This is a genomic window from Amycolatopsis sp. NPDC104819, assembly GCF_055583145.1.
The window spans coordinates 202569-260239 of the sequence record NZ_JBVJON010000001.1; the positions used below are offsets into that span (position 1 = coordinate 202569).

Genomic DNA, 57671 nt, shown 5'->3' on the forward strand with positions numbered 1-57671 from the left:
GGGCCTTTTCGCGTCGCCACACCGGCGCTGGTCGTCACAGGCCAAGAGTAGGTGGTCGACGCACTGAGGTCGCCTCTCGGCGGCTATGCGCAGTGTGGCTCCAGCCGGACGGTATTCCACAAAGGCGGTTCTTCAGTGAGCCCGGGGGACACGGAGTGCGCCGACCAGTGTTTCAAACGAGGCGGGTGGGGCGATTGTTCCCGAGCCGAAGTAATTCGCCGGGCCAGGAGTGAGATCATGGGTCGCGTGCCAGCGGACGCCGAGGTTGAACCGGGAACGCTCCTGGTCGCCGCCCCCACGATGGTCGACCCCAACTTCCGGCGGACCGTCGTGTTCGTCATCGACCACCGCGACGAGGGCACGCTCGGCGTGGTCCTCAACCGGCCGAGTGACGTCGCCGTGCACGACGTGCTGCCGAACTGGGGCGGGCACGTCGCCGAGCCGCAGGCGGTGTTCGTCGGCGGGCCGGTGGAGAAGAAGACGGCGCTGTGCCTGGCCGCGCTGCGCACCGGCGAGACGGCGGCGAGCGTGCCGGGTGTCATCGCGGTCCGCGGGCCGGTCGCGCTGGTCGACCTGGACACCGATCCGGAAGTGCTCGTGCCGAAGGTGCGTGGCGTACGCGTCTTCGCCGGCTACGCGGGCTGGGACTCGGGGCAGCTGGCGAGCGAGATCGAGCGGGACGACTGGGTCATCGTGCCCGCGCTGCCGAGCGACATCCTGGCCTCGCCGAACGGCGACCTGTGGAGCCAGGTGCTGCGCCGCCAGGGTGTCCCGATCGCGTTGCTGGCCACCCACCCGGGTGACCTGCAGCGGAACTAGGCGTCTTCCTTCTTGAAGACCCCGCAGCCGCCGGCGCCGCACGCGCAGCCGCTGCAGCCGGCGGGCGCCGCCGGAGCCGGCGCGGGCACGGTCAGCGCGGCCCGGTTGCCGAGCACCCCACCGCCCATGACCAGCACGAGCATGGCCAGCACCCCGGCGACCGCGGCGGAAACCAGCCCGGCGGTCGTCGGCATCGCGAGCCCGGCCAGCCCGGTGAGCACGGAGATCGCGCCGCCGGCCATGGTCGGCAGCCCCGCGACGCGGTTGGCCAGCTTGAACGCTTCTTCACTGCGCAACGCGGCCTGCGTGCGCACGCCGGTGCCGCCTTCGCGCGTCAAGCGCTCGCGGAAACCGAGGAACCCACCAAAACCGACGAGCAGACCCAGCACGACCGGAACCAGCGCGATAGCGAACACCGATCAAGGATAAGCGTGACGTCCCGGCAACCTGCCGGATACCCTGGTCGACTGTGCTACAGGCCATGTCACGACGTGTACTGCCCACAGTGTTGGCCCTTGGTCTGATCGGGGGAATTCTCGCCGCGGCGCCGGCGGAAGCCACCGAGCGTCACCAGCGGCCCGTCCGGCTGCTCGGCGAGCAGATCGTCCCGAACGCCCTGCAGTTCCAGGGCACGACGGTCGGCGGCCTCTCCAGCATCGACTACGACCCGCGGACCGGCGGGTACGCGCTGATCTGCGACGACCGCTCGGCGATCAACCCCGCCCGCTTCTACACCGCGACGTTCCCGGTGTCCGCGAAGGGCGTCGGCCCGGTCACCTTCACCGGCACGAAGCCGTTCCTGCGCCCGGACGGCACGCCGTACCCGCCGCTCACCCAGAACGACCCCACGAAGCCGCAGAACGAGCAGACGATCGACCCCGAAGAGCTGCGCGTCGACCCGTGGACCGGCGACTACTACTGGTCGCAGGAGGGCGAGCGCACCGCGACGACGTTGATCGACCCGTCGATCCGCGAGGCGCGCCGCGACGGGAAATACGTCCGCGACCTGCCGATCCCCGCGAACGAGAAGATGACGCCGACGGCCGGCCCGCGCCAGAACCTCGTCCTCGAGGGCATCACCTTCACCGGGTTCGGCGCGCTGCTGGCCAGCGAGGTCGAGGGCCCGCTGCTGCAGGACGGCCCGGAGTCGACCCGCACCACCGGCGGCATTTCGCGCATCACGCTGCAGGGCCGCTACGGCCCGGTGCTGGCGCAGTACGCCTACCAGCAGGAGCCGATTTTCGCGTCACCGGTGCCTGCCGGCGCGTTCGCCACGACCGGCGTCTCCTCGATGCTGGCCGTCGACCAGGCCGACCCGACGAAGTACCTGATGATGGAACGCTCGTTCGTCACCGGCGTCGGCAACAAGGTGCGCGTCTACGAGATCGACACCAAGGGCGCGACGAACATCCTGAACGTCAGGTCCCTGGCCGACGCCCAGCACGTCAAGCCGGTCAAGAAGCGCCTGCTGTTCGACGCCGCCGACCTCGGCCTGTCCACTGTGGACAACCTCGAGGGCATGACCTGGGGCCCGAAGCTGCCGAACGGCGAGCGCAGCCTGGTCATCGTCAGCGACAACAACTTCTCGCCGACCCAGGTCACGCAGTTCGCGGCAGTGGCGGTCCCCTCCGAACGGCTTTGACCAGCAAGTTACGATGAAGGTATGAACACGGCTCGGCTGCTCCTTAGCCTGCCGCGCTGACCGGGTCCGGCCCGGCCGGCGCGGCGACCCCTCATGCCCTGGTGGCTGAGGGGTCGAGTTGTTTCTGGAGTAGCTCGCTACGCGAAGGAAGACGGCGATGACCGAGTCAACTGGGACCGACGTCCCGGCGCACCGCTACACGGCCGCGCTGGCCGGCCAGATCGAGCAGCGCTGGCAGGACCACTGGGCTGACCAGGGCACCTTCCACGCGCCGAACCCGGTCGGGCCGCTCGCGGTCGAGGGGCAGCCGGTGCCCAGCGACAAGCTGTTCGTCCAGGACATGTTCCCGTACCCGTCGGGCTCCGGCCTGCACGTCGGGCACCCGCTGGGCTTCATCAGCACCGACGTCTTCGCCCGGTACCACCGGATGATCGGGCGCAACGTGCTGCACACGATGGGCTTCGACGCGTTCGGCCTGCCCGCCGAGCAGTACGCGGTCCAGACCGGGCAGCACCCGCGCAAGACGACCGAGGAGAACATCCAGACGTACCTGCGCCAGATCCGGCGCCTGGGCCTGGGGCACGACGAACGCCGTCGCATCTCCACGATCGACCCGAACTACTACCGCTGGACGCAGTGGATCTTCCTGCAGATCTTCAACTCCTGGTACGACACCGACGCGGGCAAGGCGCGCCCGATCGCCGAGCTGGAGGCCGCGTTCGCCGACGGCTCGCGTGCGGTGCCCGGAAACAAGGACTGGGCGTCGCTGAGCGCCGCCGAGCGCAAGACGGTCATCGACGACCACCGCCTGGTCTACATCTCCGAGGCGCCGGTCAACTGGTGCCCGGGCCTGGGCACGGTGCTGTCGAACGAAGAGGTGACCTCCGAGGGCCGCAGCGAGCGCGGCAACTTCCCCGTCTTCCGCCGCAACCTGCGCCAGTGGATGATGCGGATCACCGCGTACGCCGATCGCCTGGTCGACGACCTGGACCTGCTGGACTGGCCCGAGAAGGTCAAGTCCATGCAGCGGAACTGGATCGGCCGCTCGCACGGCGCCCGCGTCACGTTCAAGTCGGGTGACCACGGCATCGAGGTCTTCACGACCCGGCCGGACACGCTGTTCGGCGCGACGTACATGGTGCTGGCGCCGGAACATCCGCTGGTGGACGAGCTGACCACGCCCGCGTGGTCGGCCGACGTCGATTCCCGGTGGACCGGTGGTGCGGCGACGCCCGCCGAGGCCATCAAGGACTACCGCGTCGCGGCGTCGCGGAAGTCCGAGCTGGACCGGCAGGAGAACAAGGAGAAGACCGGCGTCTTCACCGGCGCGTACGCGACGAACCCGGTGAACGGCAAGGAGATCCCGATCTTCGTCGCCGACTACGTGCTGATGGGGTACGGCACCGGCGCGATCATGGCCGTGCCCGGCCAGGACGTCCGCGACTGGGAGTTCGCCGAGAAGTTCGGGCTGGAGATCATCCGGACCGTGCAGCCGTCGGAAGGCTTCGACGGCAAGGCGTTCACCGGCGACGGGCCGGCGATCAACTCGGGCTTCCTGGACGGCATGGACGTCGCCGAGGCCAAGAAGACGATCATCGAGAAGCTGGCCGAAGACGGCACCGGCGTCGGCACCGTGCAGTTCAAGCTGCGCGACTGGCTGTTTTCGCGCCAGCGCTACTGGGGCGAGCCGTTCCCGGTGGTCTACGACGAAGACGGCGAAGTCCACGCCGTGCCCGAGTCGATGCTGCCGATCGAGCTGCCCGAGGTCGCCGACTACTCGCCGGTGACGTTCGACCCGGAGGACCGCGACTCGATGCCGTCGTCCCCGCTGGCCCGCGCGACCGACTGGGTCGAGGTCGAGCTGGACCTGGGTGACGGCCCGAAGACCTACCGCCGTGACATCAACACGATGCCGAACTGGGCGGGCTCCTGCTGGTACCAGCTGCGGTACCTGGACCCGACGAACAGCGAAACGTTCTGCGCGCCGGAAAACGAGCAGTACTGGATGGGCCCGCGGCCCGGCGAACACGGCGCGGACGACACCGGCGGTGTCGACCTGTACGTCGGCGGTGTCGAGCACGCCGTGCTGCACCTGCTGTATTCGCGGTTCTGGCACAAGGTCCTGTTCGACCTGGGCCACGTGACGTCCAAGGAGCCGTACCGGAAGCTGTTCAACCAGGGCTACATCGAGGCGTACGCGTACACCGACTCGCGCGGTGTCTACGTCCCGGCCGAGCAGGTCGAGGAGCGCGGCGGGAAGTACTTCTTCAACGACGAGGAAGTCACCCAGGAGTACGGCAAGATGGGCAAGAGCCTGAAGAACGTCGTCACGCCGGACGAGATGGCCGAGAACTACGGCGCCGACACGTTCCGGTTCTACGAGATGGCGATGGGCCCGCTGGCGATGTCGCGTCCCTGGGCGACGAAGGACGTCGTGGGCGCGCACCGGTTCCTGCAGCGGCTGTGGCGCCTGGTCGTCGACGAGGCGTCGGGCGAGCTGCGAGTGTCCACTGAGGACGCTTCGGAGGCGGACCGGAAGGTGCTGCACCGCACGGTCGCCGGCGTCCGCGAGGACTACGCGGAGATGCGGTTCAACACGGCCGGCGCGAAGCTGATCGAGCTGAACAACCACGTCACCAAGGTGTACGGCGCGGCCGCGTCGACCCCGCGTGAGCTGGCCGAGCCGCTGGTGCTGATGCTGGCGCCGCTGGCCCCGCACCTGGCGGAGGAGCTGTGGCACCGGCTGGGCCACGCGGATTCCCTGGTGCAGGGCCCGTTCCCGGTGGTGGACGAGAAGTACCTGGTGGAGGACACGGTCGAGTACCCGATCCAGGTCAACGGCAAGGTCCGCTCCCGCGTGACGGTGGCGGCTTCCGCGTCGTCGGACGACGTCCAGGCGGCGGCGCTGGCGGACGAGAAGGTCTCGGCGCTGATCGGCGACGGGAGCCCGCGCAAGGTGATCGTGGTGCCGGGCAAGCTGGTCAACATCGTCCTGTAGCGCCGACGGCGGCCGCCCATTGGCTGGGCGGCCGCCGAGTCCCGCGGCGAAACCCCGAAAATCGGGCGATGCCGGAGTTGTGCACACCCTCAGCCAGTTGTGGACAAGTGCCGGCCCAGAGCCCCATTTCAGGCCGGCCGCCGCGGCCCGCCGATAGACTGGAACCGGGGACGCCCCCCTGGGAGCGGCGGGGGATGCTCGGCGGATTCGCCGGTCAGCTCGTAGCGCGGATGGCCAGGTACACCACGCCGGAGGTCGCGGTAGCGGCCCGGGAAGGTCGTGAATGACTCATTCATGACCTCTGACGAGGTGAATGAGTCATTCACGACATCGCAGCGGCTCGCCGGTCACGTTCGCCCCGACTTTGCCGGGACCCTGCTCGAGAGCGGCAGGGGATGTTCGGCGGATGGGCGGTTTCGAGGAGGTCGTTGCAACACCTGAGTGTTCAAGAGTTGCTCCTTGTCCAGCCGTGATCGGCGTGGCAAACCGTTGCTCGAGAAGCGGGCGGCCTGCTATCGAACCGCTTCGCGATTCGGACCCGAAAGCCGGCGTAGCGCGCTGTCGGAAAGCCGCCGGTGTTTCTTCCCCGTTCTCGATTTGATTGAGCAGTCAACAAAAAGGCTCGATCGAAGGAGAACCGGGGATGACCCTCGACGGCAAGGTGGCACTGGTGACGGGCGGCAGCCGCGGCATCGGCGCGGCCACGGCACTGCGGCTCGCCGAGGACGGCGCCGACGTCGCGCTGACCTACCAGCACAACGGCGTCCTGGCGGCCGAGGTGGTCGAGCAGATCAAGCACCTCGGCCGGCGCGCGCTGGCGATCCAGGCGGACTCGGCGGACGCCGCCGCGGTGTCGGCGGCGGTCTCGGCGACCGTCGCCGAGTTCGGCCGGCTGGACGTGCTGGTGAACAACGCGGGCGTCGGCTTTGTGGGCGCCTTCGCCGAGACTGCGCTCGAAGACGTCGACCGCGTGCTCGCGGTGAACGTCCGCGGCGTCTTCGCGGCGACCCAGGCCGCGGCCGCCCACCTGGGCGAGGGCGGCCGCGTGATCACGATCGGCAGCTGCGTGACCGACCGGGTGCCCGGCCCGGGCATGGCGCTGTACGCGACGAGCAAGGCGGCGATGGTCGGCCTGACCAAGGCGCTGGCGCGGGAGCTGGGGCCGCGCGGCATCACGGTCAACCTCGTCCACCCCGGCCCGACCGACACGGACATGAACCCGGCGGACGGCCCGTACGCGGCCGACCAGCGGGCGTTCATCCCGTTCGACCGCTACGGAAAGCCGTCGGAAGTCGCCTCGGCGGTGTCCTACCTGGCCGCGCCGAGCAGCGCCTACGTCACGGCCGCGACTCTTTCGGTCGACGGCGGCCACGCGGCCTAACCGGAGTAGAGCCCGATCTCGCGCGCCAGGTCGATGAGCATGGACTCGAAGAGGACGTCCGGCTTGGACATCGGGATGGGGTAGTTGCCGAAGACCTCGAGCGTGACGTGCCCGTAGAGCCGGGCCCAGAACTGGATCATCAGGTACGTCACGCCGAGGTCGATCTTCTCCACCGGCACGTCCTGGTCGGACTCGACGAGCACGGCGACCAGCGACTCCTGGAACGTCTTGAGGTCGTCGCGCAGCTCGTCGGGCACCCCGCTGGCCGAGGGCAGGACGACGTCGGTGCGCGCGAGCACCCGCCCGGCGGCGGCCAGGAAGATCCGCCCGAACGGCTCGTCGACCCGGCTCAGCGCGGAGCCGGCAGCGGACCCGACACCGCCGGTCGGCGACGCGAAGACGAGCGTGAACTCCTTCGTGTGGGTGAGCGCCCAGCGCCGGAAACCCTTGCAGATGGCGAAGAGCTGCAAGATCCCGTCGTCCGGCAGCTCGGCGATGTCCTCGGCGAGCTCGTCCGCCAGATCCGCGCAGACGTCCAGCCGCAGGTTCCCGACAAGATCGTCCCGCGATTCGTAGTACCGGTAGAGCGCGGGCGCGGTGATCCCCAGCTCCCGCGCGATGGCACGCAGGGTGACCGCCTCCGGCCCCTGCTCGACGAGCAGCTTCCGGGCGGTCCGCCGGATGTCCTGTTCGGTAGCCGCTCGCGCGCGACCCCTCCGAGTGGGGTGGCTCATCCGAACAGTCTAGGCGCTTACTACGACAAGTCTTGCATTAACGCGGCCCCGGGTGGTCACGGAAAGGCGCAGCTCAGGCCCTCGCCTTGAGGTTGGTCAACACGGTGTCGGCGACCTCGGGAGCGGCGTCGAAGCAGTCCTTGCCTTGGGCCGCGGACTTGTCGCCGAGCGTCAACGCCATCGAGAACGCCAGCTTGTCGGACACACCGACGACGACGACACAAGAGCGCTTGTTGTCGGTGTTCGTGTAGGCGACGGCCGGAAATCCCTGGACCGCTTCGAGCGGCTGCCAGCGTGCGGCTTTGGGCTGCACGTTCTGGTAGGCCAGGCCGATTCCCTGATCTGATTTCGTCTGGTAGGCGACGGAGATGCCCGCTCCCGATCCGGAAGCGCTGCTCCACTGACAGAGCGGGCCGAGCTCGGTGTCCGTTGGCTTGGCCGGGGTCGGCTGCCCGAGGAAGTGGGTCAGCTGGCTGCCGGTGAGCGCGCTGTCGCAAGGACTGCCGTCGAGTGCCGTCGCCGGAAGGGGACTCGCCACCGCGGGCACGTCGCTGCCGGCGGATGCCGTGCTCGAAGGTGCGGTTGTGGTGGTCGCCGGTGCCTGGGGGGTGCCGCCGCACGCGGAGATCAGCAAGCCGCCGGCCATGATCGCGGCCATGCCCATCGTGGATCGCTTTGTCATTCGAGGGTCCCGTTCGTGTCGTCTGCCGCTTGCCGGTCGGCCGCCACGACCATGCCGAGCGCCTTCTGCAGACGTGTGATCAACTCGGACAGATAGTTGTACTGGTAGTCGAGATGGCCCTGGTAGAAGCGACCGGTCTCGTTGACGCCGTTCGGACCGAGGACGGCACTGGTGCTGGCCGGCTCCTGCGCCGGCGGCGTCGCCTGCGACAGCACCTGCGCGGCGTCGCGCTGCTGCTGAATCGAAATCCGCAGATCCGTCGCCTTCTTGAGCATCGCGCGCATCTCTTCACTGCTCATCGCGAATCCCTGCCCGCCAGCCGGCCGCGACGCGCCACTGGGCAGGTCCGTCGCCCAGAATCCCAGGCCGCCGAACATCGAGCTCGTCATCGTCCTCCCCCTAACCCGTTCAGCGTCGCGTACAGCACTTCGGTCAGCGCACTCCGGGTCCCCGGCTGGAAACTGACCATCCGCTCCCGCCCGGGATACACGTACGTCAGCACCCGCCCGGCGCCGGCGACGTCCACCACTGTGATCGGCGCGCTCCGGACTCCCCGGTTCACCGCGTAACACTGGTGCAGGCCCGTGCGCTTCGCCGCCATCAGCCGTCGCGCCCAGACCAGCGGGTCGGGGGCGCGGTCGTCGGTCGGGTCGCTGAGGTCGTACGAGTCCTCCCGGGCCGAAAACCGCGACTCCGGGATCGCCACCGGCGAAATCCGGGCGGGCGGGACCGGCGGCAGGACGTCGACCATCGACTCCGCCAGGTACGACGGCTCCACGACGTCGATCCGGATCGAGTCGTCCTTGCGGATCAGGCGGAGCGCGTTCCGGCCGGTCGTGGCGACGAGCACCGCGCCCGACTCGTCCGCGTTGATGTCGCCGAGCCAGGCCGTGAACTGGTGGGTGCCCTTCGCCAGCACCCGCAGGACGTCGCGGAACTCACGCGTCAACGTGCCGCCCGCCGCGAGCCGGAGTGACGTGAGGACGTCGAGAACCTTTTCCTCGAGCCGCTTGCGGGTTTCGTCGCCGAGCCAGAGGTTGTCGCTGCCGAGGACCGCGGGGGGTGGGCCGTGCCGCTCCCACTCCCACGCGGTGAGCAAAGCGGCCTTGGGCAGGAAGATCACAGCCCGATCACCGGCGGCACGGTCCGCTCGTCCGACCCGCCGAAGACGCTCTCCGGGTCGGCTTCCACCAGGTACGACGCGCGCTGGTGCTCTTCGTCCTCGGACTTGCCGCCCTTGGCGCCGTGGCCCATGCCGCCCATGCCCGGGGAGCCCGGCTTGCCCGCCGCGCCGCCGCGCATGCCGCCGGGCGCGCCCGGACGTCCTTCGCCCGGAACCGACGCGCCGGTGGACGCGCCGGGACCGCGGACACCGGATCCACCGCCAGACGACGAGCCTGGCCCGAAACCACCACCGCCTGGGCCGAAGCCACCTCCGGGACCGAACCCGGGCCCGAAGCCGCCCACGCCGGAGCCCGGGCCGAAACCGCCGCCCGGTCCGGTCCCCGGCGGCTGATAACCCGGCGGGAACTGCGTCGACGGCGGCACGTAACCCTGCGCCCGGACGCTGTCGTCCACGCCCGGCGGCGACACGTGCGGCGTGACCTGGCCCGGCGGAGGCGGGGGTGGAGGCGGCGGCTGCTGGACGTTCGGCGGGTGGACCGCCGGCGGCGGCTGCACCTGCGCGCCGATCGGCCGGTCGTCGTCACCGCCACCGTCGACCCGCGGCCGCCTGCCGGGCGGCACGACCGGCTTCTTCGGGTCGTTCACCGTGAAGTCGCCGCCGGTGTACTCGCGGAGCTGGCCGTAGTCGATCGTCCGGCCCGCGGTGTTCGAGCTGGACTGGTGCGAGTACGCCGTGTACCGCTCGACGTTCTCCTGGGCCTTCCGGTTGAACTGGTTGATCTTGTCTTCGGTGTCGGTGTCCCACGGCGTCGCGACGTCCCAGGCGCTGCGCGTCGGCGGCTGGTCGGTGACGTCCGGGTGCAGCGAGTTCTTCAGCTGGTGGAACTGGTCGATCTGCGTCTGCGACAGCGTGGAGTTGCGGTCCAGAGTCGTGGACGCGGAGGTCGCGGACCCGTCGGCGGCTGGAGGCGTTCCCGGGCCGCGTCGGCCGAGCTGCCGGTCCACGCGGACTCGAGGCCGGACGTGAGCTCGCGCGTGCCCTGCTCGAGCTCACGCTGGTACGTCGACTGGTCCACGCCCGCCTGGTGCACCTTCTGGAGCGACTCCGTGCCGGGCCCGGACATCACGGCCTTGACCAGCTGCCCCGGTGACATGCCCGCGGCCTGCGGGTTGTCCGCTCCGGTGCCGGTCTGCGACCCGACGTACGCCCCCACGACCGCGCCGGGCAGCCCGCCCGCGAGCAGGCCGACACCGGCGCCGGTCAGTACCTTGCCGAGCCCGTCGGACCCCGACTGGACGGCGTGCGCGATCTCCGACCCGACGTGCTTGGCAGCGTCGAGCATGTCGCCGAACAACCCCACCGAACTGCGCTCCCCTCGCGGTTCGACCTCCCCCTGACGTTCACGGACGATACCGCACCGGTCACTGAACGTGGAGCGGATCGACCTGGTCAGGGGTCCGCACCTGCCGCCGTGTCAGCGGCCGCAGCAGCCACATGCACACCACGACCATGCCGAGCGCGCAGAAGAAGTGCACGATCCACGCCCCGGCGAGCGAGGGCCCGCCCCAGGAGTTCGCCGCGGTCGGGTCCGACGCCCAGAAGATCCCGTAGGTGGCGACGCGCCCGACTAGGTACCAGACCAGCAACGCCACCACGAAGGACACCGCGCTCGCGGGCAGCGCGCCACCTCGCGGCTCGGCGTTCAGGCAGCGCCGCGAGAGCCGCCGTCGCACCGCGGGGCCACCCAGGTATGCCGGGAATGCGAGGAGCGCGTAGATCGCTCGTTTCCAGTCGGAGATGCTCATGAAGATCACGCTAGGAGCCGCTGAGCTGCCGAAACACCCGGCTGGCCACCCGGCCGGGTGGGGAAAACCGCGGGGCCTTCGTCACACCGAGCGGAAAGGCCCGTAACTGTCGGTGCGGTGTGCCACACTCGGTCGCCGTACGGCTACTGACGTGAACGGGGAGGTTCGCGTGACGAACCCTGAACAGCTCTTCGCCGGCTTCGAAGCCAGGATGGCCGAGGCGCAGCAGAAGGCTGATCGGATGCGCACCGAGATGGCGACCGTCTCGGTGGCGGAACGCAGCAAGGACGGCCAGATCGCGGTCAAGGTCAACCACCTGGGCAACCTGGTCGGCCTCGAAATCGGCCACGCCGTGCGCGACAAGCCGAACCTGGCCGACCAGATCCTGCGAACGGTCCAGGCCGCGCAGAGCAGGCTGGCGACGGCGGTCCAGTCGGCCGTCCCCTCGCTGGCGGGCACCGAGACGATGACCGAACTCGTCGACCAGCTGCACCGCGAGTACCCGGAGCCGGCGCCCGAGGGAGGTCGTGAGACCGCTGACGACGGCGCCCGGTTCATCGCGGAAGAGGAGCCACCCGCGCCGCCCGTTCCCGAGCCGCCGCGCCCGGCCCGCCCGTCGGCGGACGACGGCACGGACGACGACTACTTCGGCGAAGGCGACTACCTGCGCTGAGCCGCGGAACGGGGAGGGAAAGATGGCCGGGCAGAGCGGTCCGGGGTTCGACGAGAACCCCGAGGCGATCGACGAGCACGCCAAGCAGATGGAAGCGACGTTCGACGTCCTCAAGCAGGCGTTGGCGCTCGCCCACGACCAGCCGGCCGGGCCGGACGCGTTCGGCCTGATCGGGCAGCTGTGCCAGCTGAGCACCTGGTGCGGCCACGTGTCCGGGCAGGCGACGGACACGCTCCAGGCCGCGGTCGACGGCGCCGACTACCACGTGGAAGCCGTCCGCAAATGGGCGAAGCAGCGCCGGGTGGACGAAGAATCGGCCTCGGCACTCGTGAACCGGGCTTCGGGAGGCGGAAATGGCTGACAGCCCCATGATGACCGAGGCCAAAGGTCAAACGGATTCCGAGAAGTACGTGGTCGACAGCGCCCTCGAAGGCGCCGGCGCGCTTCAGGACTACTACGGCGGCCTCGAAAAGGCCCTGCACGGGGACTGGACCGAGGGGCTGTTCAGCCTCGCGAACGCCGGCCTGGGCGTGAAGGACATGCTCAAGGACGGGAACCCGTTCGAGACGCTGATCAGCTGGGGCCTGGGCTGGGTGATCGAGCACGTCGACTTCCTGAAGGAGCCGCTGGACTGGGTCACCGGTGACCAGGACGCCCTCGACCTGGAGGGCAAGAAGTGGGAGGTGATCGGCGAGCACGTCCAGAAGACCGCCGAGCAGCTGACCGCCGAGGTGCGGAAGAACTGCCTCGACTGGAAGGGCAAGGTGGCCGACCAGTACCGCGTGTACGTCCAGAAGCAGCTGGACGCGTACGCGGCCCTGTCGGATTCCGCGACGAGAGTCGCGCAGGTCATCGCGATGTGCAAGACGATCCTGGACGTCGTCCGGACCCTGATCCGCGACCTGATCACGGACACGCTCGCGAAGATCATCATGATCCTGTGCCGCACCCCGCCGCCGGGCTATCCGGCGGCGCTGGCCGCCGAGGGCGTGCCGTACGCGGTCAAGCAGGGCGGCAAGATGGTCGAGCAGTGCGGCAGGCTGGCTCGCGCCTTCGCCCACGCCAAGGAGTTCCTCCGTTCTCTCGGAGACTTCTTCAGCCGGGTGGTCAGTGCGGTCGGGACCGCGGGCAAGGAGATGTTCGAGGGGTTCGCGAAGGCCGCCGGGCAGGAGGCCGGCATGAAGGCCTTCGAGCAGCTGGCGACCTTGCCCGGGCAGACCGCCGGGGAAGATCAGCACGACCGTGACGAAACGTCGATCGTCCCGGAGGACCACTCGTCGAACTACCCGGTCGACCAGGTCCCGCGGTCCGGGCCGGTGACCGCGGACGACGACGGGCAGCCCTTTTCCGGCCGGCCCGGTGCCCAGCGGATCTCCGGCTCGATCGAGTGACCGGCGTCGTCGCGAGACCGCCTTCGCGGGTCTGGCGGGTGACGAAGATCGTGGTCCGGGGCGTGCTGGCATACGTGTTGCTGATCATCTTCGGCATCGGCGGCCTGACCCTGGTCCGGCTCGTCGACGCCCCGGTCAGCAGCACCGAGCGCCCCGGCAGCGGCAGCGATGTGGTCGCCCGCGCCGGCGACTTCGCCGGGGCGTGCAAACGGCACGGGCCGCTGTCGTTGAAGGGCGCCGGTTACTACTGGGAGTGTTATGCCCGCATCTTCAACCCCGACGGCACGCAGACGACCGACAAGTTCGGCCCGGACGAGCTGACTCCGGCCGACGACGCCGGTCACCTGGTCAAGGCCGTGAAGGACCACAAGATCTGGCGGCGCGCCGTCGACCACCCGTACGGCTTCCTGGGCGCGCTCGGCGCGGTCGTCCTCGGGGCGGCGGGGGCGGTCGTGACGAAGCTCGGCTGGCTCCGGGTCCTCGGCTGGATCGCGTTCCAGCCCGGTCCGGGGCCCCGCCCACCGGACGAGCCCGGCTCGCCGGTCCGGGTCCGCGTCCCGGTGGCCGCCGACACCGAGCGCAGGCGCGCCGCGCGGCCGGGCGCGGTGGTGGTGCTGGTCGGCGGGCTCGCGCTGGTCGCCGCTTCGGTGACGATGGTCGTCGCGATGCGCGGGCTCGGCGACGTCGGGGCCATCGGCTGGTTCTTCGCCGGGGTGTTCGCGCCGATCGGGCTGGTCGTGCTCGCCTTGGTGCCCTACGCCCATCGACGGCTGGTGTCGCCGGAGGTCGTCGAGATCTCCGTGGCGGAAGACGGCGTCCGGCAGCCGCGCGAAGACCGCCCGCCGGCCGTTGTCCCGTGGTCGTCGATCGACCGGCTCGTCCTCGAAGAGCGCGTGATCGGCAGCGACGTCGCCTGCCACCTCTCCCTGACCGGCGGCGGCCGCGAATTCCGGCTCCTGCCCGGGTTCCGCACCCGCTCACCGCGCGGCTTCCTGCTGTCCCCGGCGCTACCCGCGGACGAGGCCCGGCGACTGGCCGGGGCGTTCGAGCGGTACCACCCCGGCCGGGTCGAGTGGCCCGCTCGGGAGATCCGCCGTGGTGGGCTGGGGATCGTGCGCGCCGTCAAGCGCACCATCATCCGCTGGAAGGCCGGCCGGATTTCGGGTTCGATCGAATGACCGCGCCGCGCAGCGACCGTCTCGTCTTGTCGCGAACTGACGGACCCCACTGGGTCCTCGCCGGGGTGCTGCTCCTCGTTGCCGGCGGGTTCGTTTGGCTGACGCTCGCTTCGACGCGGAGTCCGGGCGCCGTGGGCTGGGTTTTCGGCGGCGGTTTCGGGCTGCTCGGCCTCATCTTGGTCGTCCGCTCGCTGCGCAAACCCGTTGTCAACGAGCTGGTCCTGGACGCCTCGGGGATCACGCGCATCGTCGGCGGTGTCGTCTGGGCGGTGCGCTGGGACGAACTGGCCGCCGTCGCCGTGCCGGCCGAGCCGGGCCGGGAACACTCCTTCCGGGTTGTTCTCGAGCCGGCCGATGCCCGGTTCCGGGAGCAGCGAGGGCTGGCCCCGGTGAGCGGGGGCCAGTACCTGGTAGCCGGGATGACGCTGTCGGTCTCCGAAGCCGAACGCGTCCGAGAGATCGCCGCGAAGCACGTCGGAGTGGCCGAACGGACGGTCACGCCGGTGTTGCGCGAACCGCCACCCCAGCCGGCGCCGGTCGCCGGGTTCGGGCCGGCGACCGTGCCCGAGCTCGACCACGTGAGCATCCACGTCAACGGGTGGGACCGCCGGAAGGTGTGGTTCTTCGACTCCGCCATGGTCCTGCTCGGCATCGGGGCGTACGTGGCAGCCGAGTTCGGCCCGGCCGGTTTCCTGCACACCGTCTTCCGGATCCTGCTCGGCGCGGTCATCGTGCTCGCCGCCGTGACTCACGCCTTCCACATGAACACCACCACGCGCAAGCTCCGGACCGACCTGCGGCTTTCGAACGTGGGCTTCCGGTGGAAGACGTACTACCGGAAGCTCGAACTGAACTGGCGCGAAGTCGCCGAACTCCGGCTGCTCACGAACGGTCAGCTGGAGCTCCGGCCGGTCGATCTCGATTTCCCGTTGCGCCACGGCGACTTCGAAGCGCTCGCCGTGGACGACGGCTGGTACCGGCTGCCGCGGGCGCTGAGCCCGGCGGCCGCGCGCAAGTTCGGCGAGTGCGCGCCCGCCCTGCTTCCCCGCGACGTCGTGCTGACCGTCGGGCGGGGCGGGGCGCCGCCGACGCCGATCACTCGGGGGGCTACGTGATCGGCGCCGGCGACCCGATGCCCGGCCCGGCTCGCGCCGGTTGGGGCAACGTCACCACGTCTCCGTGATGACGCACCTGGAGAGCGGGACCGGTCCGTGAAGTGACGACCGGAGGAAGGACATCCCCCGATCGAGTGACGGGTGTCCGCTGCTCGCATGATTGTCGCACTCAGCCCCGGATAAGTTACAAAAACCTTCACTTTCCTCCCGGCCGCCCGGGCTGACCTGGCCCGGACCGGGTTCGTGGCACAGTGCGGGGATGAACTCCGACGTACTCGTTGTGGGATCCGCCAATGCCGACCTCGTGGTCGCGGTGGACCGCCGGCCGGGCGGCGGCGAGACCGTGCTGGGCGGCGACACCGTGCTCTCGCCGGGCGGCAAGGGCGCCAACACGGCGGTCGCCGCGGGCCGGCTCGGCGCGGACGTCGCGCTCCTCGGCGCGGTCGGCGACGACTCCTACGGCAGGCTGCTGCTCGACTCGCTGCGCGCCGCGGGGGTGGACACCGGTCTGGTCCGGACCAGTGACCGGCCGACCGGCATCGCCTACATCACCGTCACGCCGGACGGCGAGAACTCGATCCTCGTCTCGCCCGGCGCCAACTCGACCCTGGAGCCCGGCGACGTCGACACCGTCTTCGAGGGGGTGCGGGTCATGGTCGCCTCGCTCGAGGTGCCGCTGCCGGCGGTCGAGCACGCCGTCGCGCGGGCCGCGGAGAACGGCGTCAAGGTGCTGTTGAACCTGTCCCCCGCGGCGAAGCTCTCGCCGGAGACGCTGGCCAAGCTCGACGTCCTGCTGGTCAACGAGCACGAGGCCGCGTGGCTGACCGGGCCCGGCGCGGACTTCCGGAAGCTGCTCGACCTCGGTCCGCACGCCGCCGTTGTCACGCTGGGCGCCGCCGGTGTGGTGGTCGTCGAAGCCGGCGAAGCCACCGAAGTCGCGTCGCCGAAGGTCGAGGCCGTCGACACCACCGGGGCCGGGGACGCCTTCGCCGGCGCGCTCGCGGCGTCCCTCGCCGACGGCGCCGACCTGGTCACCGCGGCGCGGCGCGCGGTGCGCGTCGCGGCCTTCAGCGTGACGCGGCACGGTGCGCAGCCGTCCTACCCGACGGCCGCCGACCTGGGGGAATGATCACGCGGCGGCCCGTGTTGGACGTCACATGGGCGATTCGTTCGGTTCGGCCTGGTGGCGCGGCTACGCCGCTCAGCTGAGGGCGATCGCGGAGGCGCGGCGACCCGACCACCTCGCGATCATGCCCCTCGACGAGACCCTGAAGGCGCTCGGCAAGCAGACCGAGGTCGACGAAGGCGTCTACGACGTCCCGCTGGAGGGCGTGGTCGGGACGGTCGCTCGCGCCGGCGACTTCGACCGTGAGTTCCGGCCGCGCAACCGGGCGCTGCGCGACCGCTGGGACCACCTGACACGGACGTCGGCGGACCTCCCGCCGGTGCGGCTCGTGCGGCTGTCCGACATGTTCTTCGTCGAGGACGGCCACCACCGCGTCGCCATCGCCCGCGCCCGCGGCGCCCGGACCATTCCCGCGCGGGTCCGCTGGATCAGCACGGTCGCGTGCGCGCTGCGCTGCCTGACGCTCGCCGACCTGCCGTCGAAGTCGGCCGAGCGGATGTTCCTCGAGCGTGTCCCGCTGCCGGACGACGTCCGCCTCGGGCTGTGGCTGGACGACCCGGCCGACTGGTTCCGGCTCGCCGACAGCGCCGAGGCCTGGGGTTTCCGCCGTATGCTGGCCGGACGGCCGGTGTCCAGCCGCGACGAGCTGGCCGAAGCCTGGTGGCACGAGGAGGTCCGGCCGGTGCTCGAACAGGTACGTCGGCGCGGCTTGTGCCCGCCACCACGAGATATCCAGACCTATCTGAGCTATGGTCTAGACCATGCCGTCTGAGCTTGCTGCCGTCTCCGCCGAGGGACGCCCGTCGCCGGAGTCGCTGTCCGGGGTCGCCGTCAGCCCCGGCCGCGCGAGTGGTCCCGTCGTCCACGTCGCGGAGCCGCTCGGCGAGCCCGCCGCCACCCCGGCCCCGGCCGACCCGGCGGCCGAGGCCGCCCGGATCGCCCCCGCGGCGGCGATCGTCGCCGGCCGGCTGGAGAAGCAGGCCGAGACCGCGACCGGTGAGGCCGCGACGATCCTGATCACGACCGCCGCGATGGCCGCCGACCCGGCGCTCGCCTCGCAGGCGGAACAGCTGGTGAAGACGCAGGGACTGCCCGCCGCGCGCGCCGTCTACCAGTCCGCGGAAGGCTTCGCGGAAGCGCTGGCCGCCGCGGGTGGGTACATGGCCGAGCGCGTCCGCGACGTGCGGGACGTGCGTGACCGGCTGATCGCCGAGCTGCTCGGCATCGCGCCGCCCGGGGTGCCCGAGCTGGCGTCGCCGAGCGTGCTGGTCGCGCGCGACCTCGCGCCGGCCGACACGGCAGGCCTCGACCCGGCCAAGGTGCTCGCCCTCGTCACCGAAGAAGGCGGCCCGACCAGCCACACGGCGATCCTGGCGCGTGCGCTCGGCATCCCGGCGGTCGTCGCGGTGCGCGGGCTGCTCGCGTGGGACGCGCAAGCGCTTGCGGTCGACGGCGACACGGGTGTCGTCGAGATCGCGGACCCGTCGGCCCCGGTCGTCACGGCGACGGTGGCGCAGCTCGCGGAGTGGAACGGCACGGGCGCGACGTCCGACGGCCACCGCGTGAAGGTCTACGGCAACGTCGGCTCCCCGGCCGACGCGCAGGCCGCGGCCGACGCGGGCGCCGAGGGAGTCGGCCTGTTCCGCACGGAGTTCTGCTACCTCGACGCCTCGGACGAGCCGTCGGTGGCCGACCAGCGCGCGGCGTACACGGCGGTGCTCTCGCCGTTCCGCGGCAAGCCGGTGATCGTCCGGACCCTGGACGCGGGCGCCGACAAGCCGCTCGCCTTCCTCTCCCCGGACGTCGAGCCGAACCCGGCGCTCGGCGTCCGCGGGCTGCGCGTGGCGTTCGACCGCCCCGAGGTGCTCGACCGTCAGCTCGAAGCCATCGCGGGCGCGGCGGAAGACTCCGGCGCCGAGGTCTCGGTGATGGCCCCGATGGTCGCGACGGTCGAGGAAGCGGCGTGGTTCGCCGACCGCGTCCGCGCGGCGGGCATCGCCCGGGCGGGCGTGATGATCGAGATCCCGGCCGCGGCGCTGAGCGCCCGCGAGATCCTCGAAGCGGTGGACTTCGTCTCGGTGGGCACGAACGACCTGGCCCAGTACACGTTCGCGGCCGACCGTCAGCTGGGCGCGGTCGCGAAGCTCAACGACCCGTGGCAGCCGGCACTGCTGCGCCTGCTCAAGCTCATCGGCGACGCGGCCCAGGCCACGGGCAAGCCGGCGGGCGTCTGCGGCGAAGCGGCGGCGGACCCGCGGCTGGCGCTGGTCCTGGCCGGCCTGGGCCTGACGAGCCTCTCGATGAACGCCCCGGCGGTCCGCACGGTGGGCGCGAGCCTGGCGAGCGTCACGCTGGCGGAGTGCCAGGCGGTGGCCGAAGCGGTACTGGCCACGTCGGACCCGACGGCGGCCCGCACGGCGGCGCGTCCCTGACCCGACTTCGACCGGCGCGACGATAAGGCGCCGGTCGAAGTCACGCAGGGCCTGGTTGCGAAGGGTGCCGGGCCCGCGGCAGGCATGGTCGCGAAGCCGAAGCGCGGCGGGCCAGCGGAAGGCCCGGTCGCGAAAGGTGCCGAGGCCCCGCGGTAGGGCCTGGTCCCGAAGGATGCGGACCGCGGCAGGCCCGCCTGCCAACCAATCAACCGACCCCACCCGCAGGGGTGCCCCCCACTTTCAGTCTATCGGTGATCACCGACGGTGCTGATCTGTGCGACCCTGACCAGGCGCAGTTGTCCACATTGACCGAGGGGTGTGGACAACCCGCCCCGTGAAGGCCACCACGAGACATCCGTGGTGGCCTTCACGGAAACTCGGCGACGGAGACTGTCGATCCAGCGCCGTCCCGCTCGACGCAGTGGTGAGCACCAAAGACCACCGAGCCGAGGGGACGCCGTCATGACCGCCACCATCGAAGCCCGAGCCGCTGCCGGGCCGGCCGTGGAGAGGGCCGGGCGCCGGGAATGGGTCGGCCTTGCCGTGCTGGCCCTGCCGACCCTGCTCGTCTCGCTGGACGTCTTCGTCCTCGTTCTCGCCCTGCCCAGGCTCGCCGCCGCACTGCACGCCGATGGCACGCAGCAGCTGTGGATCATGGACACCTACGGCTTCATGGTCGCCGGGTTCATGGTCACCATGGGGACGCTCGGCGATCGCGTCGGACGCCGGAAGCTGCTGCTCATCGGGGCGGCCGCCTTCGGGGTCGCCTCCGTCGCCGCGGCCTTCTCCACCAGCGCCGGCATGCTCATCGCCGCGCGGGCCGTGCTCGGGATCGCCGGGGCGACGCTCGCTCCGTCGACCCTCTCCCTGATCGGGACCCTCTTCAAGAACCCGCAGCAGCGCGCGCAGGCCATCGGCATCTGGGCCGGCTGCTTCACCGTCGGCGCCATCATCGGCCCGATGGTCGGCGGTTTCCTGCTCGAGCACTTCTGGTGGGGCTCGGTCTTCCTGCTCGGGGTGCCCGCCATGGTCCTGCTGCTGGTCATCGGCCCGAAGCTGCTCCCGGAGTACCGCGACGAGACCGCCGGCCGGCTCGACCTGCCCAGCGTCGGCCTCTCGCTCGGCGCGATCCTGCCCGCCGTCTACGGCGTCAAGGAGCTGGCTCGCGACGGCTTCCACCTCGTTCCCCTCGTCGCGCTCGCTGCCGGGCTGGCTGTCGGGTACGTCTTCGTGAAGCGGCAGCGCGCCCTGGAAGACCCGCTGGTCGACTTCAGCCTCTTCGCCGCGAAGGCCTTCCGGACCACGCTCGGCGGGATGCTCCTGTTCAGCATGCTCGGCGGCACCACGATGCTGTTCACCGCGCAGTTCCTGCAGGTCGCGCAGCACCTCTCGCCGGTCGGGGCGGCGCTGGGGCTGCTGCCCGGGATGGCCGCCTCCACCGTCAGCTTCCTCGCCGCGCCCGCGCTCGCGCGCCGGGTGAAGCCGAACGTCCTGATCGCCGGTGGGGTCGCGCTCGCCGCCGCCGGCATGGTGATCCTTGCCCTCGTCGACCCGGCCGGCGGACCCGCGTGGCCCGCGCTCGGGTTCGCCGTGACGTCGCTGGGCGTCGGGCCGATGGTCGCGCTCGGCACCGACCTCGTGGTCGGGTCGGTTCCGCAGCGCAAGGCCGGCGCCGCCGCGTCGCTGGCGCAGACCGTCAACGAGTTCGGATACGCCTTCGGCATCGCGACCGTCGGGACGCTGGGCAACGCCGTCGTCCGCGCGCACGGTCTGCCGAGCGGCCTGCACGTCGTCGCCGCGCTCGCCGCGACCGCGTTCGCCGTGCTCGTCTGGTTCGTCGCGCGGAACCTGCGGACCGCCTGACGTGCGAAGGCCTCCCCACCCGATGCCTGGGTGGGGAGGCCTTCTTGACGCCGGGGGCAGAGGGCCCCGGCTAGCCGAACAACCCCCGCCGGGGGTGCCGGATGACCAGCGAGCCGCCGTGGACCCGGCCGCTCAGTACGAACCGCGGGTTCCCCTGGTGCCCGTTGCTGCGCGTCTTGTCCTCGAGCGAGCCGAACTTGACGTCGGTGATCGAGTTGACGTCGACCGCCGCGTGCTCCGGGATGATGACCTCGACCGAGCCCCACTTGGCGTCGAGCTCGATGTGCACCACCGGCGACTGGACCTGGGCCTCGGTGAAGTCGAGCTTCGTCGAGCCGTACTTGTTCCGCACGACCATCTCGGGCGGCACCACCCATGGGCCGCTGCGGACCAGCGACGAGTACTTCGCGTTGAGCTCGAACCGGCGCCCGGTCGAGGAGTAACCGCCGTAGCCCGCCGGCGGCGCGTACGCCGGGGCGGCCGCGGCGGCCGCCGACGGGTGGTAGAGGCCCGCGAGGTCGGCCAGCACGGCGTTCAGCTCACCGCGGGTCCGCGACGCGAGCGCGCGGTCGGTGCGTTCGGTGAACTCGTCGAGGTCGATCATGCCGCGGCCGATCGCCTTCTGCAGCACGCCGACGACGTGCTCCCGCTCGTCGTCGGAGACCCGGAGGTCGCGCTCGCTCAACGGCTTGGTCTCGGTCACCGGTTCCGCCGCCTTGGTCTCTTCCTCGCCCATGGTCACGATGGTAGAACCGGAACTCACCAGGGAGATCGGGGGAAAACCCTGAACGGACCCGTATTCCGCGGCGCCGCCGTCGGCGCGGCCCTCCTGCTGCTGTCCGGGTGCACCGGCGAAGCGCCACCACCGCCGCCGCCACCGGAGCCTTCGGCAACCGCCCCGCCGACCACGCGGTCGCTGCCGGACGGGCTCCTGGGCGTCCAGGCGACCGGCGGCATCGGGGTCACCGCGCTGCTGCCCACCTCGGGCCCGACCGTCTTCGACTCCGACGGCGGTCCGGCGGGCACACCGCCGGGTTATCCGGGCGGTGACGTCGCCTTCGCCGTCGTCCGCGTCGGCAAGTCCGCGGTGCTGACCGCCCAGCCGAGGGACGCGAACAACAAGGAGCCGTTCGAAGTCCTGGCCTACACCGGCCCGGCGACACCGCCGCGCCCGCTGGGCCGCGCGTGGTCGGTCGCGCCGGACGCCGACGGCACCGGGGTGTGGGTCATCCGGCAGGACTCGCCCGACAACTGCCGGCTGCAGCACGTCACGCTCGCCGGCGGCGAGGCCGGGCACGGCCAGTCCGCCAGCTGCCGCACCCTGGTCCGCGGGGAAAGCGCGCACGGCCTGCTGATCACCATCAACGCCGAGGTCGCCGAGTCGACCGACGCGCTCATCGACCCGGAAACCGGCCGCACGGTCCAGCAAGCGCCGCGCATCCTCGCCGTCTCCGGGGACCGGATGCTGCTCGACGGCCTCGTCGAGCTCACCCTCGTCGACCTGGAGACCGGCGCCCGCAAGCAGCTCAGCCGACCGGCGGTCGGGTCGACCCCCACGGTGGTGCCGTCGCGGGACGGCGCCGTCTGGGCCGCCGACTTCCCGAACCCCTCCTACCGCGGCACCAGCACGCAGACCCGGGACATCTGGCTGCTCCACCCGGACACGCTGACCTGGGAACACACCCCGGCGATGCCGTTCATCACCGAGCACCTCGGGCGGGGCGGCGGGATCGACTGGACGGACCAGGGCGACCTCGTCCTGGCCGACGGCGTCCTCGCCGCGACGCACCCGGGCGAGCCGTCGTGGCGGATGGGCAAGGCGGCCCTGCCGAAGGGCGACTGGGGCGGCCTCGCCGTGCTCCCCTGAGGGTCACTCCTCGTCGAGGCCGTGTTCGATCGCGTACCGGGCCAGCTCGACGCGGTTGTGCAGCTGCAGCTTCCGCAGCGTCGACTGCACGTGGTTCTCCACCGTGCGGTGCGACAGCACGAGCCGCTCGGCGATCTGGCGCGCCGTCAGCCCCTTCGCGACCAGGCGCAGGACGTCGGTTTCGCGCTCGGTGAGCCGCGGCGGCTCGGCCCCTTCCGCCGGTGCGTCGGCCATCCGCCGGTACTCGCCGAGCACCAGCCCGGCCAGGCCCGCGGTGAACACCGGGTCGCCGGCGGCGGTCCGGTGCACGGCGTCCACCAGCTCCGCCGCGGACGCCGACTTGACCAGATAACCGGACGCGCCGGCCTTCACCGCCTCCAAGACGTCCTTGTGCTCGCCGCTCGCGGACAGCACCAGCACCTTCGTCGACGGCAGCGCCGCGGTGATCTCACGGGTGGCGTCGACGCCGGAGGTGCTGCCGAGGTTGAGGTCCATCAGCACGACGTCCGGGCGCACGGTCCGCGCGATCCGCAGCGCCGCGTCGGCGTCCGGCGCGGTCGCGCGGACGTCGAAGCCGTGCTCGGTCAGGTCGCGGGCCACGCCGTCGCGCCAGATCGGGTGGTCGTCGACCACCATGACGGAAATCATTTCGCACCCCTTGTGCTCGGCACCCTGACCTCCCACTCCGTGCCCCGGCCGGGCGCGGTGTCGAGGGACGCGCTCCCGCCCAGGTCGCGGACCCTCCCCCGGATGGATTCCACCACGCCGAGGTGCCCGGCCGAAGCCGCTCGCTCGAGGACGCCGTCGGCGATGCCGGGGCCGTCGTCGCGGATGCTGACCACGACCTCGTCGCCGAGGTCTTCCAGCAGCACCCACGCCTGCGCGCCGGGGCCGGCGTGCTTGTCGACGTTCGCGAGCGCTTCGCGGGTGACGGCGAGCAGCTCACCGGTGACGTGCGCGGGCAGCTCGACGTCGTCGGCGGGGGTCGAGACCTGCACGGACGACGTCGCGAGCAGCTGCAACGCCGCCCGCAGGCTCGCCGTGCCGCGGTCGTTCGGCGCCAGCGGCTCGGTGGTCACCAGCGCGCGCAGCGCGATCTCCTGCTCGCCGGCGAGGCGGGCCAGCTCGGCCGCTTCGCCGCCGACCTCGTTGCCGCGCTTGCGGACCCGGGCGAGCACCTGCAGGACGCTGTCGTGGATCGACCTCGCCAGCCGTTCCCGCTCGGCCGTCGCCGCTTCCTTCCGCAGCGCCTGCTCCAGCCGGCCGGCGGCCTGCCGGCTCAGCGTCGCCGCCATCCCGACGAGCAGCCCGGCGGCGGCGAGCAGGACGCCGTCGCGGGCGACGTCGAGGTCGAACTTCTCCCGCGCCAGCCCGGTCGCCACGCCGACGACGAGCCCGGCGAGCACCCCGCCCACCGCGCCGAAGCGCGCGCCGGCGGCCACCGGCGGCACCGCCGCCCAGACCGTCGTGATCAGCGGGACGTTCAGCGCGAACTGCGCGTCGCTCAGCACCAGCGGCGAGGTCAGCAGCAGCCCGGTTCCGATGACGAGGTCCACGACGACCAGCCACGGCGGCCGGGTCCGCTCGCGCAGGTACAGCAGGCTGATCACGACCGACCAGACGGCCATCACGCCCAGCAGCGTCCAGGCGAGCCACTCGCGGCGGTAGTGCTCGTGCTGCACGATCACCGTGCCGCAGGCGAACGCCCAGGTGAGCACGCGGAACGCGACCACGCCGCGCCACAGCGGCGTGATCGGGTCCGGGGCCCGCCGGACGGTCACGGCTTGCGGTCGCGCTTCGGCGGTTCGGCCGTCGACGCGTCGGCTTCGTCCTCGCCGCGCGTCGCGATTTCGGCCTTCGGGCCGCCGGGGGCCGCGTCGTTCGGCTGCGCGGCCTGGTCCTTGAGGACATCGACCGCGGCCGGGTCCGGGTCGGTCTCGTGCAGCAGCGACCGGACGCCCGCGTTCAGCACGGCCAGCAGCGGCACGGCCAGCAGCGCGCCGGCGATCCCGCCCGCGACCAGGCCGGCGGTGATGGCCAGGACCACGGCCAGCGGGTGCAGCTTCACCGCGCGTCCGAGCAGCAGCGGCTGCAGGATGTGGCTCTCCAGCTGCATCACGCCGATCACGATGGCCAGCACGATCACCGCGCCGATGAACCCGTTGGTCACGAGCGCGATGAGCACCGCGACCCCGCCGGTGATGACCGCGCCGATGATCGGGATGAACGCGCCGATGAAGACCAGCGTCGCCAGCGGGATCACCAGCGGCACACCCATGATCCACAGGCCGATGCCGATGCCGACGGCGTCCACCACGGCCACCGCGGCCGTCGCTCGCACGTAGCTGACCAGCGAGGCGAACCCACGGCGGCCGGCGACGTCGACCCGGTTGCGGACCCGCCGCGGCGCGGCGCGGACCAGGAACGACCAGATGCCGTCCCCGCCGCTGAGGAAGAAGATCGTGATGAAGAGCGTCAGCAGGAAGCCGGTGAGGATCTCGCCGACGGTGCTCGCCGTGGTCAGCGCGGTCGTCGTGATGGACGCCTGGTTGTTCTGGATGAACCCGATCGCCTGGTTGATGAAGTCCTGGATCTGCTCCTGCCGCAGGTGCGGCGGGCCGTTGAGCAGCCAGTTCTTGATCTGGTCGAGGCTCGCGTTCACCTGCTGCTGCAGCTGCGGCAGGCCGGAGGAGAACTGCGTGACGACGAACGTCAGCAGCCCGCCCAGCACGGCCAGCCCGGCGATCAGCACGATCGCCGTCGCCAGCCCGCGCGGGAACCGCACCGCGACCAGCTTCTGCACCGCCGGCGCCAGCAGCGCGGACACCAGCAGGGCGATCGACAGCGGGATGACGACCACCGACAGGTAGCCGATCACCCACACGACCGCGTACAGCGCGGCGACCACCACGATGAACCGCCACGCGAGCGCCGCGCTGATGCGCAGGCCCCGCGGGATCAGGCTGGTGACGTCTTCGTGCTCCGTCAGGAACGGGGTTTCGCGTCGCGCGTGGCTCACCGGCTCACCGTACTGGCTGGAGTGTCCGTTTCGTGGGACTGCCAGGAATGATTGCCGAGTGTCACCCCGGGCTACACGCTGTGTTCGTCACACGATGGGGGTATCAAGTCGTGTCGAGGGTGCGCGACGGCTTCCGGGTTTGGTTAGGTCGCTTCCGCAACGACAAGTTGCCGATTGGTCACGGAACACACACGAGGAGACAACGGGTGCCGAACACCGCGGCGAACGAGGGGCAGGGCGCCAAGCGCTCGAGCCGGCTCGTGACGCGTGCGCTGTTCGTGCTCGGTGGCGCGCTGGCCGGCACCGCCGCCGCGTGGCTCGTCTCCTCCGCCACCGCGTCCGCCGACACCGTCGAGGTGGGCACCTCGTCCGTCGTGCCGGTGACCGACGCGACGGCCGGTGACCTCGGCGACGTGAACCACGGTGTCGCCGGCTTCTCCGACGACGTCGCCGCTTCGCCCCAGGCCGCCACGGCGTGGAGCGAGCCGGAGCGCGTCCGCGACTCGGTCTCGGAACTCACCGAGCAGGCCGTCGTGAGCCCGGCGCACCGCACCCTCGGCGCGGTCGAGCACATCGTCCGCAAGCCGCAGGACACCCGCCAGGTCCTCGAGCAGGCCTTCACCCCCGAGCCGGCCGCCCACGACGTGTGGCAGCTGCTCGACCCGGCCGGCCACGAAAACCTGGTCCAGCTCCCGGGGCTCGCCCCGGCCGAGCAGGAGCCGGCGACCCCGGTCGCCGCCCCGGCCACGGACGCGGTCGCCGTCTCGACCGTCCAGCTCCCCGCCGCTTCGCGAGCCGCGCTCGTGCTGCCGACGGGTGTCCAGCACGAAGACGGCACCGGTGCCGCGGGCGAGTCCCGTGACAAGCACCGCGACCTGCCGTCGCCGCTGGTTCCGGTGCAGCTTCCGGCCGCACCGTCCGTTCCGACCGCTCCGGGTGGCTCCTCGGCCCCCGGTGGTCACCTCGACGGCCTGAACCTCGGCGTCCCCTCGTGGGTCTCCTCGGCCGTCAGCGATGCCGCCGCCAGCGCTTACCGCAGCGGCCTGCGCCACGTGGCGCCCACCCCGGGCGAGCAGCCCGGTGTCACTCCTGACTGAACACCTCCCTTCACGGGTCGCTGACGCGCCCAAGTCCGTCTGCATCTGACGGCTCTGCGTCCGCGGACATCCCGTGACACGGCGGTGCGCTTTTTCGCGCCCGCAAGAAGTTCCTTTCCCCTCGGTGCGTATCGACGCACCCCCATAAGCCCGCAAGGGAACCCGAAATAAAGGAGAAAAACCCCATGCAGACGTGGGCAAAGCGCGGACTCCAGACCGCACTTGTCACCGGTGGGTTGCTGATGCTGGGTACCGGCATCGCTTCGGCCGACGAGAACGTCAACCCGGACGCCCCGGCCTCCCCGCTCGACCTCAACGTGACGGTCCCCATCCAGGAGGCCAACAACGCGGTCGGCACCCCCTTCGGCCAGCTGGACCTGCCCGCCGGGCAGACGGAGCTGAGCACCAAGCCGGTCACCAACGCCGCGAACGAGGCTGCCAAGCAGCTCGACGAGGCGAGCCCGATCAGCCAGAGCACCCTCGGCGGTGTCACGAAGGCCGACGGCGCGGGCGCCTTCACCCCGGGCCACCGGAACCTCAAGGGCAACAAGGTCACCGGCGACGTCGTCGTCCCGATCCAGATCGTGGACAACGCGGTCGGCGCGATCGGCGACGCGAACGTCGAGGGTGGCAACCACTCGCAGACCTGGGAGCACAACCAGGACATCGCGACGACGGGTGAGGACTCCAGCCTCGCGGGCAACGCGGTCGCCCTCGACTGGGCGCTCCCCGTGCAGATCGCGGGCAACGGCGGCGGCGTCGCCGGCGGCACCGGCCGGGTGACCGGCGGGTCGGCCGACCAGAGCGCCACCGAGACCGGGAACGTCGACACCAACGGTGACGGCTCGGCCTTCTCCGGCAACGTCGTGGCGGGCCAGTTCGCCACCCCGGTCCAGGTGACCGGCAACGCCGCTTCGTACCTGCTCGGCAACGGCCAGAGCCACGGCTACACCGCCGACACCGTCGCGACCTCCGGCGGCTCGCTGTTCAGCTCCGGCGACAACAGCTCGGCCTCGGGCAACGTGGTCGGCGCGCCGATCGCCCTGCCGGTCAAGTTCAACTGCAACTCGGGCGCCGTGTGGGGCTCGCTGTCGAACTCCGACGGCTGCACCACCTCCGCCGACGCGACGGCCGGGGACACCCGCGACGGCAGCCTCGGCATCCCGACCTACCTCGAGACGAGCGGCAACGACTCGTTCCTGTCCGGCAACGGCGGGGCGGCCTCGCTGTCCCCGATCGCGAACGTCGCGGGTGTCGCCGGCTCGTGGATCGGGAAGGCTTCCTCGGGCATCCCCGAGGGCAGCAGCTCCTCCAGCACGGTCGACTCGGGCGGCTTCGTCAAGACCGCGGGTGACGACGGCAGCGGCTCGGGCAACGTCCTGAACCCGTCGGTCGCGCTGCCGGTCGAGGCCTTCGGCATCGGTGGCACCTACATCGGCCAGGCCGACGCGGCGCACGACAACACCACCGACGCCAACGCGGGCAACGGCAGCTACACCCGGGGCAACGACTCCGTGCTGGGTGGCAACATCGTCAACACCCAGACCGCGGGCGCGCCCGAGGTCTTCGGCATCGGCGGCAGCCACATCGGCAACGCGACCGGCTCGGCGACCGAGGACAAGGTCGTCACCGCCGGGGCGTACGACGGCACGCAGGGCAACGACTCGTCCGGCTCGGGCAACGTCGTGCAGGTGCCGGTCGGCCTGCCCGCCGAGGTCTTCGGCGTGGGCGGCTCCTTCATCGGCCAGGGCTCCGGCTCGGCCGACGAGACCAAGGTCGTCTCCGGCGGCGGCGGTGGCAGCACGCACGACGACAACGGCTTCCTGAGCTCGAACCTGGGCACCGTGCCGGCTTCGCTGCCGGTGCAGGTCGCCAACATCGGCGGCGCGTTCGTCGGCCAGGGCCACGGCAAGGGCTCGACCGACACGACGTCCAACGCGGGCGGCGACGTCACGGCGAACGGCCCCGCGGGCGCCGGCGCCGGCAACATCGTCGAGGCCCCGGTCTCGCTCCCGGTGCTGGCCGCCGGCAGCGGCGCCGCCCTCGCGGGCATCGGCACCGGTGAGAACGACAACATCACCGACTCCTCGGCGGGCGGCGACGCCCTCACCGACGGGCAGGACGGTGCGATCGCCGGCAACATCGTGAAGACCCCGGTCGCGGGTGCCGCGCAGCTGTTCAGCGACGGTGTCGCGGGCGGTGCCCTGGGCCACGGCCTGGGCACGAGCGACACGATGTCGCAGGCCGGCGGCGACGCCACCACCAACGGTGACGGTGGCGCGATCGCCGGCGACATCGTGGGCGCGGACGCGCTTCCGGTGGCGCAGATCTTCGGCGACGCGGTGAGCGTCGGCGGCGTCTCCAGCGGCAACGGCCAGAACACCACCACGGTGACCGACGCGGGCGACGACACCACCTCCGGTGTCGAAGGCGCGCTGGCCGGCGACATCCTGGACCTCCCGGCGACGGCGATCGCCCAGTTCTTCGGCGACGCGGTGGCCGTGGGCGGCGTGGCTCACGCGAACGGTGACGACGTCCTCACCACGGACAACGGTGGCGAGTCGGACACCGAGGGTGACGGGTCGAGCCTGTCGGGGTACAACTTCTACCACGACGTCGTGGCGCCGGTGCAGGTCTTCGGGGTGCCCCTGGAGCTGCTCGGGGTGGCCACCGCGGACGCGACCGACATGACGATCATCGACGGGGAAGCCACGGACGCGGCTGACTCGATCGCGAACCCGGTCGAGGGTTCGGAGCTGGGCGCCGGCGAGCTGCCGTCGCTGACCGGGCTGACCAGTGGCCTGCCGACAGCGGGGCTGCCCACCGAAGGCCTGTCCACGCTGCCGATGACCGTCCCGGCCCAGCGTGCCGACGTGCCGGTGAGCACCCCGATGTCCGGGCTGCTGCCGCACCTGCCCACCGCCGGCCTGCCCGGCCTCAGCGCCCTCTCGGCGCTGGGTGGCGGCAGCACGCAGCGTGCGGACCTGCCGACCGGTGGCCTGCCCACCGCCGGTGGTCTGCCCGGCCTGAGCAGCCTCTCCGCGCTGGGTGGTGCCCTGCCCGGGCACGGCGGCACCGAGCGTGCGGACCTGCCGACCGCCGGCCTGCCCGTCGCCGTGCCGGCGCTGCCGGCCCTCGGTGGCGTCCCGGCCCTGCCGGTTGCCATCCCGGTGACCCCGGCCCTGCCGACGACCCCGGCGCTGCCGGTCGCGCTGCCCGCGGCCCCGGCCCTGCCGACCGCGATGCCGGCCCTGCCGGTCAACGCGAAGCTGCCGGTGCTGGACAGCGCGGCCCCGGCCGCGCAGGTCCCGGCCATGTCGGGCCTCGACTCCACCGGCTTCCTCGCGAAGCTGCTGGGTCTGGTCAAGCGCAAGTAGTTCGGTGACGCCGGGCGGGTTCAGCCAGAGCCCGCCCGGCCCCCAACTCCCGTCCGGCGTTCCACCGCGCCGCGAGGTTTCCTCGCACGGAACGTCCGACGATCGCGAGAACGCTCCTTCCCTGGAGACGGCGAGCCCCAGGAACCGATCAGGTTCCTGGGGCTCGTTCGTGTCCGGGGTCCGGTCAGGAGAACTGGAGAGAACGCTTCGCCAGGCCGTGCCAGAAGCCGTCGATCACCGTGCGGCCTTCCGCCGAGCTCGCGCCGAGGGAGACGAACAGCGGCGCGAAGTGCTCGGTGCGCGGGTGCGCGAGCGTGGCCGCCGGGGCCTTGTGCCGGAAGTCGAGCAGCGTGTCGACGTCACCGCTGCCCAGGACCTCCGCACCCCAGTGGTCGAACTCGGCCGACCACGCCGGCGGGGTCCCGTCGGTGGCGCGGGCCATGCCGCTGAGGTTGTGCGTGAAGAAGCCGCTGCCGATGATCAGCACACCTTCGTCGCGCAGCGGCGCGAGCTTGCGGCCGACGTCGAACAGCTGCTGCGGGTCGAGCGACGGCATCGAGACCTGCAGCACCGGGACGTCGGCGTCCGGGTACATCTCGACGAGCGGCACGTAGGCGCCGTGGTCGAGGCCGCGGTCGGGCGCCTCGTGCACCGGCGTTTCCGGCGTGCGAAGCAGCTTCTTCACCTTCGCCGCCAGCTCCGGCGCGCCGGGCGACTCGTACTTCACCGCGTAGTAGCGGTCGGGGAAACCCCAGAAGTCGTAGACCAGCGGCACCGTCGTGGTGGCCCCGATGGTCAGCGGCGCCTCCTCCCAGTGCGCCGAGACGACCAGGATCGCGCGGGGCTTCGGCAGGTCGGCCGCCCAGCCGGCGAGCTGGCGGGTCCACGTGGTGTCGTCGGCGAGGGGCGGGGCGCCGTGGCTGAGGTAGAGGACCGGGGTGCGGGTCATCAACGGCTCCAGTGCTTGAAAGTTCAACTAATGGAGTCTACGACGTCCTCGCGGTCCGGGATATTCCTCAGGCGGCTTCGAGGTTTGCGGCGCAGCGCTCCAGCGTCCGGACCGTCGTGCGGTAGTCGTCGTCGCTGATGCCCTCGGTCACCGCGGCCCGGAACGCTTTGACGCGCGCTTCGACCCGCGCGTGCGCCGCACGGCCGGCGTCGCTCAGCGCGCCGTCTCCGGCAACCCAGCCGCGGGCGCGCAGGTCGGCGATCTTCGAGGTCATCGACCCCTCGGCGGCGACGAACGGCGCCAGTGCCGCGTCGACCTCCTCCGGCGTACGCGCGCCGCCGGCGATCGTGTTGAGTACCTGCCAGTGCCGGCGGGTCAGCGAGTCCGCTTCGAGGGCCTGGGTCATGGAGGATTCGAGAAGCTCGTGGACGTGGCGAAGCCACCAGCCGAGGGGTTTCATGGATACTCCGACATGTGGATGAACAACTACATGTAAAAGTACATGTAGTGCGGAAGTGGGGCAACCATGACGGACGCCGTGGCCGAGGTCGAACGCGGGATGATCGCGATCCGCCGCAGCCAGCAGCGGCGCGCGCTGAGCCGGATCGGCAAGGCTCGCGGCCAGGGCGCGCACGACCCGGTGCACGAGCTGCTCGACGTCGTCGAAGAGCTCGCCGAGCGCGGTGAACCCAGCACGGTGACGGCCCTGAGCACGGCGATGGGCGTCGACCAGCCGCGCGCGAGCCGGCTCGTGGCGCGCGCCGTCGAACAGGGCCTGCTCCGCCGCGAAGCCGACCAGCACGACGGACGGCGTGCGGTGCTCGTGCCGACCGAGGACGGCCAGGCCCACCTCGACCGGACCCACGCCTTCCGGCGCTCGGTGTTCGCCGAGGTCATGGCGGACTGGCCGGACGAAGACCGGGCGGACTTCGGCCGGCTCCTCACGGCGTTCGTCCGCGGGTACAGCGCTCTCGGTTAGTCGTGCGAGAGGTCGACGAACCGGCTGTAGTGCAGCTGGTGCGCGACGGTGATCGTCGCCGTCGGCCCGGCACGGTGCTTGGCGATGATCAGGTCCGCCTCGCCGGCGCGCGGGTCGTCCCGCTCCCAGGCGTCCGGGCGGTTGACCAGGATGACGAGGTCGGCGTCCTGCTCCAGCGAGCCGGACTCACGCAGGTCGGACAGCATCGGGCGCTTGTCCGTCCGCTGCTCGGGACCACGGTTCAGCTGGCTGATCGCGATCACCGGGACCTCGATCTCCTTCGCCAGCAGCTTCATCTGCCGCGAGAACTCCGAGACTTCCTGCTGCCGCGACTCCACGCGCTTGCCGGACGTCATCAGCTGGAGGTAGTCGAGGACGACGAGCTTGAGGTCGTGCCGCTGCTTGAGCCGCCGGGCCTTCGCGCGGATCTCCATCATCGTCATGTTCGGCGAGTCGTCGACGAACAGCGGCGCCTCGGACACCTCGCTCATCCGCCGCGCCAGCCGCGTCCAGTCGTCGTCGGACATCTTGCCACCACGCATGTCGGCCAGGCGGATCTTCGCCTCGGCCGAGAGCATGCGCATGACGATCTCGGTCCGGCTCATTTCCAGCGAGAAGATGACGCTGGTCATGCCGTGCCGGATGGACGCGGACCGCGCGAAGTCCAGCCCCAGGGTCGAGTTGTGCGTCGGCACCATCGACGGCCCGGCCAGGTAGAGGTGGTCCGGCGCGTCGACCTCCACGCACCGGACGGGGACGGACGGCAGGGGCCGGACGTCGACGACGTAGTGCAGGTGCGGGCGGCAGGCCACGCCGGTCAGCCGCTCCTTGTGCAGCAGGTGCTTGCGCTGCAGCCGGAACACCCGGTCCTGGGTCGTGAAGCTGACGACGTAGGCCGTGGAGGTCGCCTCGCTGCGTCCGGCGACCTGACGGGTGGTCATCGAGCACCGGTATCCGAGGCTGACGATCAGCTCGCGGGTCTGCTCGGCCATGACCTTGTTCGTCACCGAGAACTGCGCGGCTCCCGCGTGGTTGACCGTGCCGTCGGTGTCGAGCAACCCGGCCAGCAGCGCGCGCCGCTGTTCGACGGAAGCTCGCAGGTATTCGGCGGGAATGTGCTTGTTTCCGAGCACACCCAACGTCCGCAGGATGGCTTGCACGCTGCCGTGGTGGCCGCGGCATTCCTGGCACAGGCGGAGCCCGGTGGACGGCTTCCCGCAGTCCGGGCAGGTCGGCGGGGCAGCCGGCGCGCTGCGGAAGCGCACCTTGCCGCCACAGGAGCGTCCGCAGGTGCGCACCTGTGAGGTCTGCGGGGTGAACGGGGTTCCGCACACTTCGCAAGCCCGGTACGCCACGGGTTCCGGGGCCGGGAGCCGCAAGGTGTACAGCAGGTCGCCGTGGCTCTCGGCCAGCAGGCCACCGTCCCCCTCGATGAGACAGATGATCTCGGGGTCCGCCGTGGTGAAGCGGGCGCTGGCCGAGTGGCCGTCGCCGAGCCAGGCACCGAGGACGTACGGGTGCAGCGGTAGTGCCCGCTCCGGCAGGTCCAACGCTCCGGCGTGCTTGATCGAGTGGTTGGCGCGGTGGTCCGCCGTCTCGCAGCGCAGAGTCCTCGCCAGCTCCTCGGTCGTCCGCACCGTGGCCCCGACGACGGGTTGCCGTCGAGCACGACGAGCCTCTTGGGCGGCACGCCGCGAGGCACGGGTGTCCGTGAGCCATTGATGTTCCGCATCGGCGACGATCACCGTGCCGTCCGAGAACTCGACCTCGTAGCATGGCCGGCCGGCCATGACGTCGGTGGCCGCGACCACGGTTGTCGGCCGTCCGTTCGCGCCGATCAGCTGGTCACCGGGCTGGACTTCACCCATGGTCGTCCAGCCGTCCGGGGTGGGCAAGCGGGTGTCCAGCGAGAGGGCCTTGCCGACACCGGGGCGTGCCGCGACGATGATCATCTGGCCGGGGTGCAGGCCGTTGGTCAGCTCGTCGAAGTCGGTGAAGCCGGTCGGGATGCCCTGGGACTGGCCGCCGCGGGAGGCGATCGCGTCGATCTCGTCCATCGTCGGCTGCAGCAGCTCTTCCAGCGCGACGTAGTCCTCGCTGGTGCGGCGCTCGGTGACGTCGTAGATCGCGGCCTGCGCGCGGTCGACCACCTCGTCGATGCTCGCGCCGTCGCCGGCGGCCGCGCCGTAGCCGTACTGGACGATGCGGGTGCCCGCCTCGACCAGGCGGCGCAGCACCGCCTTCTCCGAGACGATCTCCGCGTAGTAGCCCGCGTTCGCCGCCGTCGGGACCGTCGCGATCAGCGTGTGCAGGTAGGGCGCGCCGCCGACGCGGCCGAGTTCGCCGCGCCGCTCGAGCTCCGCCGACACCGTGATCGGGTCGGCCGGCTCGCCGCGGCCGTAGAGGTCGAGGACGCAGTCGTAGATCGCCTGGTGCGCGGGGCGGTAGAAGTCGTCGGGGCCGAGCGCTTCGATGACGTCGGCCACCGCGTCCTTGGACAGCAGCATGCCGCCGAGCACGGACTGCTCGGCCGCGATGTCCTGCGGCGGCTGGCGGTCGAACCCGCCACCGGAGCCGGGGTCGCTCGGACCCGGGTCGTTTTCCGCATACATCGGACTGCGGTCGTCGGTCAGCGCCACCGCCCCGGACACCTCCTCATCGTGTCGAACACCCGTTCGAGTATGCCGGATCTTCGCTCTCGAAGCACGCGGCTCGATCCGCGCCACCCGTCTGCCGGGCCTCGTCCCCGATGATCGGCGAGAACGCCGCCCGACTCTCGGAGGCACGCCGGGCACCACCGTGAGTACAGGCCCGAGCGGGCACGCTAGATCCCCCGGAAGGCCGAAGGCAATTCAGCATGGGGACCCATCTGTGGACAACCTGGGGATGAATGGGGGTAACCAGTCACAGGCGCCCTGAGAGCTGTGGACAAGTTGGGGACAAGCGTGATCGGCTTCGATGAATGTGCAGGTCAGGGTCTGTGAACAAGGTGTGGAGAACTCTCCGAAAACTCGTGCGGCGTGTCGCGCCAACTCCGTTGTTCGGCGTGTCGTGGACCAGCTCGGGCCCATTGAGCCACCGGGCCTGTGGATGAATATCACTGTGGGTAGAGCCGCCACCCGGTGGGCTGAACGGCCGGAGAGTCAGGCCGCGGTGAGCCGACCCTGTGCGCTGCGTAACCGCTCGGCGAGAACGCGCTGGTCGGCCGGGGTGAAGGCGATCCGGTTCTCCCCGCGCCCCGGAACCTCCTCGGTCAGCCAGCGGCCTTCCGACGTATCGATGTAGTTCACCGGGCGTTCGATTCGCTGCCAGGCACCCGTTCGGCTGCGGGCCGCGACGTAGAGGCTCCCACTCCCCATTCGGCGTAGTGCCAGGATCCGCCGGAGCTCTTCGACCTCGTGCGACCCCTCGGCCGGGCGGTCGTTGCGGAGCACCGCGAACCCGCCGTCGTCGCTGCCGCGGGCGGTGCCTTCGAGCTGGCTCTTCGGCACCGCGAGGGGGGTCCCGCGCCCCGGCGCCAGCTTCGGGATCTGGCCGAGGAAGTCGTCGAGCAGCGAGCCGGGGCGGGACGACTCCAGCACCACGACGTCGTGCTCCTCGTGCTTGGCCAGCACGAACGCCTCACCGCCGGCACTGCCGGCGAGCAGCCGGTAGCTGACCGGCTTGCCCTGGAAACCGCCGTCGACCCAGCCGTAGTACTCCAGCTGCGGGCGGGCGATCGCTTCGACCGTCGCGACGAACCCGGGGTGCATGCCGCGCGGGCCGAACAGCCCGGCCTTGCCGAGCTCGGCGTTGACACGCTCGTCCTCGGCGTGCAGGGCTTCTTCGCTGTACCAGGTCGGCGTCTCGGACAGCACGGTGTGCGGCTCGCCGCCCCGGCGCCGGATCAGGTTGACCAGGGTGCCGGTCGTGATGGTGACCTGCCTGTCCAGCACCGCTCTTCCCCCCAGGTGAAGACTCGAAATCGGTGAACGAAATCCGGGCGCGCCCATCTTGGCACGCGCCCGGGCCTCCCGCGTGCGCTACTCGCCGATGACCGGCGGCGCGGTCAGCTCGTCGGAGCCGAAGATCTCGTTCGGGTCGTCGCCGAGCAGGTACTTCGAGGTGCGTTCCTCGTCCCCGCCGCCCTGGCCCTTGGCGCCGTGACCCATGCCGCCCATGCCGCCCATCCCGGTGGCGCCGCCGCGGCCGGCTCCCGCGCCGCCCGCGCCCATCGCGCCGCCGGCTCCCGCGCCGCGGCCCATGCCGCCCGCTCCCGCGCCAGCCCCGCCCGGCACGGCCGCGCCGGTCGAGCCGCCGGGCCCGAAGCCCCCGCCGCCCGGGCCGAAGCCCGCCGACGGGTCGCCGATGCCACCGAGCCCGCTTGAGCCGCCGGGGCCGAACCCGCCACCACCGCCGCCGCCGCCGGAGAAGCTCGGGGTGCCGCCGGGGCCGAAGCCCGGCACCCCGGGCACGTCCGAAGGCGAGAAACCCGAGGCGTTCGTGCCGTCGCTGAAGTTCGGCGGGGTGTAGCTGCCCGGGCCCGGGATCTTCGACGGGTCGTAGCTGCCGCTCGGCACCTTCGACGGGTCGAAGCCGGGCACCTTGGACGGGTCGAAGCTCCCGCCGGGCACCTTCGACGGGTCGAAGCTGCCACCGGGGGTGTTCGGCGGGCCGCCGAACGACGGGACACTGCCCGGCCCCGGCATGTTCACGCCGCCGGGCCCGCCGCCCGGGGCGCCGCCGCGCTCGCCGCCGCCGCCGCCGTCGTTCCCGTTCTTGTCGCCCGGCTTCTTCTTGCCGTCCTTGCCGTTGTCGACGTCGACGTTCTCCTGCTGCCCCTTGAGCGCCGAGTACGCCGGCATCTTCTGACCGTTGTCGTTGCTCGCCTTGTAGTAGGTGTTGAAGGCGTCGACGTTGGCCTGGCCCTTGGTGTTGTAGTCGCGGATCGCCCGGTCGGTGTCGGTCGTCCACGGCGTCACCGCGTTGAGCAGGTTGTTCTTCGGCGGGTCCTTCGGGACCTCCTGCACCTGCGCGTGCACGGTGGTGAAGGCGTTGTTCTGCTCGCCGAGGTACTTGTCGGAGTCGGTCAGCTTGGTGCCCGAGTCCTCCATCCAGACCCGCAGCGGGTGCGCGCCCGCGTTCTGCGCCGCGTCCGCGCCGCCGCCGGTCCAGGCCGCGTCCATCTCCTTGGCCAGGCCGTCGATCGTGCTGAGCCGCTCGGAGTAGGCGCCCTTCAGCCGGCTCGCCGCGGCCTGACCGTTCTGGATCGAGCCGGTGCCGGGGCCGGTGGTGATCTTCTGCCAGATGTCGTAGCAGTCGATCTTGCGATCGCCCTGCGTCGACGTGTGGTCGTCCGAGTGCGTGGTCGCCATGTTGTACGCGGCGAACCCGCCGAGGAGCACCAGTTCCAGCATCTCAGCCCTCCTTCAAGGTCTGGATCATCGCTTCGGCCACCTTCAGCGTGCCCGGGCACGGGTCACTCGCCCCCGGCCCGCTGCCGATCTGGCTGAAGACCTGCACGGCCTGGGTGTCCGTCACGCCCACCAGCAGCTTGCACTGGCCCTTGCTGCGGAAGTCCTTCGTCGCGGCGTAGACGCCCGGGTACCCGGAGACCTCCGTCGGCTCCCAGTACTCGTACTGGTCGGTGCCGCCCTTGGCGTAGAGGTCGTAGATGCCCGCGAGCCCGTCGGTGTTCGGGTCGGCCGCGATGTCGACGCGGCTGCTGCGGGTTTCGTCGGCGGTGTAGACCCAGGCGCAGGTCGAGCCCGCTTCGCCGGAGCGCGGGGTGCCGTCCTCGACGCCGAGCGTGGAGCGCTGCGAGGCGGAGAGGACGGAACAGGGGTCCGACTTCAGCTTGGCCGGGTCGAGCGGGCTGGCCACCTTGGGCGCCGAGTTGCCACCGGCCGCCGAGCTGCTCGCGGTGTCGTCGGGACCGGACGCGGCCGGGTTGGCGGTGCCGCCGGTGGTGCTGTTGCAGCCGGCGAGGGCGAGCGCCGCGAGGGCCAGCCCGGGCAGGACGAGCCGGCGGTTCACGCCTGCGTCCCCGCCTTCGAGATGTCGCCGGTGTGGTCGGCGTCCGCGGCGCTGATCTTCTTCTTCGCGTCGAGCAGGGCCTGGATGTAGTTCTTCACGTATTCCTGCATCTTCTGGTTCTGCTCCAGGAACGCCTTGCCGGACGGGTTCGCGAGCTTCTCCCAGTCGCCGCTGGCGAACTCCTTGCCCGGCGCCTTCACGTCGGCCATCAGGTTGGCGTCGGTCGCGTCGTTCTGCAGGTCGGTCTGCAGGTCCTGCCACTTCTTGATGACACCGTCGATCTTGTCGGCGTCGAAGGTGAAACCCCCACCGCCGGACGGCGCGGACATGTTGACCTCGTTACCCATCCCGCTGCGCTCCCTTCGCGTCCCGCTCCATTGTCCTACGACGACGCCGGTGTGTCCGGGGTTCCCCCGAAACGCGTGAAGGCGGGCCGCCCACCAGGGACGACCCGCCTTCCACGACGTACTTGCCTTACTGCGAGGCCTTGACCTCGAGGCGCACGTCGACCTTCACGTCCGGGTGCAGCCGGGCGCCGACCGAGTGCTTGCCCACGGTCTTGATGTGGTCGCGCAGCTCGATGACGCGCTTGTCGAGCAGCGGGCCACCGGCCGCCTTGATCGCGTCGACGATCTCGCCGGCGGTGATCGAACCGAAGAGCTTCTTCGAGCCCTCGGCCGCCTTGCCGGTGAGCTGGATGGCGCCGAGGCCCTCCAGCGTCGCCTTGATCTCCTTGGCGTGGTCGAGGTCGCGGATGCGACGGCTCTCCTGCGCGCGCTGGATGGTGCGCACGTTCTTCTCCGCGCCCTTGGACGCCACGATCGCGTAGCCCCGCGGGAGCAGGTAGTTGCGCGCGTAACCGTCCTTGACCTCGACGATGTCGCCGGGGCCGCCCAGGTTGGCCACGTCCGTGGTGAGGATGATCTTCGCCATGTCAGCGCCCTCCCTTAGCGTGCGGTCGAGGTGTAGGGCAGCAGCGCCATTTCGCGGGAGTTCTTGACCGCGATGGCGATGTCACGCTGGTGCTGGCTGCAGTTGCCGGTGACCCGGCGGGCACGGATCTTGCCGCGGTCGGAGATGTACTTCCGCAGCAGGTTGGTGTCCTTGTAGTCGATGAGCTCCGGGCGGCCCTTCTTCTCGGCCTTGCAGAACACGCAGACCTTCTTCTTGGGCTTGCGAATGGGTGGCTTGGCCACTGTCTACTCCTGGTAATTCAAATCTTTTGTGGGTGTGTACGAGATCAGAAGGGGGGCTCGTCCGAGAAGCCGCCGCCACCGCCGCTGCTCGCGGCCGGGGCGGAACCCCACGGGTCGTCGGCCGGCATTCCGCCGCCGCCGCCGCGGTTTCCACCGCCACCGCCGCCGCCGAAGTCACCACCGCCGCCGCCACCGCGGCTGACCTTGTTGACCTTGGCCGTGGCGTAGCGCAGCGAGGGCCCGATTTCGTCGACCTCGAGCTCGACGACGGTGCGCTTCTCGCCTTCCTTCGTCTCGAACGACCGCTGCTTCAGGCGGCCCTGCACCACGACGCGGGCGCCGCGGGTGAGGGACTCGGCGACGTTCTCCGCCGCCTGCCGCCAGATGTTGCAACGCAGGAAGAGCGCCTCGCCGTCCTTCCACTCGCCGGACTGCCGGTCGAGGGTGCGCGGCGTGGACGCGACGGTGAAGTTCGCGACCGCCGCACCGGACGGGGTGAAGCGCAGCTCCGGGTCGGACGTCAGGTTGCCGATCACCGTGATGACGGTGTCTCCAGCCATCGGGATTCCCCTTCGGCTCAGGCCTTGGCGGCGGCGGGCTTGGCCGCGGCGCGCTTGACCTCGCGACGCATGACCTTGGTGCGGAGCACGGTCTCCTGCAGCGAAAGCTGGCGGTCCAGCTCCTTCACCGCGTCCGAAGACGAGTTCAGGTCCAGCAGGGCGTAGATGCCCTCCGCGTGCTTCTTGATCTCGTACGAGAGCCGACGACGGCCCCAGACGTCGACCTTCTCCACGGAACCGCCCGAAGTGCGGATCACGTTGAGGAAGGTGTCGAGGGTCGGGGCGACCGTGCGCTCGTCGAGCGTGGGGTCCAGGATGACCATTACCTCGTAATGGCGTGACACAACCACTCACCTCCTATGGGCTCGCGGCCACGGACTGTCCGTGGCAGGAGGGTTTGTCCAGGTAAGGCTACCTGGGGGTGCCGGTGGACCCGGACGGCGGGGTCAGCTCGCGCGGCGCAGGACCCAGGTGCGGACGAGCCCGGCGGTGACCCCGGCGAGCACGATCACCGCGAGCAGCATCGGCAGCTGGACGTCGTTCGCCGAGCCGGGAGCCGACAGCGACTGCGCGTTGCCCGCGTCGCGGATGTCGGCGCCCTGGCCGGTCGGGTCGCCCTGGCCGGCCTGCGGCGCGGAAGCGTCCCCGGGCAGCGTGCCGTTCGCCGGGTAGCGGACTCCGGGGGCGACGGCCGTGCCGGCGGTCGCGGTGGGGATGCCGCCGTAGTCGCGCATCGGCGCGGTGCCGCCGTTGCCGCCCGCGGTGCCGGGGTTCAGGTTCGAGAGGTTGCCGGTGCTGCCGCCGGGGACGGTCCCGGTGCCACCCTGCGGGGCGCCGGTGCCCGTGCCCGGCTGGGTCGGCGGGGCGTAGTTCGTGGCGATCGTGGTGAGGCCGCAGCTCTTCGCGACGCTCGCGGAGACCGCGCCGAGCACCTCGTTCTTGGTGCCGTCGAGCAGGCCGAGGCCGTTGGAGCCCTTGAGCGCGGTGGCCACCGCGCTGCCGACCGCGGAGCCGGCGATCGTGCCGCCCGCGGCGTTCGGCACCTGGCCGACCGCCAGCGCGCCCTTGCCCGCGATGGTGTCCGCGATGGTGTTGGGCCACACCGAGAGAGCGGTCCAGAGGTGGGAGTTCACGTAGTCCTGCGCGCCCTTGCGGACGATCTCCTTCACTGACGTGCCCTGCACCGCGACCGTGTCGCCCATGCTGCCGCTCACCGAGCCCGAGCAGGTGCCCGCGAGCGTCGTCGCCGCGGAGGCGGTGCCCGCGGAAAGGAACGCGCTACCGGTCACGAAGGCGGCCAGGGCGGTCACGGTCAAGAACTTCCGCACGAGCACAGTCCTCCGCAGGGTTATGGAGACGTCGTCCTGAACACCAGGGTCAACGAAGAAGATACGTGAAAGATACTCGGCAGTCGGGTCAATTCGCAGCGGCCATTCGGCGGAGCACCCAGGTCCGCACGAGCCCCGCGCTGACTCCGGAGAGTGCGAGAACCGCGATCAACATCGGGAGGTTCGACCCGTTCGTGAAGCCGCCGGACGCGGATGGCAGCGCCTGAGCCTCGCCGGCAGTCTGGATGCCGGCGTTGCCGTCCGCGGTGCCGTCCGGACCGGTGAGGCCGTACTGCGGCGCGTAACCCGGGATCTGGCTGCCGTACCGGATCGCGGGTGACGGCGTGAAGAGCCCGGCCGTCGCGAAGGGGATGCCGCTGTAGTCGCGCATCGGCGCGTAGCCGGTGCCGAGGGTGAACGGGAAGCCGCCCAGCGCCGAGCCACCGCCCGGGAAGAAGCCGGGCAGCAGCGGGCTGTTCGCGTCCGGGATCGGCGTGGTGCCCTGCGGGGTGCCGCCCTGCTGAGGCGCACCGCCCTGAGACGGTGGGTTCTGCTGCGGGTTGCCGCCGGTGCCGGGCGCGGGCGACTGCTGCTTGCCGCCGCCGGTCACCGCGCTCAGGCCCTGCTGCGCGCCACTGGTCACGCCCTCGACGCCTTGGTTGATCGCGCTGGCGGCGGGCGCGCCGATCACCGGCACCGGCGAGACGACGGTGTTGACCACGTTCACGGTGACCTGGCAGAGCGTGCCGAGGATGGCGTTGATCGTCCCGGTCAGCACCTTCGTGCCGTCGGTGACCACACCGAGGTCGAGCGGGATGCCGAGCAGCGGGGTCGTGCCCTTGACCGTGTCACCGGGCTTCGCCGTCACTGTGCTGCCGCAGGGCACGGTCTTCGTCTCGCTCGCCGAAGCGGTGCCGGGCATGCCGAGCACAGCCGAACCAGCGAGAACAACCGCCGTCGCGCCGACCGCCGTAGCCCTCCGTGCCCGATCCTGCATCCTCGCCGCCCTTGGTCTCGTGGCCTCTCCCCAGGACAACGACGTTAAGGCAGACGAGTAACGCCCGCTCACTCAAGAATGTCCGGCATTCGAGTGGAAGCGGGCGTCACCGTGCGTGAGATCAGGCGGGCTTGCGGCGGATCCAGGCCCGGACGAGGGCCGCCGCGACGATGGCCAGGGCCAGCACCGCGAGCAGCATCGGCAGCTTCGCCGGCGGTGTGACGCCCGGCAGCGCCTCCGCGGTGCCGGACTTCTGCTCGTCGACCGTCGGGACCTGCTGGCCGGGGATGATCTGGGCGGTCACCGGCGCCTGCACCAGGCTGCCGGGCAGCAGCGCGGCGTTGGTGAAGATGCCCGAAATCGCGTCACCCGGCAGGCCCGCGCTCCCGGGACCGCTGATCACCGGGCCGGTGCTGTCGCCCGGCGGCGGGGTCTGCCCCGGCGGCGGTGTCGGGCCGGGCGGGGCCGGGGGCACCGGCGGGGCGGGAGGCACCGGCGGTGCGGGCGGGAGGACCGGCGGCAACTGGCCGGTGACGCCCTGCAGGGTGTCACCGACCGCGTTGACCGTGCCCTGCGCGGCCGGGCAGACGCCGTGGGTCGCGAGGTCGCCGACCACCGGCACTTCGCCGACGCCGAGCGCCTTCACGGTGTCGCCCACCGGGAGCGTGAGCAGGGGCGCCGAGCCGTTGGTGTTCCGCGCGCTGGAGTCGAGGCCGACGGTCAGCCGGTCCGGGGCGTTCAGCGGGGCGCCGGCGTCCAGGAGGAGGCCGATTTTCGTGTCGCGGGCCTGGCCGTTCTGCAGGGTGGCCCCGCAGTCCCCGCCGAGCGTCGGGCTGGGGTCCGCGCTCGCGACGCCCGGCGCCGCCAGAGCGGCCGAAGCGGCGAGAGTGAACCCCAATGCGGTGATCCGGGCGACGTGCTTCCCCATCGATGCCCTCCGGCAGTCGGACCAATCTGGATCACGGAACGCGCTCACGGTACTCCACGAGCGTCACCAACCGGTCCCACAGGGGAAAGAAGCACCCGGAGTAGCGTGCTCGGCATGCTGATTGGCGCCCATGTCCGTGACGACGACCCGTTGACCGCGGTCGCCGAGCGCAAAGCCGACGTCGTCCAGTTCTTCCTTTCCGACCCCCAGGGCTGGAAGGCACCGAAGCCGCACCCCCACGGGGAGGCGATCGCGGCCGACCCCGTCGAGGTGTTCATCCACTCTCCCTACCTCATCAACGTGGCTTCGCTGAACAACAAGATCCGGATCCCGTCCCGCAAGAACGTCACGCAGCACGCGGACGGCGCCGCGGCGGTCGGCGCGAAGGGCCTGATCGTGCACGGCGGGCACGTCGGCGCGAACGACGACGTCGAGGCCGGCCTGGACAACTGGCGCAAGCTGTTCGAGCGCGAGCAGGAGAAGGGCGGCTTCAAGGTCCCGATCCTGATCGAGAACACCGCCGGCGGCGAGAACGCGATCACGCGCGACCTCGAGGTCATCGCCCGGCTGTGGGACAAGGTCGGCGAGTTCGGCGCCGGGTTCTGCCTGGACACCTGCCACGCGTTCGCCGCCGGCTGGGACCTCGCCACCGCCGTCGAGAAGGTCAAGGCCATCACCGGCCGGATCGACCTCGTGCACCTCAACAACTCCCGTGACGAGTTCGGCTCGACCCGCGACCGGCACGCGAACGTCGTCGAGGGTGAGGGCACCATCGACCCGGACGCGCTGGTCGAGGTGGCCCGGGCCGCGGGTGCCCCGGTCGTCGTCGAAACCCCGCCCGACGGGCAGGCCACCGACATCGCGTACCTGCGGGAGAAGCTCGGTTAGACGGCCGCGGCCTTCCGGCGGTGGCGGACGGCGTTCGGGACGATCACGTCCCGGGCGCCGTCGAGGAAACCGCCGGCCGGGTCGTCGTCGCCGGCGGCCCGGACGAGGTCGGCCGCCGGGCGGTAGATCTCCCGGACCACCAGCACGCAGAGCCCGGCCACGGCGAGGTCGCGCAGCACGACCGTGCCGAGGAACCAGCCCTCGGGCAGGCCCTTGTGGTCGACGCCGAGGTAGTAGAACATCCGCGGCACCCAGACCAGCGCGTCGAGCAGCATCCAGCCGAGCAGCAGCCGCCAGCGCGGGATCGCCAGCACCGCCAGCGGCACCAGCCACAGCGAGTACTGCGGGCTCCACACCTTGTTCGTCAGCAGGAACGCGGCCACGACGAGGAACGCGAGCTGGCTGACGCGCGGCCGTCTCGGCGCCGCGAGCGCGATGTACGCGATCCCCGCGCAGCAGGCCAGGAACAGCACCGCGACCGTGAGGTTCAAGTACGTCGGGCTCTGGTTCTTCTGCAGCACACCGTCGAACCCGGCCCAGCCGGTGGCGTACGAGATCACGTTGTACAGCGAGTCCGGGTCCATCGGCCGCAGGGTGCTCATCCGGAAGAACTCCCACCAGCCGCGCGTGGCGGTGAGGATGAACGGCGCGTTCACCACCACCCATGTCACGACGGCCGCGGCCGCGGTCTTCCAGAACGGCGTCAGCTTCCCCGCGCGCAGGCACAGCACGAACAGCACGCCGAGCAGGAACAACGGGTACAGCTTCGCCGTCGCGCCGAGCCCGAGCAGCAGGCCGGCGAGCGCGGGCCGCTTGCGCGCCCAGGCGAGCAGCCCGGTCGCGGTGAACGCCGTCGCGATCGTGTCGAAGTTGGTGAACGCGTGCACCAGCACCAGCGGCGAGATCGCCACCAGCACCATGTCCCACGGCCGGCGTTTCATCGTCCGCCCGGTCGCCCACACGGTGACCAGCCAGGCCAGGGCCAGGAAGAACGCGGTGATGTCGAAGTAGACCGCCACCGGCAGGGCGCCCGGCAGCCAGCCGCTCTGGGCGACGTTCAACCAGCCCGCCGCGAGCTTCGCGTTCGCCCACTGGAACAGCCCGGTGAACGTCGGGTACTCCATGTACCGGGTGTTGTTCTCCGCGGTCTGCGAGCTTTCCTTCCACGACGTGTAGTACGGGAAGGTGCCCGGCCGGTCGAGCCGCTCGGAGCTGTAGAGCGGCACGATGTCGGAGTAGCACATCGCGACGAACGGGCGGCCCGCGCGCCAGTCGAGCTGGGTGGCGCCGCTCGAGTCCTGGTACTGCTGGATGCACGAGCCCTTGCCGAACCAGCAGAGCATCAGTGCCAGCGTCGCCAGCAGCAGGCCGACCCGCTGGGGCGACCAGAACCAGTGCCTGCCGACCGCCGCGTGCTCGCCGAGCGGGCCCCCGACGGGTCTGGTCACCGCGGCCGCGAGGGGGTCGGTCCAACTCGGGACGACCCGATCCGCCCTGCTCAGCGTCACGGGGCCGGCGTCCGGCTCGCGGGTGGTCTCCTCTGGCACGAGGCGGATGTTATCGGTGAACGGTGAGCGCCGTGGTGAAGCCGACGATCATGCCGGATTCGCGTAGTACGAGGCCAGGACCTCGGCGGCCGCGCCGCGGGTGACGATCTCTTCGCCGAAGGAGTCCTCGACGACCTCGATCCGCTGCCAGTGCGGCAGCGGCAGCAGCTCCTCCAGACGGGCCGAGACGCCCTCCCGGTAGACGTCCGGTTCGTCCCGCACGGCGCGTCCGGCCAGCACGATCCGCTCGAGGTCGAGCACCTGCACGAGGTCGGCGAGCCCGATCCCGAGGAAGCCGGCGGCGGCGCGGGTGTCGGGCGCCTGCTTGGCCATGATCTCGACGCAGCCGCGTCGCCCGCAGGCGCAGCGCGGCCCGTCGTAGGCGATCGTGGTGTGCCCGAACTCACCCGCGTTGGTCCGCGGGCCGCGGTAGAGCCGCCCGTCGATCAGCAGGCCGACGCCGATGCCGGTGCCGACGAGCACCACCGCGGTCGCGGTCGGCTCGCCGTGCGGCCAGAGCTGGGCGAACGCGGCGGAGTTGGTGTTCTTGTCGAGCGTCACGGCCAGCCCGGTGCGCTTTTCGAGCAGCTCACGCAGGGGGACGTCGTGCCAGCCCGGCATGTTGGTCGCGTCGCGGACCAGGCCGGCGAGGTGGTCCAGCGGGCCGACCGCGCCGAGGCCCAGGCCGAGCACGTCGAAGCCGTCGGCGAGCTCGAGCGCGGCGGCGCCGATGGCTTCGACCGCCTGTTCGGGGGTGAAGCCGACGGGCAGCGGGCCGCCCGCCGTCTCCTCGACCTCGCCGATGAGGTTGGTGCGCAGCACGCGGAACTCGTCGCGGTCGAGCCGGGCGCCGAGCGCGTGCTTGGCGCCGGCGCGGACGGTCAGCTGGGTGCGGGGTTTGCCGACGCCCACGGACGGCTGACGCTCCTCGTCCAGCAGGCCGGCGTCGAGGAGTTCGGGCACGATCTTCGAGACGGCCTGCTGGGTCAGCCCGGTCCGGCCGGCGAGCTCGACGCGGCTGAGGCCGCCGGCCCGCAGGATGTGGGAAAGCAGGAGGGCGCGGTTGTGCTCGCGCACGTTGCGCAGGTTCCTCCCGGTGGCCGCCATGGTGAGATCTTCGCACGCCTGGCCAATTACGCAACACTGTTGTTTAATGGGGGTCATGGCTGACGACTTGCGCGTGGGGATCCTCGGGTACGGCATCGGCGGACGGGTGTTCCACGCGCCGCTGGTCGCCGCGACCCCCGGCCTGACCCCCGCGGTGATCACGACGTCGAGCAACGCCGCCCAGGCGCGCGCCGACCACCCGGGCGCGGAGGTCGTGCCCGGCGCCGACGCGCTGTTCGAGCGGGCGGCCGACCTCGACCTCGTGGTGGTCAGCACCCCGAACCGCACACACGTGCCGCTCGCGCTGCGGGCCATCGAAGCCGGCCTGCCGGTGGTCGTCGACAAGCCCTTCGCGCCGACCGCGCTCGAAGCCGAGCAGATCGTCGCCGCGGCGAAGGCGGCCGGCGTCGGCCTCACCGTCTTCCAGAACCGGCGGCTCGACTCCGACTTCCTGACAGTGCGCAAGGTCCTCGAGTCCGGCCGGCTCGGCGAGGTGTTCCGCTTCGAGTCCCGCTACGACCGCTGGGTGCCCAAGCCCAAGGACAACTGGCGCGAGTTCGGCGACCCGGCCGAGGCCGGCGGGCTGCTCTACGACCTCGGCGCGCACATCGTCGACCAGGCGCTGCAGCTGTTCGGCCCGGTCACGCAGGTCTACGCCGAGGTCGACCGGCGCCGCGGCGGCGTCCAGGTCGACGACGACGTCTTCGTCGCGCTCCGCCACGCCAACGGCGTCCGCTCACACCTGTGGGCGACCGCGCTCGCGGGCACGCTGAACCCGCGGTTCCGGCTCCTCGGCGACCGCGCGACGTTCACGAAGTTCGGCCTCGACGTGCAGGAACCGCAGATCAAGGCGGGCATGCGCCCCGGCGACGAAGGCTGGGGCGTGGAGCCGGCGGCGGACACCGGGAAGATCGGCGTCGGCAACGACCTCAAGACCGTGCCGACCGAGACCGGCCGCTACGAGCAGTTCTACGCACAGGTGCGCGACGCGCTGCGCGGTGAAGGCGAGTTCCCGGTCGACCCCGCATCCTCGGTCGAGGCGCTGCGGGTGATCGAGGCCGCGCACCGCTCCGGCGTGGAAGGAACCGTCGTCAAGCTCTGACGACCCTGGACTGGCCGTGACGCCGATGTCCCCCAGCTCCGACGTCACGGCCACCTTCCTCGCTCAGCCACCCGGGTTCGGGTCACCGCTCTGACCCGAGTCGTTGCCGTTCCCGTTGTTCCCGTTGCCGTTTCCGTTCCGGTTGCGCTGGCGGTCCTGGAGCTCCTGCAGCCGTTGCTGGAACTGCCGCAGCTGGTCCAGCTGCTGCTGGCGGTTTCCGGGCTGGGCCTGCTGCTGCTGGTTCCGCGGGTCGCGCTGCTGCTGCTGCTGTTGTTGCTGCTGCTGAGGCGGCGACGGAAGCTGCACCTCCACCCGGTCCTGCGGTGAGCTGATCGCCGCCACGCGGTCGAAGCGCTCCGCCGGTTTGCCCGTCAGGTACAGCTGCATGAAGCGGTCCCAGATCGGCCCGGCGAGCGTCGAGCCGAACAGCGGGGTCCCGCCCGGGCCGCGCAACGCCTTGTCCCCGTCGCCGCCGACCCAGACCGCCGCCGACACCGACGGCGTGTACCCGACCATCCACGTCTGCGAGTTGGCGTTCGCGGCGGACGCGGGTTCGTCGTTCTGCGGGGTGTGCTGCTGCGTCCCCGTCTTGCCCGCGCACTCGTGGCCGGCCGGGCAGGTCAGCCGGGAGAACTGGATGACCGGGGCGAGCGCCGCCGTCACGTTGCCCGCGATCTGCGCGCTGCGGGACGCGTCGTTGTCGGCGAACGCGTCGGTCGAGCGGTCCTTGGCCTCGTACGCCGTTTCGCCGTTCGCGTTGGTCACCTTCTGGACGAAGTGGCGGTCGCGCTGGACGCCGTTCGCCGCGAACGTCGCGTACCCCGACGCCATGTCCGCCGCGGTCACCTGGGTGTCCCCGCCGCCGATGGAGATGTTGTTGTCGCCGGTGAAGAGCTTGCTGCGGCCGCCGTTGTCCGACGTCCGGATGCCCGCCTCCTGCGCGGCTTCCGCCACGCCGGACGGCTTCGTCACGTTCAGCACCATGTCGTAGAACACCGTGTTGGTGGACCGCTGCATCGCCTCCGCGACGGTGCACTGGTCGGAACAGCTGCTGCTGTCGCCGGCGTTGCGGATCGGGAGGTCGACACCGGGGAACGTGCGGGGGGACGTGCCGTCGAACCGCGCGTCCAGGCCGCGGCCGAGCTTGAGGAACGCCGCCAGGTCGAACGGCTTCATCGACGACCCGGGGTTGTGCGGTTCGTCGGCCCAGTCGCGGCCGGCCTGGTCCTCGCCGTTCGGGCCTTTCACGATCGGCTCACCACCGTGGTAGGCGAGCACCCCGCCGGTCTTCGGGTCCACGGCCACCAGCGCGTTGAGGATCCGGTCGTCGGTCTGGTCGGCCATGCCCTCGGACACCGCCTGCTCGGCCGCCTGCTGCGCCCGCGGGTCGATGGTGGTGAACACCTGGAACCCGCCGGAGTAGTACTGCTTCTCGTCGATGCCCTGCGCGGCCAGCTCGGCCTTGACCTGCTTCTTGATGAACGGGTTCAGCGCGCCCGCGTCTCGGCTCTCCCGCAGCGGGATCGGTGTCGGGAACTTCGCGGCGGCCCGCTGAGCTTGGGTCAGGTAGCCGTTCTTCAGCATCCGGTCGAGCGCGGTGTTCCAGCGGCTCGTGGCGACGGCGGTGTTCTCCGACCGGCCTGGCTGCTGGATCAGCCCGGCCAGCAGCGCCGACTGCGAGTAGTCGAGCTGGCCGACGTCCTTGCCGAAGTAGGCCTGCGCGGCGGCCTGGACGCCGTAGGCGCCGCGGCCGAAGTAGATGATGTTGAGGTAGGCGGTGATGATGTCCGCCTTCTCGTAGGTCTGGTTCATCTTGAACGACTTCGCGAGCTCGACCCACTTGCGCGTCAGCGTCGGGTCGTCGTCGCCGGAGGCGTTCTTGATGTACTGCTGGGAGATCGTCGACCCGCCGCCCGAACCGCCGGTGACCTGGTTGTACGCGGCGCGGAGGATGCCGCCGACGTCAAAACCGGAGTTGGTCTCGAACGACGCGTCCTCGGTGGCGATCACGGCCTTCTTGACGACGTCCGGGATCTGGTTCGCCACGAGGATCTGCCGGTTGCCGCCGGTGGGCACGTCCTTGCCCATCTCGGTGCCGTCGCTGAACAGGTAGGTCACGGCCTGGCCCTGCGCCTGCGCGACCGTCTCCGGCGAGGGGACGTCGACGGCGAGGTAGGTGATCACGAACGCGACGGCGGGAACCACGAAGAACACGCCGGCGACGACGTACCCGATCCGCCGGATCCGCCGCCAGCGCCGTTTCCGCAGGTCCTGCGCGGTGAGCGGCCGGGGCCGGCGCGGCGGCTGCCCGGGCCGCTGCCGCCGGATCGGCACGGTCGGCGGCTCGTCGGGCTCGGTGCCGTTGTGGGCGTGGTGGGTGATCAGCTCCGGCTCGGCGCCCAGCAGCCCGGAGCGCGGCGCCGGCCGGCGGGCACGACGACGCGGGTCAGGCTGCCGCCCGGGTGACGTGCGGTCGTTGCTCACGGGCCGTCCTCCACGGTGGGCTGCGGACGCAGTCCTCTCGGAGGCACACGGACCGCGGCCCACCGTGGTTCACCCCCGGGGTCAGTTCTCCGGCTCGTCGCTCTTCGTCGGAGTGTCCTTCGAGGTCGACGTCTTCGTGTGCTTCGGCGTGCTCTCCTGCGACGACGAGGGCTTGCCGTGACCGTCGCCGTTGTCGCCGTTGTCGCCGGTCTGGTCGGTGTTCTCGTCCGTCGGGGTCGACTCCGTGGTCGTCGCGACGTCGGAGGACGGCGGGGGCGCCACCTCACCGCCGATGCGGTCGACCTTGTCGAACTTCTCCCCCGGCTTGCCGGTCAGGTACAGCGACAGGAACTTCTGCCACATCGGGCCGGCGATGGTCGAGCCGTAGATCGGCGAGTTGTTCTTGCCGTGCAGCGGCTTGTTGCCGTCACCGCCGACCCAGGCCGCCACCGAGACCGACGGGGTGTAGCCGACCATCCACGTCTGCGAGTTGGCGTTCGCCGCCCAGGACGGCTCACCCGCGACCTTCGTGTGCTGCTGCGTCCCCGTCTTGCCGGCGCACTCGTGGCCGTTGGGGCACTTCAGCTTCGAGAACCCGATGACCGGCTTCAGTGACTCGGTGACGTTCCCGGCGATCTGGCGGCTCTTGTCCGCGTCGCTGTCGAACGCCGGCTTGGCGTCGGTCGTGGCTTCGTAGGCGACCTCACCCTGCGAGTTGGACACCTTCTGCACGAAGTGGCGTGCGCGTTGCTCGCCGTTGGCCGCGAACGTCGCGTACGCCGAGGCCATGTCGGCCGGCGTGATCTGGGTTTCGCCACCGCCGAGGGAGATGTTGTTGTCCTTGGTGGAGATGATCGACTGGCCGCCGTCGTCGTTCTTGGTCTTCACGCCGGCTTCCCGCGCCGCGTCCTTGACCGGGCCCTGCTTGGTCTGGTTGAGGACCATGTCGTAGAACACCGTGTTCGCGGACCGCTCCATCGCCTCGGCGACCGTGCACTGCTGCGAGCAGCTGCTGCCCGGACCGGCGTTGCGCACGACACGGCCGTCGAAGGTGCGGTTGTTCGAGCCGTCGAACGTCGCGTCGAGGCCCTTCCCCATCTTGAGGAACGCCGTGAGGTCGAACGGCTTCATCGACGAACCCGGGTTCTGCGGGGTGTTCGCCCAGTCGCGCCCGGCCTGGTCCTGCCCGTTGACCTGCACGATCGGCTTGCCGCCGTAGTAGGCCAGCACCCCGCCGGTCTTCGGGTCGACGGCGACGAGCGCGTTGAGCAGGTTGTCGTCCACCTGGCCTTCGAGCGCCTCGGTGGCCGCCTGCTCCGCGGCCTGCTGGGCCTTCGGGTCGATCGTGGTCTGCACCTGGAAACCGCCGGAGTAGTAGCGGTCTTCGGGGATGTCGTGCGCGGCCAGCTCGTCCTTCACCTGCTGCACGACGAAGGCGGGCGGCGCGCCGGCCTGCTGCTTGCTGTCCTCGAGCGGGATCGGTGTCGGGAACTGAGCCGAAGCGCGGTCGGCCGCGGAGATGTAGTTGTTCTTCACCATCCGGTCGAGCGCGGTGTTCCAGCGGTCGTTCGCGACCTTGGGGTTCTCCGACCGGCCCGGCTGCTGGATCAGGCCGGCCAGCAGCGCGGCCTCCGAGAAGCTGAGGTCCTTCGCTTCCTTGTGGAAGAAGGCCTGCGAAGCCGCGCCCACCCCGTATGCGCCGCGCCCGAAGTAGATGATGTTCAGGTACGCGGTGATGATGTCCTTCTTCTCGTAAGTCTGGTTCATCTTGAAGGACTTGGCCAGCTCGGTCCACTTGCGCGTCAACGTCGGGGCGTCGTTGTCGGTGGCCTTCTTGATGTACTGCTGCGAAATCGTCGAACCACCGCCGGCGCCGCCGGTGGCCTGGTTGTAGACCGCGCGCAGCAGACCGCCGATGTCGAAGCCGGAGTTGGTCTCGAACGAGTCGTCCTCGGTCGCGATCGCCGCGTGCTTCATGACGTCGGGGATCTGGTCCGGGGTCAGCAGCACCCGGTTGCCGCCGCGGGGGACGTCCTTGCCCATCGGCGAGCCGTCCGAGAAGAGGTAGGTGACCGCCTGGCTCTGGTTCTGCGCGACCTCGGTCGGCGACGGGACGTCGACCAGGAAGTACGTGATGACGAACGCGATCGCGGGCAGCACCATGAACACCCCGACGAAGGCGTAGGCGACCCGCCGGATGATCTTCCAGCGCCGCTTCTTGCGCTGCGCCGGAGTGAGCTCCGGTTTGCCGTCGCCTTCGGGCCGGACGTCGTCGTCGTAGGCGTCCGGCTCCTCGTACGCGTGGTGGGTCATCAGCTCGGGGCCGCCGCTCATCGGCGGCGGCTCGGGCCGGTACCCACGCGAAGGCGGCGGCTGCCGCGGTGGCTGTTGCTGCTGCCACTGCTGCTGTTGTTGCGGGCGGCGCGGGGCCTGGCCGGGCGGACCCTGGGGTGCGCGACGGCGCGGATCGGGACCCTGGCCGGGCCAGGAGCGGGATCGATCGTCGGGCACGGGTCAGTCCTCCAGTATTCCGCGGGGCTTCGCCCCGAGCCGGGGGCTCCGCCACCCGGAGCCCCCGAAAAACGGTGGGTGCGCGGGCAGCGACAACCGCCACCCCCTCTGAGAGAGGACGTGCGAAATGCGTCCGGGTTGCCGAAACGATCTTCCTGGAACGCTTCAGGGCCCTCCACGCGTTCGCAGAGGGCCCTGAAGGAGGACGTGCTAGCCGGGCCCGGAGCCCGGTGGCTGGGCGAACCCACCACCACCGCCACCGTTGTTGTTGCCGAGCGGGAACGTCGGGGTCTCACCCGGGCCGGGCCGCGTCGGCCGGCCCGGCTTCGTCTCCGTGTTCGTGTCGGTGTTCGTCGGCTCGGTGCTCTCGGACGACTCCGGCGTGGTCGGCGTCGTGGTGACGCTCGGCGTCTCCGACGGCTTCGACGGCGTGGTCGTCACCTCGTTGACGTCCTTGCCGATCGCCTGGACCTTGTCGAACTTCTCCGCCGGTTTGCCCTTGAGGTAGAGGTTCATGAAGTTCTGCCACGTCGGACCGGCGATGGTGGCACCGAAGATCGGCTTGCCCTTCGGGTCGTGCAGCGGCTTGTTGCCGTCACCGCCGACCCAGACCGCAGCCGACACGGACGGGGTGTAGCCCACCATCCAGGTCTGCGCGTTGCGGTCGCCGTACGACTTCGGGTCGCTGTCCTTCGCCGTGTACTGCTGCGTACCGGTCTTGCCCGCGCACTCGTGGCCGGTCGGGCACTTCAGGTTCGAGTGCGAGATGACCGGCTTCAGCGCCTCGGTGACGTTGCCCGCGATCTGCTGGCTCTTCGCCGCGTCGTCGTCGAAGGCCGGGTTGGTCTTGAAGTTGTTCTCGTCGAACTCCACCTCGTCCTGGCCGTTCGTCAGCTTCGAGACGAAGTGCTGCTCGTGGTAGGTGCCGCCGTTGGCGAACGACCCGTACGCCGCGGCCATGTCCTCCGGCGTCACCGCCGTGCCACCACCACCGAGCGAGATGTTGTTGTCGTCGGTGTAGAGGACGCTCTTGCCGTTCGGCGCGACCTTGACCCCGGCCTCCTTGGCCGCTTCCGCGACCCGCGACGGCTTCGTCACGTTCAGGACCATGTCGTAGAACACGGTGTTCGCCGAGATCTCCATCGCCTTCGCGACGGTGCAGTCCTTGCCGCAACTCGCGCTGTCGCCCGCGTTCCGGACGGTGCGGCCGCCGAGCACCCGGTTGTTCGAGCCGTCGAACGTCTCGCCGAGGCCCTTGCCCATCTTGAGGAACGCCGTGAGGTCGAACGCCTTCACCGACGAACCCGGGTTCCGTGCCTGGTTGGCGCGGTCCTGGCCGATCGCGTCCTTGCCCTCGGGGTTCTTCACCAGCTCCGGCCCGCCGTAGTAGGCGAGCACGCCGCCGGTCTTCGGGTCGACGGCGACCAGCGCGTTCAGCAGGTTCTCGTCGGTCTGGCCCTTCATGCCCTCTTGGGTGGCCTGTTCCGCCGCGGCCTGCGCCGCCGGGTCGATCGTGGTGTAGATCTTCGCGCCGGAGGAGAACAGCTTGCCCTCGTCGTAGCCCTTCGCCTCCAGCTCGTCCTTGATCCGCTGCTGGAGCTGGTAGGTCATCTTCCCCGAGTCCTTCTCCTTGTTGGAGTTCTTGGCGATCGGGGTCGGGAACTGGAAGGTCGCGCGCTCGTCCGCGCGGAGCCACTTGTTGGCGACCATCTGGTCCATCACGTACGCCCAGCGCTTCTGGGCGTAAGCCTCGTTCTCGGACCGGCCGGGGCCCTGGATCAGGCCGGCCAGCAGCGAGGCTTCGGACGCGTTGAGGTCCTTGACGTCCTTGTTGAAGTACGCCTTCGACGCCGCACCGATGCCGTACGCCCCGCGGCCGAAGAAGACGATGTTCAGGTAGGAAGTGATGATCTCTTCCTTGGACTCCTGGTTGTTCATCTTGAACGACTTCGCCAGCTCGGTCCACTTGCGGGTCAGCGTCTGCTGGTCGTTCTGCGTCGCCTGCTTGATGTACTGCTGGGAGATGGTCGAACCACCGCCCTGGCCGCCGGTCACCTGGGCGACGACCGCGCGCAGGATGCCGGTGACGTCGAAGCCCGAGTTCGTCTCGAACGTCGCGTCCTCCGCCGAGTACACGGCGTGCTTGACGACCTCCGGCACCTCGCCCGGCTTCAGCAGCTGGTGGTCGCCGGTCGGCGGCGTCTCGCGGCCGATCAGCTGGCCGTTCGCGTCGTAGTAGGTGATCGGCTGGCTCTGCAGCGCCTTGACGCTCTCCGGCGTCGGCACGTCGACCAGGAAGTACGTGATGACGAACGCGATCGCGGGGACCACGAAGAACAGCCCGACGCACGCGTACGCCACGCGGCGGACGATCTTCCACCGGCGCTTCTTCTTCTGCGCCGGCGTGAGGATCTTCTTGCCCTTTTCGTCGAGCTCCTCCTGGGGCTCGACGTCGTCGGCGTACTCGTTGAACGCGGCGTCTTCGTAACCGTCGTCGTACGGGTCACGCCCGAAGTCGTCGGTGCCGTTGTGCGCGTGGTGGGTGATCAGGTCCGGCTCGCGGCCCGGCGGCGGCACGGGCCGGCGTCCGGTCTGCTGGCGGAACCCCTGCGGCGGCGAGGCGGGCGGACCCTGCGCCGGGCGCTGCCCGCCCGGGGGGACGGCCCGGCGCGGCGGCATGCCCTGCTGCTGGCGGGGTCGCTGCGGTCGCCGGGGCGGCTGCTCGTCCCCGGCCGGCCACTGGGGCCCGCCTTCGTCGCCGGAGGGCCACTCGGGCGCGGCGCCGCGCGGGTTCCCCCGGGGCGGCGTGCCGCGCTGGGGCCGGCGGGGGGCTTCTTCGCCGGGCCAGGCGGGTCCGGGGTCTTCCCCCGGCCACGGGCCTGACTGGGCACGGCGAGGTGCATCTGGCTCCTGGCCGGGCCAGGAGCGGTTGCGGTCGTCGTTCACGAATGGGCCTCCCAGACCGGCGCCCGGTAGTGCGCCGTTCTGCGCTCTTCAGCGGTTGTGATCCAGCTCACCGGCCTGCGGTCCTTCGTGGACCGTCGGCCGGCTCCCCCGTGCCGAGGACGTACGACCGGACCAGGTGGTTCCAGTGGCACGCTCGGCACACTTCGACGTCGTACACGGTGAACTCGGCGAACCGGCCGGCCATCCTGGCCAGCTCTTCGGGGGTCCTCGCCGAGCCCGCGACGTGCTTGAGTTCGTCACCGTAGACCCAGGACACCAGGGTCAGCGGCTCCTGGCGGCAGATCGGGCAGGGCACGTCACCGGCCCGGCCGTGGAACTTCGCCGCCCGCAGCAGGTACGGACTCGCGTCGCAGGCTTCGTAGCTGCCGACGCGTCCGGAGCGGACTTCGGCCAGCAGCGCACGGCGCTGCAGCGCGTAGTCCACGACCTGCCGCTGGTTAATCACCAGGACAGAGTACGGGCTCTTCCTGTGTCGTCCACGCCCCCTAGCGCGGCCGGGCCCCGGCCCGGAGCGGACACGCCGGACGTTCGATAACTCTCCGGTGAATTTCCCCCACTCCAGAGTGAGCAGGCCTGTTGGCTTCGCCACTTCGATGTATCGGCGCGATATAGTGGCTGAGTAGGTTGGATCGAGGCGATCATTCGGAGCAACGCCGGTCGCCACGGTTTGTTCCCGGAAGGGGGTGCGGTGTGCTGGAGTTCGCGATCCTCGGTCTTCTGCACGAAGCGCCCATGCACGGGTATGTGCTGCGCAAGCGGCTGAACGAGACGCTCGGCACGTTCCGGACGTTCTCGTACGGCTCGCTGTACCCGACCCTGCGGCGGCTGCTGCGGGCCGGGTACCTGGTCGAAGAGCTCGACGAAGCCGACGACCGGGCGTGGTCGCGGCGCGGACGCCGGGTCTACAAGCTCACCGCGGAGGGCAAGGAGCGCTTCGGTGAGCTGCTCGGCGACGCCGGGCCGCAGACCTGGGACGACGAAGGCTTCGGCGTTCACCTGGCCTTCTTCTCGCGGACCCCGGCCGACGTCCGGATGCGGATCCTCGAAGGCCGCCGCCGGCGCGTCGAGGAGCGGCGTGAAGGTCTGCGGGCGGCGCTGGCCAGGGCCGAGCAGAAGATCGATCGCTACACCCGCGAGCTGCACCGGCTCGGGCTGGAGACCAGCGAGCGGGAGGTGCGCTGGCTCAACGAGCTGATCGCGCACGAAGAAGCCGAACGGCGAGGTCCCGAGACCTGAGCCGGGCGGTGCGGGCCGCAGCGTCGCGGCACCAGACCTACTGAACAGACACGGATTGAAGGAGAAACCCCCATGGGCGAGAACCGCCGCGTTCGGGTGGCCATCGTGGGCGTCGGCAACTGCGCGGCGTCGCTGGTCCAGGGTGTCCAGTACTACCGCGACGCGGATCCCGCCACGCGGGTCCCGGGTCTGATGCACGTCGACTTCGGCGGGTACCACGTCCGCGACATCGAGTTCGTCGCCGCGTTCGACGTGGACGCCAAGAAGGTCAGCCGTGACCTGTCGGAAGCGATCTTCGCCTCCGAGAACAACACGATCAAGATCGCCGACGTGCCGCCGCTCGGCGTCACCGTCCAGCGCGGCCACACCCACGACGGCCTCGGCCGCTTCTACCGCGAGACGATCGAGGAGTCCGACGAGACCCCGGTCGACATCGTCGCGGCGCTGCGCGAGGCGAAGGCCGACGTGCTCGTGTCGTACCTGCCGGTGGGCTCCGAGGTGGCCGACAAGTTCTACGCCCAGGCCGCGATCGACGCCGGGGTGGCGTTCGTC

Annotated in this window: 53 protein-coding genes (2 of these 53 cut by a window edge); 21 read left to right on the top strand and 32 right to left on the bottom strand. The window is 71.0% G+C overall.

The features are described from left to right. On the bottom strand, positions 1-38 hold the beginning of the coding sequence (locus ACZ63E_RS00975; RefSeq protein ID WP_465333313.1) for an MFS transporter. Its footprint begins 1252 nt before the window's first position; the window shows 38 of its 1290 coding nt (coding positions 1-38); the start codon lies at positions 36-38; its stop codon lies off the left edge, out of view. A gap of 199 nt (positions 39-237) precedes the next feature. Between ACZ63E_RS00975 and ACZ63E_RS00980 the strand changes: the two genes are divergently transcribed. Next, complete coding sequence (locus tag ACZ63E_RS00980) at positions 238-819, top strand: YqgE/AlgH family protein (protein WP_465306559.1); 582 nt, start codon at positions 238-240, stop codon at positions 817-819. Here ACZ63E_RS00980 and ACZ63E_RS00985 read toward each other — a convergent pair. Then, positions 816-1235, bottom strand: coding sequence for an SdpI family protein (locus ACZ63E_RS00985; protein WP_465306561.1), 420 nt, complete (start codon positions 1233-1235; stop codon positions 816-818). The two genes, ACZ63E_RS00980 and ACZ63E_RS00985, sit on opposite strands and share 4 nt — an antisense overlap. Positions 1236-1300: 65 nt before the next feature. Here ACZ63E_RS00985 and ACZ63E_RS00990 point away from each other — a divergent pair, with 65 nt between their 5' ends. The 3 genes from ACZ63E_RS00990 to ACZ63E_RS01000 all read left to right on the top strand — a co-directional run bounded on the left by ACZ63E_RS00990 (position 1301) and on the right by ACZ63E_RS01000 (position 6840). Then, positions 1301-2461 carry an esterase-like activity of phytase family protein gene (locus tag ACZ63E_RS00990; protein WP_465333314.1) on the top strand — a complete coding sequence of 387 codons (1161 nt, stop codon included), beginning with the start codon at positions 1301-1303 and terminating at the stop codon, positions 2459-2461. 157 nt (positions 2462-2618) lie between these two features. Then, positions 2619-5459, top strand: a complete 2841-nt coding sequence (gene leuS / locus ACZ63E_RS00995; protein ID WP_465333316.1) for a leucine--tRNA ligase — start codon at positions 2619-2621, stop codon at positions 5457-5459. A gap of 643 nt (positions 5460-6102) precedes the next feature. Continuing rightward, positions 6103-6840: an SDR family oxidoreductase gene (locus ACZ63E_RS01000; RefSeq protein WP_465333318.1), complete on the top strand. Its 738-nt coding sequence runs from the start codon at positions 6103-6105 to the stop codon at positions 6838-6840. Here the strand turns inward: ACZ63E_RS01000 and ACZ63E_RS01005 are convergent. From ACZ63E_RS01005 to ACZ63E_RS01030, 6 genes are all read right to left on the bottom strand, one after another. Then, entirely contained in the window at positions 6837-7574 is a 738-nt protein-coding gene (locus tag ACZ63E_RS01005; RefSeq protein ID WP_465306569.1) for a TetR/AcrR family transcriptional regulator, read from the bottom strand. The two genes, ACZ63E_RS01000 and ACZ63E_RS01005, sit on opposite strands and share 4 nt — an antisense overlap. Positions 7575-7647: 73 nt before the next feature. Next, complete coding sequence (locus ACZ63E_RS01010; protein WP_465333320.1) at positions 7648-8256, bottom strand: DUF3558 domain-containing protein; 609 nt, start codon at positions 8254-8256, stop codon at positions 7648-7650. Beyond that, positions 8253-8645 carry a hypothetical protein gene (locus tag ACZ63E_RS01015; protein ID WP_465306573.1) on the bottom strand — a complete coding sequence of 131 codons (393 nt, stop codon included), beginning with the start codon at positions 8643-8645 and terminating at the stop codon, positions 8253-8255. Before ACZ63E_RS01015 ends, ACZ63E_RS01010 begins: the two co-directional genes overlap by 4 nt. Next, positions 8642-9379, bottom strand: a complete 738-nt coding sequence (locus ACZ63E_RS01020) for an ESX secretion-associated protein EspG (protein ID WP_465333322.1) — start codon at positions 9377-9379, stop codon at positions 8642-8644. The genes ACZ63E_RS01015 and ACZ63E_RS01020 overlap by 4 nt, the downstream gene beginning before the upstream one ends. Further along, positions 9376-10386, bottom strand: a complete 1011-nt coding sequence (locus tag ACZ63E_RS01025) for a hypothetical protein (RefSeq protein ID WP_465333323.1) — start codon at positions 10384-10386, stop codon at positions 9376-9378. The genes ACZ63E_RS01020 and ACZ63E_RS01025 overlap by 4 nt, the downstream gene beginning before the upstream one ends. Before the next feature lie 417 nt (positions 10387-10803). Beyond that, a complete protein-coding gene (locus ACZ63E_RS01030; RefSeq protein ID WP_465333325.1) occupies positions 10804-11187 on the bottom strand; it encodes a hypothetical protein in 384 nt (127 codons plus the stop codon). Between the two features lie 169 nt (positions 11188-11356). Between ACZ63E_RS01030 and ACZ63E_RS01035 the strand changes: the two genes are divergently transcribed. From ACZ63E_RS01035 to ACZ63E_RS01075, 9 genes are all read left to right on the top strand, one after another. Continuing rightward, positions 11357-11860, top strand: coding sequence for a YbaB/EbfC family nucleoid-associated protein (locus tag ACZ63E_RS01035; RefSeq protein WP_465306581.1), 504 nt, complete (start codon positions 11357-11359; stop codon positions 11858-11860). 22 nt (positions 11861-11882) lie between these two features. After that, on the top strand, positions 11883-12221 hold the full coding sequence (locus ACZ63E_RS01040; RefSeq protein WP_465306583.1) for a hypothetical protein: 339 nt from the start codon (positions 11883-11885) through the stop codon (positions 12219-12221). Then, positions 12214-13251 carry a hypothetical protein gene (locus ACZ63E_RS01045; RefSeq protein ID WP_465333326.1) on the top strand — a complete coding sequence of 346 codons (1038 nt, stop codon included), beginning with the start codon at positions 12214-12216 and terminating at the stop codon, positions 13249-13251. The genes ACZ63E_RS01040 and ACZ63E_RS01045 overlap by 8 nt, the downstream gene beginning before the upstream one ends. A gap of 38 nt (positions 13252-13289) precedes the next feature. Further along, the gene (locus ACZ63E_RS01050; RefSeq protein WP_465333328.1) at positions 13290-14429 is read left to right on the top strand and encodes a DUF6346 domain-containing protein; all 1140 of its coding nucleotides are present in this window, start codon (positions 13290-13292) and stop codon (positions 14427-14429) included. 26 nt (positions 14430-14455) lie between these two features. Beyond that, the gene (locus tag ACZ63E_RS01055) at positions 14456-15544 is read left to right on the top strand and encodes a hypothetical protein (protein ID WP_465333330.1); all 1089 of its coding nucleotides are present in this window, start codon (positions 14456-14458) and stop codon (positions 15542-15544) included. Positions 15545-15803: 259 nt separating this feature from the next. After that, the gene (locus ACZ63E_RS01060; RefSeq protein ID WP_465333332.1) at positions 15804-16673 is read left to right on the top strand and encodes a ribokinase; all 870 of its coding nucleotides are present in this window, start codon (positions 15804-15806) and stop codon (positions 16671-16673) included. Positions 16674-16701: 28 nt separating this feature from the next. Beyond that, the gene (locus ACZ63E_RS01065) at positions 16702-17442 is read left to right on the top strand and encodes a hypothetical protein (RefSeq protein ID WP_465333333.1); all 741 of its coding nucleotides are present in this window, start codon (positions 16702-16704) and stop codon (positions 17440-17442) included. Continuing rightward, a complete protein-coding gene (gene ptsP / locus ACZ63E_RS01070) occupies positions 17432-19102 on the top strand; it encodes a phosphoenolpyruvate--protein phosphotransferase (protein ID WP_465333334.1) in 1671 nt (556 codons plus the stop codon). Before ACZ63E_RS01065 ends, ptsP begins: the two co-directional genes overlap by 11 nt. Positions 19103-19564: 462 nt before the next feature. Next, the gene (locus ACZ63E_RS01075) at positions 19565-20965 is read left to right on the top strand and encodes an MFS transporter (protein ID WP_465333335.1); all 1401 of its coding nucleotides are present in this window, start codon (positions 19565-19567) and stop codon (positions 20963-20965) included. Positions 20966-21035: 70 nt separating this feature from the next. Here the strand turns inward: ACZ63E_RS01075 and ACZ63E_RS01080 are convergent, their stop codons facing one another. Further along, entirely contained in the window at positions 21036-21701 is a 666-nt protein-coding gene (locus ACZ63E_RS01080; protein ID WP_465333337.1) for a DUF1707 SHOCT-like domain-containing protein, read from the bottom strand. A 351-nt stretch (positions 21702-22052) separates the two neighbouring features. On the opposite strand from ACZ63E_RS01080, the gene ACZ63E_RS01085 reads away from it, so the two are divergent. Continuing rightward, the gene (locus tag ACZ63E_RS01085) at positions 22053-22832 is read left to right on the top strand and encodes a hypothetical protein (protein ID WP_465333338.1); all 780 of its coding nucleotides are present in this window, start codon (positions 22053-22055) and stop codon (positions 22830-22832) included. A 3-nt stretch (positions 22833-22835) separates the two neighbouring features. Here ACZ63E_RS01085 and ACZ63E_RS01090 read toward each other — a convergent pair whose 3' ends face one another. The 3 genes from ACZ63E_RS01090 to ACZ63E_RS01100 are packed head-to-tail and all read right to left on the bottom strand — an operon-like array spanning position 22836 to position 25851. Then, complete coding sequence (locus ACZ63E_RS01090; RefSeq protein WP_465333340.1) at positions 22836-23480, bottom strand: response regulator; 645 nt, start codon at positions 23478-23480, stop codon at positions 22836-22838. Then, positions 23477-24613, bottom strand: a complete 1137-nt coding sequence (macS, locus tag ACZ63E_RS01095; protein ID WP_465333341.1) for a MacS family sensor histidine kinase — start codon at positions 24611-24613, stop codon at positions 23477-23479. Before macS ends, ACZ63E_RS01090 begins: the two co-directional genes overlap by 4 nt. Further along, positions 24610-25851, bottom strand: coding sequence for an AI-2E family transporter (locus ACZ63E_RS01100; RefSeq protein WP_465333342.1), 1242 nt, complete (start codon positions 25849-25851; stop codon positions 24610-24612). The genes macS and ACZ63E_RS01100 overlap by 4 nt, the downstream gene beginning before the upstream one ends. A gap of 206 nt (positions 25852-26057) precedes the next feature. On the opposite strand from ACZ63E_RS01100, the gene ACZ63E_RS01105 reads away from it, so the two are divergent. Both ACZ63E_RS01105 and ACZ63E_RS01110 read left to right on the top strand, forming a co-directional pair. Continuing rightward, entirely contained in the window at positions 26058-26948 is an 891-nt protein-coding gene (locus tag ACZ63E_RS01105) for a hypothetical protein (RefSeq protein ID WP_465333343.1), read from the top strand. A gap of 185 nt (positions 26949-27133) precedes the next feature. Further along, positions 27134-30325 (top strand): beta strand repeat-containing protein, encoded by a 3192-nt coding sequence (locus tag ACZ63E_RS01110; protein WP_465333344.1) that lies wholly within the window; start codon positions 27134-27136, stop codon positions 30323-30325. 184 nt (positions 30326-30509) lie between these two features. Here the strand turns inward: ACZ63E_RS01110 and ACZ63E_RS01115 are convergent, their stop codons facing one another. Next, positions 30510-31274: a dioxygenase family protein gene (locus tag ACZ63E_RS01115; RefSeq protein WP_465333346.1), complete on the bottom strand. Its 765-nt coding sequence runs from the start codon at positions 31272-31274 to the stop codon at positions 30510-30512. 67 nt (positions 31275-31341) lie between these two features. Continuing rightward, positions 31342-31734: a MarR family winged helix-turn-helix transcriptional regulator gene (locus tag ACZ63E_RS01120; protein WP_465333348.1), complete on the bottom strand. Its 393-nt coding sequence runs from the start codon at positions 31732-31734 to the stop codon at positions 31342-31344. A gap of 66 nt (positions 31735-31800) precedes the next feature. Here ACZ63E_RS01120 and ACZ63E_RS01125 point away from each other — a divergent pair, with 66 nt between their 5' ends. Next, on the top strand, positions 31801-32253 hold the full coding sequence (locus tag ACZ63E_RS01125; protein ID WP_465333350.1) for a MarR family winged helix-turn-helix transcriptional regulator: 453 nt from the start codon (positions 31801-31803) through the stop codon (positions 32251-32253). Here ACZ63E_RS01125 and dnaB read toward each other — a convergent pair. The 12 genes from dnaB to ACZ63E_RS01185 all read right to left on the bottom strand — a co-directional run bounded on the left by dnaB (position 32250) and on the right by ACZ63E_RS01185 (position 43277). Then, entirely contained in the window at positions 32250-34892 is a 2643-nt protein-coding gene (gene dnaB, locus ACZ63E_RS01130; RefSeq protein ID WP_465334330.1) for a replicative DNA helicase, read from the bottom strand. The genes ACZ63E_RS01125 and dnaB overlap by 4 nt on opposite strands. A gap of 504 nt (positions 34893-35396) precedes the next feature. Beyond that, the gene (locus tag ACZ63E_RS01135; RefSeq protein WP_465333352.1) at positions 35397-36188 is read right to left on the bottom strand and encodes an ESX secretion-associated protein EspG; all 792 of its coding nucleotides are present in this window, start codon (positions 36186-36188) and stop codon (positions 35397-35399) included. A gap of 87 nt (positions 36189-36275) precedes the next feature. Beyond that, complete coding sequence (locus ACZ63E_RS01140; RefSeq protein WP_465333353.1) at positions 36276-37649, bottom strand: hypothetical protein; 1374 nt, start codon at positions 37647-37649, stop codon at positions 36276-36278. 1 nt (position 37650) lies between these two features. Then, positions 37651-38268, bottom strand: a complete 618-nt coding sequence (locus ACZ63E_RS01145) for a DUF3558 domain-containing protein (RefSeq protein WP_465333355.1) — start codon at positions 38266-38268, stop codon at positions 37651-37653. Next, positions 38265-38615 (bottom strand): hypothetical protein, encoded by a 351-nt coding sequence (locus tag ACZ63E_RS01150; protein ID WP_465306626.1) that lies wholly within the window; start codon positions 38613-38615, stop codon positions 38265-38267. The genes ACZ63E_RS01145 and ACZ63E_RS01150 overlap by 4 nt, the downstream gene beginning before the upstream one ends. 127 nt (positions 38616-38742) lie before the next feature. After that, positions 38743-39201 (bottom strand): 50S ribosomal protein L9, encoded by a 459-nt coding sequence (gene rplI, locus ACZ63E_RS01155; RefSeq protein WP_257926071.1) that lies wholly within the window; start codon positions 39199-39201, stop codon positions 38743-38745. A 14-nt stretch (positions 39202-39215) separates the two neighbouring features. Further along, positions 39216-39464, bottom strand: a complete 249-nt coding sequence (gene rpsR, locus ACZ63E_RS01160; RefSeq protein WP_003098744.1) for a 30S ribosomal protein S18 — start codon at positions 39462-39464, stop codon at positions 39216-39218. Positions 39465-39508: 44 nt separating this feature from the next. Continuing rightward, complete coding sequence (locus ACZ63E_RS01165) at positions 39509-40024, bottom strand: single-stranded DNA-binding protein (RefSeq protein WP_465333356.1); 516 nt, start codon at positions 40022-40024, stop codon at positions 39509-39511. 17 nt (positions 40025-40041) lie between these two features. After that, a complete protein-coding gene (gene rpsF, locus ACZ63E_RS01170; protein ID WP_176742059.1) occupies positions 40042-40368 on the bottom strand; it encodes a 30S ribosomal protein S6 in 327 nt (108 codons plus the stop codon). Positions 40369-40470: 102 nt separating this feature from the next. Next, on the bottom strand, positions 40471-41358 hold the full coding sequence (locus ACZ63E_RS01175) for a hypothetical protein (protein ID WP_465333358.1): 888 nt from the start codon (positions 41356-41358) through the stop codon (positions 40471-40473). An 82-nt stretch (positions 41359-41440) separates the two neighbouring features. After that, on the bottom strand, positions 41441-42283 hold the full coding sequence (locus ACZ63E_RS01180) for a hypothetical protein (protein ID WP_465333359.1): 843 nt from the start codon (positions 42281-42283) through the stop codon (positions 41441-41443). A 187-nt stretch (positions 42284-42470) separates the two neighbouring features. Further along, the gene (locus tag ACZ63E_RS01185; protein WP_465333360.1) at positions 42471-43277 is read right to left on the bottom strand and encodes a hypothetical protein; all 807 of its coding nucleotides are present in this window, start codon (positions 43275-43277) and stop codon (positions 42471-42473) included. 114 nt (positions 43278-43391) lie between these two features. On the opposite strand from ACZ63E_RS01185, the gene ACZ63E_RS01190 reads away from it, so the two are divergent. Beyond that, positions 43392-44165, top strand: a complete 774-nt coding sequence (locus ACZ63E_RS01190) for a deoxyribonuclease IV (protein ID WP_465333362.1) — start codon at positions 43392-43394, stop codon at positions 44163-44165. On the opposite strand, the gene ACZ63E_RS01195 is transcribed toward ACZ63E_RS01190, so the two are convergent. Further along, a complete protein-coding gene (locus tag ACZ63E_RS01195) occupies positions 44162-45712 on the bottom strand; it encodes a glycosyltransferase family 87 protein (protein WP_465333363.1) in 1551 nt (516 codons plus the stop codon). The genes ACZ63E_RS01190 and ACZ63E_RS01195 overlap by 4 nt on opposite strands. A 48-nt stretch (positions 45713-45760) precedes the next feature. After that, positions 45761-46819, bottom strand: coding sequence for an ROK family transcriptional regulator (locus ACZ63E_RS01200; protein ID WP_465306642.1), 1059 nt, complete (start codon positions 46817-46819; stop codon positions 45761-45763). A 55-nt stretch (positions 46820-46874) separates the two neighbouring features. Here ACZ63E_RS01200 and ACZ63E_RS01205 point away from each other — a divergent pair, with 55 nt between their 5' ends. Then, positions 46875-47921: a Gfo/Idh/MocA family oxidoreductase gene (locus ACZ63E_RS01205; protein WP_465333364.1), complete on the top strand. Its 1047-nt coding sequence runs from the start codon at positions 46875-46877 to the stop codon at positions 47919-47921. 63 nt (positions 47922-47984) lie between these two features. Here the strand turns inward: ACZ63E_RS01205 and ACZ63E_RS01210 are convergent, their stop codons facing one another. The 4 genes from ACZ63E_RS01210 to ACZ63E_RS01225 form a co-directional block, all read right to left on the bottom strand. Continuing rightward, positions 47985-50405, bottom strand: coding sequence for a transglycosylase domain-containing protein (locus ACZ63E_RS01210; protein WP_465333366.1), 2421 nt, complete (start codon positions 50403-50405; stop codon positions 47985-47987). A gap of 81 nt (positions 50406-50486) precedes the next feature. Continuing rightward, a complete protein-coding gene (locus ACZ63E_RS01215; RefSeq protein WP_465333367.1) occupies positions 50487-52916 on the bottom strand; it encodes a transglycosylase domain-containing protein in 2430 nt (809 codons plus the stop codon). Positions 52917-53126: 210 nt separating this feature from the next. After that, the gene (locus ACZ63E_RS01220) at positions 53127-55595 is read right to left on the bottom strand and encodes a transglycosylase domain-containing protein (protein ID WP_465333369.1); all 2469 of its coding nucleotides are present in this window, start codon (positions 55593-55595) and stop codon (positions 53127-53129) included. A gap of 334 nt (positions 55596-55929) precedes the next feature. After that, a complete protein-coding gene (locus ACZ63E_RS01225; RefSeq protein ID WP_465333370.1) occupies positions 55930-56328 on the bottom strand; it encodes a DUF5318 domain-containing protein in 399 nt (132 codons plus the stop codon). 245 nt (positions 56329-56573) lie between these two features. On the opposite strand from ACZ63E_RS01225, the gene ACZ63E_RS01230 reads away from it, so the two are divergent. Then, positions 56574-57119, top strand: a complete 546-nt coding sequence (locus ACZ63E_RS01230) for a PadR family transcriptional regulator (RefSeq protein ID WP_465306650.1) — start codon at positions 56574-56576, stop codon at positions 57117-57119. A gap of 72 nt (positions 57120-57191) precedes the next feature. Next, on the top strand, positions 57192-57671 hold the 5' end (the start) of the coding sequence (locus ACZ63E_RS01235) for an inositol-3-phosphate synthase (protein ID WP_465306652.1). It continues 603 nt past the right edge of the window; the window shows 480 of its 1083 coding nt (coding positions 1-480); the start codon lies at positions 57192-57194; the stop codon falls past the right edge of the window.

Bases quoted from the DNA above. Each gene is read 5' to 3' on its own strand.
- ACZ63E_RS01220 (WP_465333369.1), bottom strand. From the start codon at position 55,595: ATGCCGCCGCGCCGGGCCGTCCCCCCGGGCGGGCAGCGCCCGGCGCAG.
- ACZ63E_RS01045 (WP_465333326.1), top strand. From the start codon at position 12,214: ATGGCTGACAGCCCCATGATGACCGAGGCCAAAGGTCAAACGGATTCC.
- ACZ63E_RS01165 (WP_465333356.1), bottom strand. From the start codon at position 40,024: ATGGCTGGAGACACCGTCATCACGGTGATCGGCAACCTGACGTCCGAC.
- leuS (WP_465333316.1), top strand. From the start codon at position 2,619: ATGACCGAGTCAACTGGGACCGACGTCCCGGCGCACCGCTACACGGCC.
- ACZ63E_RS01185 (WP_465333360.1), bottom strand. From the start codon at position 43,277: ATGGGGAAGCACGTCGCCCGGATCACCGCATTGGGGTTCACTCTCGCC.
- ACZ63E_RS01065 (WP_465333333.1), top strand. From the start codon at position 16,702: ATGGGCGATTCGTTCGGTTCGGCCTGGTGGCGCGGCTACGCCGCTCAG.
- ACZ63E_RS01015 (WP_465306573.1), bottom strand. From the start codon at position 8,645: ATGACGAGCTCGATGTTCGGCGGCCTGGGATTCTGGGCGACGGACCTG.
- ACZ63E_RS01030 (WP_465333325.1), bottom strand. From the start codon at position 11,187: ATGAGCATCTCCGACTGGAAACGAGCGATCTACGCGCTCCTCGCATTC.
- ACZ63E_RS01125 (WP_465333350.1), top strand. From the start codon at position 31,801: ATGACGGACGCCGTGGCCGAGGTCGAACGCGGGATGATCGCGATCCGC.
- ACZ63E_RS01120 (WP_465333348.1), bottom strand. From the start codon at position 31,734: ATGAAACCCCTCGGCTGGTGGCTTCGCCACGTCCACGAGCTTCTCGAA.
- ACZ63E_RS01005 (WP_465306569.1), bottom strand. From the start codon at position 7,574: ATGAGCCACCCCACTCGGAGGGGTCGCGCGCGAGCGGCTACCGAACAG.
- rplI (WP_257926071.1), bottom strand. From the start codon at position 39,201: ATGGCGAAGATCATCCTCACCACGGACGTGGCCAACCTGGGCGGCCCC.
- ACZ63E_RS01190 (WP_465333362.1), top strand. From the start codon at position 43,392: ATGCTGATTGGCGCCCATGTCCGTGACGACGACCCGTTGACCGCGGTC.
- ptsP (WP_465333334.1), top strand. From the start codon at position 17,432: ATGCCGTCTGAGCTTGCTGCCGTCTCCGCCGAGGGACGCCCGTCGCCG.
- ACZ63E_RS00980 (WP_465306559.1), top strand. From the start codon at position 238: ATGGGTCGCGTGCCAGCGGACGCCGAGGTTGAACCGGGAACGCTCCTG.
- ACZ63E_RS01150 (WP_465306626.1), bottom strand. From the start codon at position 38,615: ATGGGTAACGAGGTCAACATGTCCGCGCCGTCCGGCGGTGGGGGTTTC.
- ACZ63E_RS00990 (WP_465333314.1), top strand. From the start codon at position 1,301: ATGTCACGACGTGTACTGCCCACAGTGTTGGCCCTTGGTCTGATCGGG.
- ACZ63E_RS01110 (WP_465333344.1), top strand. From the start codon at position 27,134: ATGCAGACGTGGGCAAAGCGCGGACTCCAGACCGCACTTGTCACCGGT.
- ACZ63E_RS01060 (WP_465333332.1), top strand. From the start codon at position 15,804: ATGAACTCCGACGTACTCGTTGTGGGATCCGCCAATGCCGACCTCGTG.
- ACZ63E_RS01040 (WP_465306583.1), top strand. From the start codon at position 11,883: ATGGCCGGGCAGAGCGGTCCGGGGTTCGACGAGAACCCCGAGGCGATC.
- ACZ63E_RS01000 (WP_465333318.1), top strand. From the start codon at position 6,103: ATGACCCTCGACGGCAAGGTGGCACTGGTGACGGGCGGCAGCCGCGGC.
- ACZ63E_RS01200 (WP_465306642.1), bottom strand. From the start codon at position 46,819: ATGGCGGCCACCGGGAGGAACCTGCGCAACGTGCGCGAGCACAACCGC.
- ACZ63E_RS01080 (WP_465333337.1), bottom strand. From the start codon at position 21,701: ATGGGCGAGGAAGAGACCAAGGCGGCGGAACCGGTGACCGAGACCAAG.
- ACZ63E_RS01115 (WP_465333346.1), bottom strand. From the start codon at position 31,274: ATGACCCGCACCCCGGTCCTCTACCTCAGCCACGGCGCCCCGCCCCTC.
- ACZ63E_RS01090 (WP_465333340.1), bottom strand. From the start codon at position 23,480: ATGATTTCCGTCATGGTGGTCGACGACCACCCGATCTGGCGCGACGGC.
- ACZ63E_RS01075 (WP_465333335.1), top strand. From the start codon at position 19,565: ATGACCGCCACCATCGAAGCCCGAGCCGCTGCCGGGCCGGCCGTGGAG.
- ACZ63E_RS01205 (WP_465333364.1), top strand. From the start codon at position 46,875: ATGGCTGACGACTTGCGCGTGGGGATCCTCGGGTACGGCATCGGCGGA.
- ACZ63E_RS01010 (WP_465333320.1), bottom strand. From the start codon at position 8,256: ATGACAAAGCGATCCACGATGGGCATGGCCGCGATCATGGCCGGCGGC.
- ACZ63E_RS01140 (WP_465333353.1), bottom strand. From the start codon at position 37,649: ATGCTGGAACTGGTGCTCCTCGGCGGGTTCGCCGCGTACAACATGGCG.